The sequence below is a fragment of the Streptomyces sp. NPDC058674 genome (assembly GCF_042716505.1).
In the GTDB taxonomy this organism is placed as follows: Bacteria; Actinomycetota; Actinomycetes; order Streptomycetales; family Streptomycetaceae; genus Streptomyces.
The window spans coordinates 1-55878 of the sequence record NZ_JBHXSC010000045.1 but is presented as its reverse complement, the minus strand read 5'-3'; the positions used below and the strand labels follow the sequence as shown (position 1 = coordinate 55878).

Genomic DNA, 55878 nt, shown 5'->3' with positions numbered 1-55878 from the left:
GCGGCACTGGGCCGCGTCCTGCGGGGCGGCGGCGCAGGCGATGCGCAGGGCCGCGCGCAGGGTGGCGGTGGCGAGGTCGGCGAGCTCGGCGGCGACCTGCTGGACGTCGGTGGTGCCGCAGACGTCGCGGGCGGCGATGGAGAGCAGGCAGCGGCGGTAGGAGACGCGCAGCTGCACGGGGTCGTGGGCGTCGGCCAGCCCCTGCTCGAACTCGGCCAGCCCGGGGTGCAGGTCGGCGGCCTCGTAGGTGACGAGGGCCTGCCAGTCGCGGGGGTGGCGGGCGAGGTGGTCGCCGAGGGCCTCGGAGGCGCCGAGGACGCCGAGGAGGCGGTCGCGCAGCGGCTTGGCGCTGACGAGGGTGTCGAGGAGGACGGGGCGGTCCTCGGGGCTCTGCGCCTCGGCGAGGCGGACGAGCCCGAGGAGGGCGAGGTCGGGGTCGGCGGTCGCGCCGAGGGCGTCGAGGAGCACCGGATCGTTCCGTACGGCGTCCAGCGCGTCGGCGTCGAGCAGCCGGGCCGCGGCGGAGGGGTCGGTGAAACCACTGCGCAGCAGCCGGCTGAAGGTGCTGCTCCTGCGTCCCGGGACTGTCATCCCGCGGCCTCCTGCTTCGTCGCTGCCACTGCCCTGGCCTGCCGGGACCGAGCCTAGCCGCAGCGGTGGGCCGACTCGCCGCCACGTACCGCGCGGGCCCGGTCGCGGTCGGCCGGAGGGGGCCGTGGGACGGGACCGGCGGCCGCGCAGGGAGCGGACGGACGGCGGCGCCGGGGAGCGGACGGGCGGCGGCCGCGCGGGGAGCGGACGGGCGGCGGCCGCGCGGGGAGCGGACGGGCGGCGGCCGCGTCGCGGCGCGGGCGCTGGCGCTGGCGCTGGCGCTGGCGGGAGCGCCCCTCCCGGGACACGATCACGTCCGGATCTTTTCCGGACCGCACCGGTCAGTGGCGGAAGCGGTGAACCAAGTCCCCGTCATCGGCCTCTTCCTGACTGCCCGGCGGCTTTCCTGCACGGAGCACGAACGACCCGGGGCGTCACCCGACGCCCGTGCCGACGCCTTGCGATGCCCGTGCCGACACCCGCCGACGCCCCCTACGGATACGGAACGGAACCGCAAACGGATGCCCCTGCCCGCCGCGCCCCTGCCCGCCGTGCTCCCGCCCCCCGCCTGCCGCCGCGTACGGCTCGCGGCGCTGCTCACCGTGCTCACGCTCGGCGCCACCGGTGTGCTCGCCGTCGGGGCCGGCCGGCAGACGCCCGCTGCGGCCGCCCCCGAGGACCGGGCCGCCGTCCTGCCCGTGAGCACCACGGCCGGAACGGTCGTCCAGGTCGTCGCGCACCCCGACGACGACCTGTTCTTCATGAATCCCGACCTCAGCCGCTCGCTGCTGTCGGGCACCCGGGTGACCACCGCGTACCTGACCTCAGGCGAGGCGGACGGCCGCAACACCGCGAGCGGCGGCGGCCTGAAGGACCCCCCGCGCCCCGCCGACCGCGCCGCCTACGCGGAGGCCCGGCAGAACGGCATCCGCGCCGCCTACGCCCAGATGGCCGTCGGGGACCGGACCGGGCCCTGGCGCCGTACGGTCATCCCCACCGCCGGCGGCGGACAGGCCGAGCTCGACGTCCTGGTGGCGAAGCCGCAGGTGCAGCTGGTCTGGCTGCAGCTCCGCGAGGCCCGCAGCATCGACGGGGACAATCCGGACAGCCTGCGCGGCCTGTGGAACGGCCGGATACCGGCGCTGGGCACCCAGCCCGCCGCCGGCACCCCGGTCACGCAGGCGTACGCGTACACGAAGGACCAGGTGACAGCGGCGATAGCCGGGGTCCTGGAGCGGTACCGGCCGACGACGATACGGATGCAGGACCCCACCCCGGGGCGGCACGGGGAAGGCGGCCGCCCCACCGACCACCAGGACCACGTGTACGGCGCGCGCTTCGTACAGGCGGCGGCCGCCTCGTACGCGGAGCGGGTCGCGGACCGGCCGCGGTTCTCGGTGCAGAACTACCTCGGCTACCACAACGGCGCCCTGCCCCACGCGCTCGACCCGCAGACGGTACGGGCGAAGACCGCGGTCCTGCGGACCTACGCCTGGCAGGACCGCACGGACTACTGCGGCAGCCCCTCGGGGTGCGGCGACCGCAAGGTCGCGGGCAGCCCGACCGGGCGCAACTGGGCGCAGTCGCTGCGCTACACCCGCGCGGACACCACCTCCTGGCTGACAAAGGGCACCCCCGGCCGGCTCTGGGCCTTCGCGACCCTGGACGGCCGGACCGCGTACTGGACCCGCTCCCCCGGCGGCGCCTGGGCCGGTCCGGCGCTGCTGCCGGGCACGGGAATCGACCCGGGCGCCACCGCCGTCCGCCTCCCGGACGGGCGGGTCGGGGTCCTCGCCACCCGCACCACCCTCGGCACGCGCCCCGCCGACTACCGGCGCGAGGTCGTGTACGCCGCCCAGTCCTCGCCCGACGGGCCGTTCGGGCCGTGGCAGTCGCTCGGCACTCCCGAGACCGCCGACGAGGACGGCACCTCGGCGATCAGCGCCCCCGCCGCGGCCGCGGACGCGGACGGCCTCCTGACGGTCTACCTCCGCGACTCCCGCCGCACCCTGCGGGCCGCCGCCCAGCAGCCGGACGGCGGCTTCTCGCCGTGGCAGCGGCTGGGCGGCGGAGACCTCCAGGGCGACCCGGTCGCGGCGGTCGACTCGGCGGGGCGGCGCCACGTGTACGCCACCACCACGCGCTCGGTGGCGGCCTGGATCCAGCGCACCCCGGACTCGCCCCTGCTCGGCCCGGCCCGGACGGGCCTGCCGGCGACGACGGTCCCCCTGTCGGCGGCCCCGGACGGCGCGGGCGTGCGCCTCTTCTTCCGCCGCCCGGACTCGGGGGTCGTCCGCACGGCCCTGGTCACGGCGGGGCCCGCCGGGCCCCGGGTCTCCAGCATCACGGAGGCGGGCGGCCGGGCCGGCTACGGCGCGGTGGGCGTGGCGGGCCGCAGCATCGCGGGCCGCGCGGGCACCGGCACGGTCGGCACCTCAACCCTGGGCGGCCCCCCGGCCTGGACGGAGTCCCGCATGCTCTTCGCGGGAGCCCCGGCGGCCCTGCTCGAACCCACCGGCACCACGACGACGGCCGTCCTGGGCCTGGACGCCGCCCTGCACCTCACCACGACCCCGCCGCCCCGCACCCCCACCCCCACCCCGCCCCCCTGGCACCGCGCGGTCCGCTGACCCGGAAGCCCCGCGACACGACGAAACCCGGCCCGCCCCAGGGGGCGGACCGGGCTCACTCGTGCCGCGCCTACAGCACCGGCATCATCTTGCGGAGTTCGAAGGCGGTGACCTCGCTGCGGTACTCCTCCCACTCCTGCTTCTTGTTGCGCAGGAAGAAGTCGAAGACGTGCTCGCCGAGGGTTTCCGCGACCAGTTCGCTGCGCTCCATCAGCGCGATGGCCTCGCCCAGGTTCTGCGGGAGGGGCTCGATGCCCATCGCGCGGCGTTCCGCGTCCGAGAGGGCCCAGACGTCGTCGTCGGCGCCCGCCGGGAGTTCGTAGCCCTCCTCGATGCCCTTGAGGCCCGCCGCGAGGAGGACCGCGTACGTCAGGTACGGGTTGGCTCCCGAGTCGATCGAGCGGACCTCCACGCGCGAGGAGCCCGTCTTGCCCGGCTTGTACATCGGGACGCGGATGAGGGCCGAGCGGTTGTTGTGGCCCCAGCAGATGTACGAGGGGGCCTCGCCGCCGGAGCCGGCCGTGCGGGAGGAGCCGCCCCAGATGCGCTTGTAGGAGTTCACCCACTGGTTGGTGACCGCGGCCGTCTCGGCGGCGTGCCGCAGCAGGCCGGCGATGAAGGAGCGGCCGACCTTCGAGAGCTGGTACTCGGCGCCCGACTCGTAGAAGGCGTTGCGGTCGCCCTCGAAGAGGGAGAGGTGGGTGTGCATGCCCGAGCCCGGGTACTCCGAGAAGGGCTTCGGCATGAACGTGGCCTGCACGCCCTGCTCCAGGGCGACCTGCTTCATCACGAGGCGGAAGGTCATGATGTTGTCGGCCGTGGAGAGCGCGTCCGCGTAGCGGAGGTCGATCTCCTGCTGGCCCGGGGCGCCCTCGTGGTGGCTGAACTCCACCGAGATGCCCATCGATTCGAGCATCGTGATCGCCTGGCGGCGGAAGTCCATGCCCACGTTCTGCGGCGTGTGGTCGAAGTAGCCGGAGTTGTCCGCCGGGACGGGGCGGGAGCCGTCCAGCGGCTTGTCCTTCAGCAGGAAGAACTCGATCTCCGGGTGGGTGTAGAAGGTGAAGCCCAGGTCGGAGGTCTTGGCCAGGATGCGCTTGAGGACGTAGCGCGGGTCCGCGAAGGACGGGGAGCCGTCCGGCATCAGGATGTCGCAGAACATCCGGGCGGTCCCGGGGGCCTCCGCGCGCCACGGCAGTATCTGGAACGTGCTCGGGTCCGGCTTGGCGATCATGTCGGACTCGTAGACCCGCGCGAAGCCCTCGATGGCGGAGCCGTCGAAGCCGATGCCCTCGTCGAAAGCCTGCTCCAGCTCGGCCGGGGCGACCGCGACGGACTTCAGGAAGCCCAGTACATCGGTGAACCACAGGCGCACGAAGCGGATGTCGCGCTCCTCGAGCGTCCGGAGGACGAATTCCTGCTGCTTGTCCATGCCTTCATCCTCGCAGTTCAGACGGCCTGTGCACCACAGCCCCGGGGGCCGGGGGCACAGAAGGGCCGGCCCAGTATCGCCAGCGGTGGTTTCCGCCACATTACGCACCCCGGAAAGCTCGCGGCACCCCCGCACTGACCGTGGACCCGTCATGAGCATTACCATCTGCGCCCATGGGGGGCCGGGAGCACACGCGGGCGGGGCGTCAGGTACGCCCCACTCCTCGGCGCGCCGTCCTCCTGACGACCCTCGGGCTGCTGCTGGCCGGGATCGGGGCGCTGTTCCTGTGTGCGCGACCCGCGCCGCCGCCCGCCGCCGCCCCCGCCCCCGCGGCCTCTGCCGCCGCCCCTGCCTTTGCCGCTGCCGGGCACAGCGCGAGCGGACACCCGGCCGCAGGACACGCCGCCGCGGGACACGCGGTGCCCGCACACGCGGCCCCCGCCGTCTGCGCGTCCCCGTACGACCCGCCCGGCTGCTCCCCGCTCGCACACGTGGTCCCGGTCGTCCTGCCCGTACCGGCGCCCGCCGCGGTCCTGGCGGGCGGCGGGACGCCGGCGGCGCCGGCCGCGACGGCCCCCCGGGGGCGGGTGCGGCCTTCGGCGCCGCCGGCGCGCGCCCCCGACCTGCACGCCCTTCAAGTGCTGCGGACCTGACGGGTCCGGTTCGCGCGTCCGACCACCCCACCCCCCTCAGCAGAAGGAACCAGGGCACATGGCCAGCCAGCCCAGCAGGACCGACAAGAACGACCCCCACTCCCGCCAGGCGCGCATAGCCCAGATGCGCCGGGCCGACAGAGCGCGCGACCGGCGCAACAAGGCCATCGCGATCACGGTCTCCGCGGCCGTCGTCGTCGGCCTGGTCGGCTTCGGCGCGTGGGTGCTGATCGACCGGCAGGAGACCCAGCAGCGCAAGCAGGAAGCGGCGGAGACCGCCCGCAGGACGCCGGTCGACGGCGAGCAGACCTGGGACGCCCAGAAGCTGGGCCGCAACCACGTCGAGACCCCCGTGAAGTACGAGATGAACCCGCCGGTCGGCGGGGACCACCACCCCCGCTGGATGAACTGCAACGGCGACGTCTACAAGAACCCGCTGCCCGAGGTGAACGCCGTGCACTCGCTGGAACACGGCGCGGTCTGGGTGACGTACGGCGAGAAGGCCGCCAAGGGCGATGTCGACCGGCTCGCCGAGACGGTGGGCAAGACCCCGTACACGCTGATGAGCCCGGTCAAGGAGCAGGCCGGCGCGATCATGCTCAGTGCGTGGGGCAAGCAGCTGACGGTGGAGAAGGCGGACGACCCGCGGGTCGCGCAGTTCTTCACCAAGTACGTGCAGGGCCCGCAGACACCCGAACCGGGCGCGGCCTGCACGAACGGGCTGGCGGACAAGTGAGCCGTACGCCCCGTACGTACTGGGTGGCCGGCACGGCCGTGCTGCTCGCCCTGCTGTTCGCGGCGGCGGCCACGGTCGCCGCCGCGAGCGGCGAGCCGGACGAGCACGGGCGCACGCCGGGGCTGCACTCCGCGGACGCGGGCTTCGCCCGGGACATGGCGGTGCACCACCAGCAGGCGGTGGAGATGTCCTTCGTCGTCCGGGACCGCACCCAGGACGAGGCGGTGCGCGTCCTCGCCTACGACATCGCCAACACGCAGGCCAACCAGCGGGGCATGATGCTCGGCTGGCTGGACCTGTGGGGCCTGCCGAAGGTGGTGGCGGGCGAGCCGCCGATGGCGTGGATGGGGCGTTCCGAGCAGGAGCGCGACGGCGGCCACGGCGGCCACGCGGACCCGGCCGGACCGGCCAGTTCCGCCGCCTCCGCCGACTCCAGCGGCTCCACCGGGCACGGCGCCGCCAAGCCCGGCGCGCTCATGCCCGGCATGGCCACCAAGGAGGAGATCAGCGCGCTGGGGTCCGCCGCGGGTCGGGAGGCGGAGGTGCTCTACCTCCAGCTGATGACCGACCACCACCGGGGCGGCGTCGCGATGGCCCAGGGCTGCGCGGACCGGTGCACGACCCCGGCCGAGCGGGAGCTGGCCCGGGGCATGGTCGCGGCGCAGGAGTCCGAGCTCACCCTGATGGCGGACATGCTGCGCCGGCGCGGAGCAGCGCCGCGCGGGTGAGCGGAGGTGGACGGACATGCCGGTACGGCGAGGAGAGGGCGCCTCTCGCCCGTACGGGCGTGCGCGCACCCGGATCGGGACCCGGGGGCGCTGACCGCGGATCGGGTGGCCGGGCCGAGAAGGTCTGCGCCCACGCCTGATCCGGGACGGCGTGCCGGGCGGCGTACCGGACCGCCCGGGCCACCTCGTCCGGGCGGTCCGGCGTGACCGGGTGACCGGACGTCTCGGCGACCTCGGAGCGGGCGCCCGGCGCCGGACCGGCCCGGCCGGCTCCCGCGACACCGCGCCGCTCGGGGGCGCGGCCCGCGGGGCGCCGGTCCGGCGGCGGGCCCGATCCGCCCTCGGGCCGCGAACTCCTCGCCCGGCCGGCGGTACTGCGCGTACAGGACGGGCCCCGCCCGGGCCGGGTCCGTACGGAAATCCGCCGGACGGAGCGCAGCGGCGTGGGAGGCTTGCGCGATCACGAGACCCGCGACCGAAGGAACCCACACGCCGGTATGAGCACCCCGCCGAATCCGCCCAGTACCCCGCCCGGCCGCCCGACGGAGCCGGCCGGTACGCCCATACCCGGGGCGGGCCCCGCACCGTCGTCCGCACAGCCCGCGTCGCCCGCGCAGCCGCTGTCGCTGGAGAAGACCCCCGCCGAGCCGGCCGCCCCCGCCGCCCCGCCGGCGCCCGGGACACCCGGCACGCCCGCGCCGTCCGACGCGGCGGCCCCCGCCGCCCCGCCGGCCGCCCCGGCCCCCTCGCCCTTCGCTCCCCCCTCCCCCTTCCCCGCCCCGGCCCCCGCGGCGTTCGGCGCGCCGGCCGGCGGGCCCGGCGCCCCTGCCAACCCCTGGGCGCCGCCGGGCGCGGGCTACGGCGCGGCCGCCTACGCCCCGTACGGGCAGGCGGCCCCGGCCGGCAACGGCCTGGCCGTCGCCGCGCTGGTCGTCGGGATCTGCGCGATCGCCATCGGCCTCGTCCCGCTGCTCTTCTGGATCGGTGCCCTCCTCGCCGTCACCGGCCTGGGGCTGGGCATCGGCGCTCTCGTCCGCGCCTCCAACGGGGCCCCGCGCAAGACGATGTCCGTCGTCGGCACCGTCCTCGGCGTGCTGGGCCTCGGCGCGTCCGTGGGCGGTTTCTTCCTGACCGCCGCCGTCATGGACGAGGCCGCGGACAGCATCGACCGCAGCATCGAGCGGCAGCGGGACCGCGACCTCGAAGGGGCGTTCCCCGAGGACGGCGAGGGGCCCGGCGCCTCCCCGTCCCCCTCGGCCTCGCAGGCCCCGGGCCTGACCAGCGCGCTGCCCTTCGGCGAGACGTTCACGTACGGGGACGGCATCAAGGTGAGCCTCTCGGCGCCGAAGAAGTACAAGCCGGAGAGCCTCTACGGCCGGGAGACGGTGAAGAACGCCGTCCAGATGACCGTCACGATCACCAACGGCTCGACCCGGCCGCACGAGGTGATCTACGCCGTGCCGAACGTCCGCGACGACAAGGGCATGACCGCCGAGCTCGTCTTCGACGGCAGTGTGCCGAAGATGATCCAGGGGTCCATCCTGCCCGGCGCCTCGGCCAGCGGCGTCATGGCGTTCGAGGTCCCCGAGGGCACCGTGAGCATCACCGCGGACATCGCCGCGGGGACCCTGCTCGACGACGTGAAGTACGCCGGTCCGATCGGCTGACCGGGCGCCGGAGCCGTCCTGCGGGCGCGGCGCGGACGGCGGGGCCCAGGACATCGCGTCACTCAGACGATTAGACTGGGCCCCGTGCCTCAACTACGCCTCGCGCTGAATCAGATCGACTCGCACGTCGGCGACATCGCCGCCAACGCCGACTCGGTCGTCCACTGGACCCGGCACTCCGCCGAGCAGGGCGCCCACCTGGTGGCGTTCCCGGAGATGGTGCTGACCGGCTACCCCGTCGAGGACCTCGCCCTGCGCGGGTCCTTCGTCGAGGCCTCCCGCAGCGCGCTGCGCGCCCTCGCGGAGCGCCTGGCGGCCGAGGGTCTCGGGGAGCTTCCGGTCGTCGTCGGCTACCTCGACCGCACCGAGCAGGCCGTGCCCCGCCTCGGCAGGCCGGCCGGCTCCCCGGAGAACGCGGCCGCGGTGCTGCACCGCGGGGAGGTCGTCCTGCGGTTCGCCAAGCACCACCTCCCCAACTACGGGGTATTCGACGAGTTCCGGTACTTCGTGCCGGGCAACACCCAGCCCGTCATCCGGGTCCGGGGCATCGACGTGGCCCTGGCCATCTGCGAGGACCTCTGGCAGGACGGCGGCCGGGTGCCCGCGACCCGCTCCGCCGGGGCCGGGCTGCTGATCTCGATCAACGCCTCCCCGTACGAGCGCAACAAGGACGACGTCCGCCTGGACCTCGTGCGCAGGCGGGCCCGGGAGGCCGGCTGCACCCTCGCGTACGTGGCCATGATCGGCGGCCAGGACGAGCTGGTGTTCGACGGCGACTCGATCGTCGTCGACGCCTCCGGCGAGGTCGTCGCCCGCGCCCCGCAGTTCTCCGAGGGCTGTGTCGTCGTCGACCTCGACCTGCCCGCCGCCCGCGGGGACGCCCCCGCGGGCGTGGTGGACGACGGTCTGCGGATCGACCGCGTGATCCTGTCCGAGGAGCCCGTCGAGGCGTACGAGGCGGTCGTGGCCGGCGGCTACGCGGACCGCCTCGACGACGACGAGGAGGTCTACGACGCGCTCGTCGTGGGCCTGCGCGCCTACGTCAGGAAGAACGGATTCCGCTCGGTCCTCATCGGACTCTCCGGGGGCATCGACTCCGCGCTCGTCGCCGCCGTCGCCTGCGACGCGGTCGGCGCGCAGAACGTGTACGGCATCTCCATGCCCTCCAAGTACTCCTCGGACCACTCCAAGGGCGACGCGGCCGACATGGCCGAGCGCACGGGCCTGAACTTCCGGACCGTGCCGATCGAGCCGATGTTCGACGCGTACATGGGCTCCCTGGGCCTGACCGGCCTCGCCGAGGAGAACCTCCAGTCCCGGCTGCGCGGCACGATGCTGATGGCCGTCTCCAACCAGGAGGGGCACCTCGTGCTGGCCCCGGGCAACAAGTCCGAGCTGGCGGTCGGCTACTCCACCCTGTACGGCGACTCGGTGGGCGCGTACGGGCCGATCAAGGACGTCTACAAGTCGGACGTCTTCCGGCTCGCCCGCTACCGCAACCGGGCCGCGGCCGAGCGCGGCGAGGTCCCGCCGATCCCGGAGAGCTCGATCTCGAAGCCGCCGAGCGCCGAGCTGCGGCCGGGCCAGGTGGACACCGACTCGCTGCCCGACTACCCGGTGCTCGACGCGATCCTGGCCCTGTACGTGGACCGCGACCAGGGGATGGACGCGATCGTCGCGGCCGGCTTCGACCCCGAGCTGGTCGCCAGGACCCTGCGGATGGTGGACACCGCCGAGTACAAGCGGCGCCAGTACCCGCCGGGCACGAAGATCTCGGCCAAGGGCTTCGGCAAGGACCGCCGGCTGCCCATCACCAACGGCTGGCGCGAGCGGGCGTAGCGCGCCCGCGGGGGCAGGCGGACGGGGCGCCGTCCGCTCCTCTCGGGAGCGGGCGGGGCCCCTCGCCCCGCCCGGCGCCCCTCGCCCCGCACGGCGGCGCCGGGCCTACCGCGTGACGGCGACCCGGGCCGCGACCGGCAGGTGGTCGCTGCCGGTGCGCGGGAGGGTCCAGGAGGCCTCGGGCTTGATCCCGCGGACCATGATCTGGTCGATCCGGGCCATCGGGAACTGCGCGGGCCAGCTGAAGCCGAACCCGTCGCCCGCCGCGCCCTGGGTGGAACGCATCTGCGAGGTGACCTCGGACAGGGCCCGGTCGTTCATGGTGCCGTTGAGGTCGCCGAGCAGGACGACCTTCTTCAGCGGTTCGGAGGCGAGCGCGGCGCCCAGGGCGTCGGCACTGTTGTCGCGCTGGTTGGCGGTGAAGCCGGCGTTGAGCTTGACGCGGACGGAGGGGAGGTGGGCGACGTAGACGCCGATCTCCCCGGAGGGGGTGGTGACGGTGGCCCGCATGGCGCGGACCCAGCCCATCTTGATGTCCACGGGCCGGCTGGAGGCCAGCGGGTACTTGCTCCACACCCCGACGGTGCCCTCGACGGAGTGGTACCGGTACGTGCCGGCCAGGGCCTTCTCGTAGACCGGGACGGCGCCCGACTTCAGCTCGGTCAGGGCCAGGACGTCGGCTCCCGACCGGGCGACGGACTCGGCGGTGCCGCGCGGATCGGCGTTGTCGGCGTCGACGTTGTGGGTGGCGACCACCAGGTTGCCGCCGGAGCCGGACTTGTCGGTGAGCAGGCCGCCGAAGATGTTCGTCCAGACCGCGGCCGTCAGCAGTGTCGCGATCAGGGCGGTCGCGGACTTCCGGTACACGGCGCAGCCCAGCAGCACTGGGACGGCGAGGCCAAGCCAGGGCAGGAAGGTCTCGGTGAGGCTGCCGAGGTTGCCGACGTCGTTGGGCAGGTCCGCGTGGAAGATCATGACCAGCGAGGCCAGGGCGGCGACGGCGGCGAGCACCAGACCGCGCCGCCAGATGCCCCGGTCACCGCCCAGGGCGGCCAACCGGCGGCGGAAGCGGGATCCGGAGGGCTCGGGGTCCGAGCCGCCGTTCCCCGTTTCCGTCATGTACGCCTGTGCCATGCCACTGCCCTCACTGCCGTGCTCGCGCTGCGTCCCCGCCCCTTGACCCTAGGCGATCGACGCGGCCTTCCGTGCCGTACGTCACGACCGCCTGTCGCGGTCGTACGTCCGCAAGGACGAACGACCGTACGCCCCGGGTTCCGCTTGTCACGAAACGCGCACATTCGAGCATGCGGGCCGGGCGCGCCCTCCCCACCACTTCCGCCCCGGGCCGCGGGGATGCCACCATGGGTGGTGAGTCCGGGGACGCCGTGAGGGCGCCTCGAGATGACACAAGGAGCAGTTGCCATGACGCATGCCGTTTCGCCTGCCCGCGAATCCGCATCAGCGGCCTCCCCCACCCTCTACGGAGGCACGGGCACCCGGCGCATCACCGTCCGCGACCTGACCCTCGCCAAGGAGCGCGGCGAGAAGTGGCCCATGCTCACCGCCTACGACGCGATGACCGCGTCCGTCTTCGACGAGGCCGGCATCCCGGTCATGCTCGTCGGCGACTCGATGGGCAACTGCCACCTCGGCTACGAGACGACCGTCCCGGTGACGATGGACGAGATGACCCTGCTGTCGGCGGCCGTCGTCCGGGGCACCCGCCGCGCGCTGATCGTCGGCGACCTGCCGTTCGGCTCGTACCAGGAAGGCGCCGTGCAGGCGCTGCGCAGCGCCACCCGCCTGGTCAAGGAGGCCGGGGTCGGTGCGGTCAAGCTGGAGGGCGGCGAGCGCTCGCTGGCCCAGACCGAGCTGATCGTGCAGTCGGGCATCCCGGTCATGTCCCACCTGGGCCTGACCCCGCAGTCCGTCAACGCCATGGGCTACCGGGTGCAGGGGCGCGGGGACGAGGCCGCCCACCAGCTGCTGCGCGACGCCAAGGCGGCGCAGGACGCGGGCGCCTTCGCGGTGGTGCTGGAGCTGGTCCCGGCGGAGCTGGCCGCCGAGGTCACCCGGTCCCTGCACATCCCGACGGTCGGCATCGGAGCCGGCTCGGAGTGCGACGCGCAGGTGCTGGTGTGGACCGACATGATGGGTCTGACCGGCGGCAGGATGCCGAAGTTCGTGAAGCAGTACGCGAACCTCCGCAAGACCATGGGTGACGCGGCGAAGGCCTTCGCCGAGGACGTGGTCGGCGGAACGTTCCCGCTGGAGGAGCACGCCTTCCACTGAGGCCGAGGGTGCGGCGGGTCCGCCCGCCGCGCCCCGGCACGACGCACGGCCCGACAGCCCGCCGGCACGGCGCCGGCGGGCTGTCGGCTCCCCGTCGGCCGGCTGTCGGTCGGCTGTCGGTCGGCTGTCGGTGCTTTGTCAGTGGCGGATGGTCCCATGAGGGACATGACGCGAAAAGACAAGAATCCCAACGCGGTAGAGGTACGGGGGCTGGTCAAGCACTACGGCGAGACCAAGGCCCTCGACGGGGTGGACCTGGACGTCCGCGAGGGAACCGTCCTCGGGGTCCTCGGGCCCAACGGCGCCGGCAAGACCACCTTGGTGCGCTGCCTCTCCACCCTGGTCGTCCCGGATGCGGGCACGGCGACCGTCGCGGGCTACGACGTGGTCCGCCAGCCGCGGCAGTTGCGCCGCACCATAGGCCTGACCGGCCAGTACGCCTCGGTCGACGAGAAGCTCTCCGGCTGGGAGAACCTCTACATGATCGGCCGGCTGCTCGACCTGTCCCGCAAGGACGCCCGGTCCCGCGCCGACGAACTGCTGGAGCGGTTCTCGCTCACCGACGCGGCGAAGAAGGCCGCGATGCACTACTCGGGCGGCATGCGCCGCCGGCTCGACCTGGCCGCCTCCATGATCGGCCGCCCGGCCGTCCTCTACCTGGACGAGCCGACCACCGGCCTCGACCCCCGCACCCGCAACGAGGTGTGGGACGAGGTGCAGCGGATGGTCGCCGAGGGGGCCACCGTCCTGCTCACCACCCAGTACATGGAGGAGGCCGAGCAGCTCGCCAGTGAGCTGACGGTCATCGACCGGGGCAAGGTCATCGCGAACGGCAAGGTCGACGAGCTGAAGGCGCGCGTCGGCGGCCGGACCCTGAGGATCCGCCCGGCGGACGCCTCCGACCTGCCGGGCATGGCCCGTTCGCTGGCCGAGGCCGGCCTGGACGGCGTGGCCGGCTCCCAGGCCGTGCCGGACGAAGGCGTCCTGCTGGTCCCGATCCTGAGTGACGAGCAGCTGACGGCCGTGGTGGGCCTGTTGGCCGCCCGCGGCTACGCCATCGCCGACCTAGGCACCTACCTGCCCAGCCTCGACGAGGTGTTCCTGTCCATCACCGGGCAGAAGCCCTCCTCGTCCGAGGACCGCGTTGCGACCGAGAAGACCGAGGAGGTCGCGGCATGAGCACCGCAACCACGACGAAGCCCGCCGACACCGCGGCCGCCCCGGCCGCCGCGGCGGCCCTGCCCGGGGAGGGCCGGATCGGCCTGCGGGCCAACCTGCGGCACATCGGCGCCCTGGTGCGCCGCAACGCCCTGCAGATCAAGCAGGACCCCGAGTCGATGTTCGACGTCCTGTTCATGCCGATCATCTTCACGCTGCTGTTCGTCTTCGTCTTCGGCGGAGCCGTCTCCGGCAAGGGCAACCAGGGCGAGTACGTCAGCTACCTGGTCCCGGGCCTGATGGCCATGATGGGCATGAACATCGCCATGGCGGTGGGCACCGGAGTCAACGACGACTTCAAGAAGGGCGTGATGGACCGCTTCCGGTCCATGCCGATCGCCCGGTCCTCCGTGCTGCTCGCCAAGATCGTCGTCGAGGTCGGCCGGATGCTGGTCGCCATCGCGATCCTGCTCTGCGTGGGCTTCATCCTCGGCCTGTCGATCCAGGGCCCGGTGCTGAACCTGTTCTTCGCCGTCGGCCTGTCCGTCGTATTCGGCGCCTCGCTCATGTGGATCTTCATCCTGCTCGGTCTGACGATGAAGACGGCGCAGGCGGTCCAGGGCATGGCGATGCTGGTACTGATGCCGCTCCAGTTCGGCAGCTCGATCTTCGCCAAGCCCTCCACCATGCCGGGCTGGCTGCAGAGCTTCACCGACTACAACCCGCTGTCCAACCTGGCCGACGCGGCCCGCGCCCTGATCAACGGGACGCCGGTCGGCAACTCCGTCTGGATGACCCTGGCCTGGTCCGTCGCCATCACGGCGGTCACCATGCCGCTGGCCGTGCGCAAGTTCCGCCAGAAGACCTGATCCGCGGGCCGGTCCGTTCCGGATCGCGTCCCGGACGGACCCCGGCGCGTCCGGGTCAGACGAGGGCGGTGGCCTCCTCCAGGGAGAGGCCGCCGCCCTCGGCGTACGCCGCCTCGTACGCCGCGTCGCCCAGCGCCGCCCTCGCCCGTTCCTCGGCGAGGGCGGCGTCCGCGCGTTCGGTGGAGACGTGGACGTGCCCCGGCGGCAGGTGGGCCCGGTAGGCGGCGACCAGGCGCGCGCCGTCGGCCGCCCGGTGCGGATCGCCGAGCGAGGCGAGGGCGACGGCCCCCGTCAGCAGGTACACGGCGGGCAGTTGCGGCGCGACCATCAGCGCGAGCGGGTCCCGGGCGGCGGCGGCGCCGCTGCGGACCACCGCGATCGCGTCCTCGTACCGGCCCTCCTGGTTGTCCAGCCAGGCCACCGTGGCGAGGAGGAACACGTCGAAGACCGCGTACGCGCCGAAGGCGAACTCCTCCCGCAGCGCCTGGAGCTGGGCTCGGGCCTCGGGGATCCGGCCGGAGCGGCCGAGGATGCCCGCGAGGAACATCCGGGCGGCGGGCATGGCCTCGTTGCCGTAGCGCTGGACGGTCGCGACGATCTCCGTGAGGATCTCCTCGGCCTCCTCGCCCCGGCCGGCCTCGGCGAGGGTTCCGGCCATCCGCACCCGCAACACCGTCACCTGCGCCTTGGCGCCCAGCCGCTCGGCGTGCTCGATCGCGGCACGGAAGTCCTGGGTGGCCGACTCGTACAGGCCCCGCTTCTCCAGGGACTCGGCGCGCGCCGAGAGCGCCTCGGCGCAGCCCCAGTCGTCACCGAGCCTGCGGAACAGCGCCAGGCTCTCGTCCGCGTCCCGGGTGGCGTCGCCGCCCCAGTCGGCGCGGTTGGCCAGGATGTTGGCGCGCAGCTGGAGCGCGGAGGCCAGTTCCCAGTCGAAGCCGAGTCCGCGGGCGGTGTCCACCGTCTCGTGCACGACCCGCCGCAGCAGTTCCGCGTCACCGGCGATCATGACGGCGTAGATCCACAGGCCCGCGGGCGGGCGGCAGGTCTGCGGGAGGCCCGGCCGGTACACGGCGAGCATCCCGTCGACCTGACCGCGGACCTCGGGGGTGTTCCAGTTGTCGTTGCCCTGGTCGCGCGAGGCCAGCCGGATCATCTGGAGGCCGCGCCAGCCCTCGGTGAGCATCTCTCCGGAGTACGGCGGGGGCGTGTCGACGATCCGCCCGTAGACGGGCTCGGCGGGGGCGGCGGGCGGCGCGAAGGGGTCGGGGCCCAGCGGCGCCGCCGCCTCGGACCAGTGCCGGGACTCGGTCCGCAGGTCGTGCATGTGCCAGTACCAGACGAGGGAGTGGACCAGGCACAGCACCTCGTCGGCGGCGCGGGCGGCGATGCCCCGGCGCAGGGCGGTCCGCAGGTTCTCGTACTCGGTGGCGATGCGGTCGGCGGCCGCGCGCTGGCCGTGGCCGCGCAGCAGGGGCTCGGCGGTGCGGACGAGTTCGCGGTAGTGGACGAGGTGGCGCCGTTCGGTGGCGGCGCGGTCGCCGGCGACCTCGGCGAGCCGCTCGGCTGCGTACTCGCCCACGGTCTCCAGGAGGCGGTAGCGCATGTCCGTGCCGTGCGGGGCGGGGGCGGCCACGACGAGGGACTTGTCGACGAGGGAGCCGAGGACGTCGGCGACGTCGTAGGCGGGGTCGGCGCAGACGGCCTCGGCAGCCGTGAGGTCGCATCCGCCCGCGAAGACGGACAGCCGGCGCAGGACCGCGCGCTCGGGCCCGTCCAGGAGGTCCCAGGACCAGTCCACGACCGCCCGCAGCGTCTGCTGGCGGGGCAGGACCGTACGGGAACCACTGGTCAGCAGCCGGAACCGGTCGTCCAGGCGGTCCGCGATCTGCCGCGGGCTGAGCAGCCGCAGCCGCGCCGCGGCCAGCTCGATCGCCAGCGGCAGCCCGTCCAGCCGGCGGCAGATCTCCACCGCGGCGGCCGGGTCCTCGTCGGTGCGGTATCCCGGCCGGGCGGCGGCCCCCCGGTCGCCGAGGAGACGCAGCGCCACGGGGTCGGGCAGCGGCTCCACGGGGCGCAGGGTCTCCCCCGGCACGCCGAGCGGTTCGCGGCTGGTGGCCAGGATCTGCACGCCGGGGCAGTGGGTGAGGACCCGCTCGGCGAGCTCGGCCGCCGCGCCGATGACGTGCTCGCAGTTGTCGAGGACCAGCAGGAGCCGACGGCGCGCGCAGTGCTCGGCGAGGCGGGCGAGGGTGTCGTCCCCGGCGCGTTCGGTCAGGGCGCGCATCTCCTCGGCGGCGGCGCCGCGCAGCTTGGTCTCGCGCGCGCCGAGCGCGGCGAGGGCGGCCTCGGCGACGTCCTCCGGGTCGTCGACGGGGGCCAGCTCGACCAGCCAGACGCCGTCGGACCAGTCGGCCGATGCCGCGTGCGCCTCGGCGGCCTCCTGGGACAGCCGGGTCTTGCCGGCCCCGCCGGGCCCCAGCAGGGTGACGAGCCGGGCCCGCGCGAGGTCGTCGCCGATGACGCGGATGTCGTCCTCGCGCCCGACGAAGGTGGTCAGCCGCGCCCGCAGGTTCCCGCGCTGGTCCGCCGGCGTCGGCGCCGGAGACGGTTCGGGGCGCTGCCCGGGGCCGGGGTCCCGGCCGGTTGCCGTTTCCGGGTCCGGGGCGGGGGCGGCTGCGGGGTTCGGGGCGGCGGCCGGGGGTGTGAGGAGTTCGGTGTGCAGGGCGCGCAGGACCGGGCCCGGGTCGGCTCCCAGGCGGGCCGCGAGGCCGCGGCGGACCGTGTCGTAGGCGGCCAGTGCCTCCGCGGGCCGGCCGGTGTCCCGCAGCGCACGGATGCGCAGGGCGTGCAGCGGCTCGTCCAGCGGCTGCTGCGCGCACAGCGCGGTGAGCTCGGGCAGGACGCGGTCCGCCTCGCCCAGGGCGAGCGCCGCGGCGAGCCGGCCCCGGCGGGCGTCCAGCCGTACGGCCTCCCAGCGCGCGGACTCCGCGGTCTCGGGATCCGGGAGGTCCGCCAGCGCCGGGCCGCGCCACAGCGCGAGGGCGTCCTCGTACAGGGCGGTGGCCTTGGCCGGGTCCCCTTGGGCCAGCGCCTCGCCGCCGGTCCGGGCCAGCCGCTCGAAGCGGTACAGGTCGACGTCCTCGCGCTCGGCGGCCAGCAGGTAGCCGCCCTCGGCGGACCGCACGGCCGCGTGCCCCAGCGCCCGCCGCAGCCGGGCGACGAGCGCCTGCAGGGCGGCCGGGGCGGCGGCCGGCGGATCACCGTCCCACACCTGGTCGACCAGCAGGTGCGCCGGCACGGCACGGCCCGGCCGCAGCGCGAGGGCGGTCAGCAGCGCACGCAGGCGCGCCCCGCCGACGGCGACGGTGCTCCCGTCGTCGCGGATGGCCTGGGTGGTGCCGAGGATCGCGTAACGCACCGGCCCATTGTCACCGGACCCCGTCCCGGCCCCGACCGCTTTTCCGTCCCGGCACCGGGATAGGTTTCGCCGCATGGGTCATCAGGGCAGCCGCGGCGAGCGGCGGATCAGTTCCGTATTCCTGGGCATCGCCGCCGTGATGGCGGTCACCGGCTGGGCCGTGTGGACCGGCTACTCCACGAGCACCGGGCTGGCGGTGTTCCTCTTCGTGACCTCGGCGTGGATCGTCTCCCTCTGCCTGCACGAGTACGCGCACGCCCGCACCGCGCTGCACAGCGGCGACCTCACGGTGGGCGCCAAGGGCTACCTGACGCTCAACCCCCTGAAGTACACGCACGCGCTGCTCAGCATCGTCCTGCCGGTGGTCTTCGTGATCCTGGGCGGCATCGGCCTGCCCGGCGGGGCCGTGTACATCGAGCGCGACCGGGTCCGGGGCCGCTGGAGGCACAGCCTGATCTCGGCGGCCGGACCGCTGACGAACGTGGCTTTCGCCGCGGTCTGCACGGCGCCGTTCTGGCTGGGCGCCCTGGACGGGGTCCCGCCGGCGTTCCGCTTCGCGCTCGCCTTCCTCGCGCTGCTCCAGGTCTCGGCGGCGATCCTGAACTTCCTGCCGGTGCCGGGCCTCGACGGGTACGGGGTCATCGAGCCCTGGCTGTCGCGGCGGGTGCGCGGCGAGGTGGCGCCGCTGGCGCCGTTCGGCCTGATCGCGGTGTTCGCGCTGCTGTGGATCCCGGAGGTGAACGGCTTCTTCTTCGACGTGGTCCAGGACCTGCTGTCCGTGCTGGGCGTCTCGGACCTGGACACGTACTGCGGGCGCGACCTGTACCGCTTCTGGCAGGACGGCGACGGCTTCTGCGAGATCCCGCAGGGCTGAGGGGGGTCCCGCCGTCCCTCAGGCGGTCCGGCCGGCGGCGGCCCGCTCGGCCTTCGCCTTGCGCTGGTAGTACCAGGCCATGTTGGACGTGAGGCCGGCCAGCAGCACCCACACGATCCCGAGGAAGCTGCCCTCCACGAAGGCGACCACGGCCGCGGCCACGGCGAGGACGCAGACGACAACGGCGAAGACGGCAAGGCGGGGCATGGGGCGGGCTCCTCGGAAACACTGAACGGGGTCGAGCCCCACCAGTGTCCCCCATGCCCCGCAGTGGTCCCGTAAAGGTGCCGCGGTTCGCGCGCGGGCTTGTTTCCGGCTTTGCCTGACCTCCCCCTCGACCCGGCGCTACGGTTCGGCGGATACCCGCCTGCTCTTGGCGGGAGCAGATCGACAGCCCGGCCGCTCGGCCTGCTCGGCCCGCGACGGCGCCGCCGGGCGAGTGGGGGGAAGACATGCAGGAGATCCCAAAGGGCGCGAACGTCAGCCTGACCGCCCTCGGCGAGGACGCCGGTTCGGTGGTCGTGAGCCTGAGCTGGACGAGTGCCTCCGGAGCCGGCGACGCCGACGTGTCCGTGCTGCTCCTCGACGGCAGCGGCAAGGTCCGCGGCGAGAACGACTTCTACTTCTACAACAACCCGGCCGCCGCCGACGGCAGTGTGCAGCTGCTGGGCAAGACGCCGACCGACAGCGGCGACGAGGACCGCATCAGCCTGGACCTGACGGCGGTGCCGCAGGACGTCGCGCGGATCGTGGTGGCGGCCAGCCAGTACGGCGGCGCCCGCTTCGGGGACCTCGACGACCTGCGGATGACCGTCAGGGACCGGTCGGGCGAGCTGTTGGCGGGCTTCTCCATCGACGACGCGAGCGTGGAGACGGCGTTCATCTTCGGCGAGCTGTACCGGCGCGGCGGGGAGTGGAAGTTCCGGGCCGTGGGCCAGGGGTACGAGACCGGCCTCGCCGGCCTTGCCACGGACTTCGGCATCTCCGTGGCCGGGGAGTCCGAGGAGCCGGGCGTCCCGGAACCGGGCGCGAACGCCAGTGCCGGTGCCGGTCCCGGTCCTGGTCCCGGCACCGGTGCGGATGCGGCCCCGGGCCCCGGCGCGGCCGGGGAACCGTCCGGCGGCGCGGCCGCCGTGCCGGAACCGCCCGGCGCACCCGCCCGACCCGCCGAATCCCCGGCACCCCCGGCGACGACCGCCGCGGACACCGCTGCGGCGGCCGCCGTGCCGGGGCAGAGCCGCGGTGCCCGCGGCCCGCGTACGACGCGGAAGAAGGTGACCCTGCCCCGAGTGGCCAGGAAGTCGCTCGCCGAGAACGACTCCTGGCGGGCCGCGCGGCTCTTCCCGGTCCCCTCCCTCAAGAGCGACAAGGAGCGCGAGGTGCGGGCCACCTCGGTCCTGCTGTCGGTGATGGAGCAGGTCCCCGAGCTGGGGCGGCGCCTGACCGCGGGGTTCGGCGCACCCGCCGGGCGGATGCAGACCTTCACCGAGGTCCCCCTCCCGCACGGCGACACCCCCAAGCGGCCGGACGGGGTGATCCGGGTGGAGCGCGCCGGGAAGCTGTGGACCGCCCTCGTCGAGACGAAGACGAACGGGAACCCGCTCAAGGCCGAGCAGGTGCAGCAGTACATGGACATCGCGGCGCGCCGCGGCTACGAGGCGGTGATCACACTCTCGAACGACGTGGCACTCGACGGTGCCCCCGTGGTGGACGTGAAGATCGACGGCCGGCGCAAGCACAAGGTCAGCCTGTGGCACCTGTCCTGGGCGGAGGTGGCCCACCAGGCACAGATGCTGATCCGCCACGAGGGCGTCGGCAACCCCGCCCACGCCTGGCTGCTGCAGGAACTGTTGGAGTACCTCCAGCACGAGAACTCCGGATGCCACGGGTTCCAGAACATGGGCCCGGCCTGGGTACCCGTGCGCAGGGGAATCGAGGACGAGACCCTCAGCCTCGGCGACGACCGGGCCGTGGACGTCGTGGAGAGCTGGGAGCGCCTGATCCGCCAGGTGTGTCTGCGCCTGGGCGGGGAGCTCGGGCAGAAGGCCCTCCCGGTGCAGCGGGCCCGGCGCGGGAGCGATCCGCGGGCGCGCCGTGTCGCCGCCGCCGGAACGTTGTGCGCGGAGGGCAGGCTGGCGGCGGAGCTTCGCGTCGACGGAACCGGCAGCGTCATCGCGGTCGTCGCCGACCTGCGGACGGGGAAGGTGCGCACGTCCGTCGACGTCCCGGCACCGGAGGCCGCGTACCCGCTGGCCGCCGCGAAGCGGATGGTGAGGCTGCTCGCCGAGGCCCCGGCGGACCTGCACGTGGAGAGCCTGGTCGACGGTGGGCACGGCCCGCGCGGCACCCTGGAGCGGCTGCGCCCGGAGCCGGGCGATCTGCTGCCCAGGGACGGCGGGCCGCCCGACGGTTTCCGGCTGTCGCTGATCAAGGGCATGGGCAACAGCCGCGGCAACACCGAATCCGGGTTCATCCGCAGCGTCGACGAGGCCGTCGAGCGCTTCTACCACGGGGTGGTGGCGCACCTGGGACCCGTGGAGGCCCGTACGGGGCGCCGGAGCTGACCCGCGGCCCCGCCCGGCGCTCCGGCCGGGCGGGGCCGAGCGGCCGGGCAGCGCGGGCCCCCGGGGAGCGGCGGGCGGGCGGCCCGGGTCAGACGTCCGTGACCCGGGTCAGGCGTCCGTGACCCGGGTCAGGCGTCCGTGACCCGGGTCAGACGTCCGTGACCCGGGTCAGACGTCCGTGGCCGGGGTCAGACGTCCGTGGCCGGGGTCAGACGTCCGTGATGCGCAGGCCCGCGTGGGCCTTGTAGCGGCGGTTCGCGGAGATCAGGTTCGCCACCAGGGACTCCACCTGGTGGGCGTTGCGCAGGCGGCCCGCGAAGACTCCGCGCATGCCAGGGATGCGGGCGGCCAGGGCCTGGACCAGGTCGGTGTCGGCGCGGGATTCGCCGAGGACCATCACGTCCGTGTCGATCTCCTCGATCGACTCGTCCTGGAGCAGGACCGCCGAAAGGTGGTGGAAGGCCGCCGTGACGCGGGAGTCCGGGAGCAGGGCGGCGGCCTGCTGGGCCGCGCTGCCCTCGTCGACCCGGAGGGCGTAGGCGCCCTGCTTGTCGAAGCCGAGCGGGTTGACGCAGTCGACCACGAGCTTGCCCGCGAGGTCCTCGCGCAGCGACTCGAGGGTCTTGGCGTGGCCCTCCCACGGCACCGCGACGATCACGATGTCGCTGCGGCGGGCGCACTCGGCGTTGTCCGCGCCCTCGACGCCGAGTCCCAGCTCGGCGGCGGCGCTCCGCGCGCGGTCGGCGGCGCGGGAGCCGATGATCACCTTCTGGCCGGCCCGGGCGAGCCGGTAGGCGAGGCCGCGGCCCTGGTCGCCGGTGCCGCCGAGGACGCCGACGACGAGGCCGGAGACGTCGGGGAGCTCCCACGGGTCCTTGGCCGGCGCCTTGGCGGGGGGCTGCTGCGTGCTGTCTGTGGAGGTCATGGGGGCGAGGGTAACCCCGGGGCCCGCAGAGTCGAACGGCGTGCGCCCTCCGCCTTACGGGTACGGCCGGGAGAACGGCGCCCCCGCGGCCCCCGCATGGTGCAGGATGCCGGCATGGATGCCGTGAGGGTCGCGCTGCTGCGCGAGGTGCTCGCCGGTACGCAGTGGCCGGGCGCCGCGCGGCGCTTCGCCGGGACGCTGCGGCGGTCCGTGGTGCCGGCGGGCGGGAAACTGCTGCTGGTGGGGACCGAGGGGTACGAGCCCTGGCACCTGGCGGCGCACCTGGTGGACGAGGCCGCCTGGTCGGGTCTGCCGCAGCTGGCCCCGACCCTGGTGCGCCACCGCGTGCTGCCCGGGGAGCCGCCGCACCTGTCGGTGGGGCTGGGCAGGCTGGCGGCGGCCCGGCGCGGGCACACGCTGGTGGTGGTGGCTCCGCAGGCGCCCGGCGAGGGGCTGCTGGAGCGGGTCCACGACGCCCGCCGCGCCGGGGCGACCGTACTGTCCCTGGACGGCGGGGACCCGGACCTGGGAGCCCTCGCGCACGACGCGCTGTCGGTGCCGCAGGACGGCGCCGAGCTGGACCTGGACACGGTGCAGCACCTGGTCAGCGCGGCCGCCGGGGAGAACGGGCCGCCGGCGCGGCGCGGGGCCGGCCGGTTCCGGGACCGGCTGGCGCGGCTGGCCGACCAGCTGACCGCCCCGCCGCCCACCCGCTGGTAGGACCGGTGGTCCTGGTCCTCAGGGCGTGGTGCCGCCGTCCTCTTCCTGTTCGCGGGTCCTGTCGTTCCACTTGGGGTCGTTCTGCCATTCGAGGTTGCGCTCCTGCGCCGTCTCCATGGCGTGGGTCGCCTCCGCAGGGGTCCCGTACGGGCCGAAGCGGTCCTTCGCCGGGCACTCGGGGCCCTCTTCCACCTTCGTGTGGACCAGGCAGTAGTACCACTCGCCCGCTTTGCCCACCTGGCGCTTCTTGAACAGGGCCATCGTCGTAGAGCTCCTCTCGATGCCGCTCTCTGTCGCCAGCCTGCCCCATACCCGCTGGATACACTCGCTTGCATGTCCGGTCAGTCGCTGCTCGTACCAGGCGAGCTCTCCCCCGCCCGTTCCGTTCCCGGAAACATCCGCCGTCCCGAGTACGTGGGCAAGCCCGCGCCCGCTCCGTACACCGGACCGGAGGTGCAGTCGGCCGAGACCATCGAGGCCATGCGCACCGCCGGCCGGATCGCCGCCCAGGCGATGGAAGAGGCCGCCAAGCTGATCGCGCCGGGGGTGACCACCGACGCACTCGACAAGGTCGCCCACGACTACATGTGCGACCACGGGGCCTATCCCTCGACGCTCGGCTACCGGGGCTTCCCCAAGTCGCTGTGCTCCTCCGTCAACGAGGTCATCTGCCACGGCATCCCCGACTCCACCGTCCTGCGCGACGGCGACATCGTGAACCTCGACGTGACCGCGTACATCGGCGGGGTGCACGGCGACAACAACGCCACCTACCTGTGCGGTGAGGTGGACGAGGAGTCGCGCCTGCTGGTGGAGCGCACCCGCGAGGCGCTGAACCGCGCCATCAAGGCCGTCAAGCCGGGCCGCCAGATCAACATCATCGGCCGGGTCATCGAGTCGTACGCGAAGCGCTTCGGCTACGGAGTGGTCCGGGACTTCACCGGGCACGGCATCAACTCCTCCTTCCACTCCGGCCTGATCGTCCCGCACTACGACAGCCCGCACGCGACCACCCTCATCGAGCCCGGGATGACCTTCACCATCGAGCCGATGCTGACCCTGGGCACTCACGAGTACGACATGTGGGCGGACGGCTGGACGGTCGTCACCAAGGACCGCAAGCGGACCGCGCAGTTCGAGCACACGCTGGTGGTGACGGACACCGGGGCGGAGATCCTGACCCTGCCGTAGGCGCCGGGGAGGCCGGGGAGCGGACCCGCGCATTTACCGACACCGCGTCGGGAACGCATTGACCGGGGCAGGCCCGCGTAGGAGGATCGGAGTGGCGGCGCGGCCGCCACGCCCGCTCCCTCTTCCTGGAGGTCCGTCTTGGTTGCCTTCTCCACGGCCATCCGTACCGCCTCGCACGAGCAGCACACGGAGGCCGAGACGTCGACCTTCATGGGCGACCTGCTGGGCGGACGGCTCGGAGTGGACGCGTACACGCGCTACACCGAGCAGCTGTGGTTCGTGTACCGGGCCCTGGAGGACGCCGCGGATTCCCTGCGGGACGACCCGGTGGCGGGCCCCTTCATCCGGCCCGAGCTGATGCGCGTCGCCGAGATCGAGCGCGACCTCGCGCACCTGCTGGGCGACGGCTGGCGGGAGACCGTGGCGGCGCTGCCCGCGACCGAGGCGTACGCCGCCCGGGTCGCCGAGTGCGCCGCCCGGTGGCCGGGAGGCTACGTCGCCCACCACTACACCCGCTACCTGGGCGACCTCTCCGGCGGCCAGATCATCCGCGACAAGGCGGAGCGCACCTGGGGCTTCGCGCGCAAGGGCGACGGCGTCCGCTTCTACGTCTTCGCGGACATCCCCAACCCCGCCGCCTTCAAGCGGACCTACCGCGAGCTCCTCGACGCGATCGCCGCGGACGACCTGGAGAAGCAGCGCATCATCGACGAGTGCAAGCGCGCCTTCGACTTCAACGGCGCGGTCTTCCGCGAGCTGGGCGAGCGGTTCCCGCTCAGCGCGTAGCCGTACGCGGGCAGGTCCGGGCCGGGCCGGTGCCTGCGGGCTCCGCTCCGGCCCCTCGGCGTCCACGGCGCCCCCCCGCCGGACCGTCAGCGGCCGGCCGGCTCCGAGCACGGTCGAGCGGCCGGGCCCCGGGCGTCCCTCGGGGCGAAGCGGACGCGGCCGCCGATCTCGACGGTGCCGTCCGGGCCCGGGGCGGTGAGGATCTGCGAGCCCGCGCCCTGGGTGATGTTCAGGGCCCGGTTCAGCTGGGCGGTCAGCAGGATCGCCGCCGAGCCGGTCGCCTCGTCCTCGGCGACGACCCCGTCCGGACGGCGCGGGAAGCCCCGGGCCCGCACCCGGCCCGCGGTCTCGTCCTCCCAGGCCCAGGCGTACAGCCACCCCTCACCCGGGGGCGGAGCGGGCAGCGCGTCGACCTCGGCCGCGCTCGCGTACCGCTCGGTGCGCTTGCCCTCGACCCACTCCGGGCGGGCGGTGATCCACGTGAACTCGCCGTCGTCACGCGCCCATACCGAGCCGACCGGGGGCTGGAGCTCCTCGATGTCCAGCAGCCAGGCGACCCCGACCAGCGGATGCCCCGCGAAGGACGCCCGCGCGCCGGGGGTGCGGATGTCGACCACACCGCGCTCGGGGTCGTCGACGAACACCGTCTCGCTGTAGCCGAGTTCGGCGGCCAGTGCCTGCCGCGCCGCGTCGTCGGGGCAGCTCCGCCCGTCGCGTACGACTCCGAGCGCGTTGCCGTGCCGGCCGTCACCCGCGCAGAAGACCCTCAGGACGTCGAGATCGTTCACGCGGGCATTGAAGCACGGCGCGGTTCCGTTCCGTCGCCGGTGGAGGTGTGCCCACGCCCCCGCATCCCCGCTCCCCCGCAAAGCCGCACCCCCGCTCCGGCGCTCCGGCGCTCCGGCGCTGGTGCCCCCGCGCGGCGCTTGACCTCCGCTTGACCGGCCCATGGGTCCGCCGTGGGAGGCCCGTGACGGGTCCGTGTCCGGCGCGGGCATATGAGAGGCGAATCACTGGACGCGTGGGTATGGGTGAGGTAAGCCTCGGTTAAGTTAGGTCCGCCTCACCGGCCTCCCCCGTGCCTGGGACGGCCCTCGAACGAAGCCCAGGAGTCCCGTATGCGTCCCGCCCGCCTCACCGCCGTCGCCGCCGCCTCCGTGGCGGCCGCGCTCACCGCCGTCACCGGCTGCGCCGAGAAGAGCGACTCCGGCGACGGCGTGATCAAGGTGGCGGCCTCCGACAGCACCTGCGCCGTCTCCGCGGACCGGTTCCCGGCGGGCACGGTGCGGATCGACGTCGAGAACAAGGGCTCCAAGGTCACCGAGCTGTACGTCCTCTTCCCGGACGACCGCATCGTGACCGAGCGGGAGAACATCGGCCCCGGCACCAAGGCCTCCATCACCGCCGAGATCAAGGCGGGCGACTACGAGATCGTCTGCAAGCCCGGCATGAAGGGCGACGGCATCCGTACGAGCGTCAAGGCCACCGGCCAGACCTCCGGCGAGAAGCGCAGCCCCGAGGCGGACGCCGCGGTCGCCGCCTACCGCCAGTACGTCGTCGCGCAGGCCGAGGAGACCCTCCCCAAGGCGCAGGTGTTCGCGCAGGCCGTCACGGCCGGGGACGTCGAGGCCGCGAAGAAGGCGTACGCGCCCTCGCGCATCGGCTGGGAGCGCACCGAGCCCGTCGCCGAGTCCTTCGGTGACATCGACCCCAAGGTCGACCTCCGCGAGGACGGCCTGGAGGCGGGTCAGGACCCGGAGAAGGACTGGACCGGCTGGCACCGCCTGGAGAAGGCCCTCTGGGCCGACGGCAGGATCGGCAGCCGCGAGCGGGACCTGGCCGACGTCCTGGTCAAGGACCTCACCGAGTGGCAGAAGAAGGTCGGCCAGGCCGAGATCACCCCCACCTCCATGGCCAACGGCGCCAAGGAGCTCCTCGACGAGGTCGCGACCGGCAAGGTCACCGGTGAGGAGGAGCGCTACTCCCACACGGACCTGGTCGACTTCAAGGCCAACGTCGAGGGCGCGGAGAAGGCGTACGAGCTCCTCAAGCCGGTCGCCGCGAAGAACGACCCCGCCCTCGTCAAGCAGCTCGACACGCAGTTCGCGGCCCTGAACACCCTGCTCGACAAGTACCGCGCCGACAAGACCGGTTACGACTTCACCGCCTACGACAAGGTCGGCGAACCGGAGCGCAAGGAGCTCTCGGACGGCGTCAACGCGCTCGCCGAGCCGCTCTCGAAGCTCGCCGCGGCGGTCTCCAAGTAGCGCGAGGAGCGGCGCCGGGCAGTACGGGACAGCAGGCGGAAGCAGAGCGGGCAGGAGAGCGGAATGGCTGAGTCGGACCCGGTAGCAGGGCCGGAGCGGGAAGGCGACGGCCGGGGCACGGACGCCCCGTCGGGCGCGCCGGCGGGAACGCCCGGGGGAACGTCCGCGGGCACACCCGCGGGAACGTCCACGGAAACGCCCGCCCCGACGTCCGAAGGCACGCCCGCCCCGACGTCCGCGGGGGCAGCCCCAGGGGCCCCCGGCGGCGCCTCCGCAGCCGCTCCCTCGCGGCGTTCCGTGCTGGGCTGGGGCGGAGCCGGGCTCGCGCTCGGCGCCGCCGCGGCCGGCGGTGCGGTCGCCGTCTTCGGCGGTTCCCCGGACTCCGCGCCGGTCGCCTCGGCGGGGGCGGCCGTGCCGTTCCACGGCGAGCACCAGGCCGGGATCGCCGGCGCCGTCCAGGACCGCCTGCACTTCGCCGCCTTCGACGTCAAGACGAAGGACCGGGCCGAGCTCGTCGCACTCCTGCGGGAGTGGACCGCGGCCGCCCGGCTGATGACGGCCGGCCGGCCCGTGGGCGAGGGCGGCTTCGGGGGCCTGCCGCAGGCCCCGCCGGACGACACCGGCGAGGCTCTGGGCCTGCCGGCATCCCGGCTCACCCTCACCCTCGGCTTCGGTCCGGGCCTCTTCGCCAAGGACCGGTTCGGTCTGGAGGGTCGGCGCCCCGACGCGCTGGTCGACCTGGAGGCGTTCCCCGGCGACAACCTCGACCCGGCCCGCTCGGGCGGCGACCTGTGCGTCCAGGCGTGCGCCGACGACCCGCAGGTCGCCGTGCACGCGATCCGGCAGCTGGCCCGCATCGGCTTCGGCCGGGTCGCGGTGCGCTGGTCGCAGCTCGGCTTCGGCAAGACCTCCTCGACCACCCCGGAGGAGCAGACCCCGCGCAACATGATGGGCTTCAAGGACGGCACCCGGAACATCGCCGGCACCGACACCGCAGCCCTGGAGAAGCACGTCTGGGTCGGCGCCGGCGACGGCGGTGGCGGCGGTGGCTGGATGACCGGCGGCTCGTACCTGGTCGCCCGGCGCATCCGGATGAACATCGAGACCTGGGACCGCACCTCGCTCCAGGAGCAGGAGGACATCTTCGGCCGCGACAAGGGCGAGGGCGCCCCCGTCGGCAAGTCCAAGGAGCGCGACGAGCCGTTCCTCAAGGCGATGAAGCCGCAGGCGCACGTCCGCCTCGCGCACCCGGACTCCAACGCCGGAGCGACGATCCTGCGCCGCGGCTACTCCTTCACCGACGGCACGGACGGTCTGGGCCGGCTCGACGCGGGCCTGTTCTTCCTCGCCTACCAGCGGGACGTCCGCACGGGCTTCGTCCCGATCCAGCGCAATCTGGCACGCCACGACGTGCTCAACGAATACATCCAGCACGTGGGTTCGGCCGTCTTCGCCGTCCCGCCGGGCGTCCGCGACACGGACGACTGGTGGGGCCGGACGCTGTTCGCGTAAGCACCCGCCGGAGAGGAAGAACCGCCGTGTTCGGCAACTATCTGATCGGCCTGCGCGAGGGGCTCGAAGCCAGCCTGGTCGTCTGCATCCTGGTGGCGTACCTGGTCAAGACCGACCGCCGGGACGCGCTGCGTCCGGTGTGGAGCGGCATCGCCATCGCCTGCGGGATCTCGCTGGCCTTCGGCGCCCTGCTCGAATTCGGCACCCAGGAGCTGACCTTCGAGGCGCAGGAGCTGCTGGGCGGCACCTTGTCGATCATCTCCGTGGGCCTGGTGACCTGGATGGTCTTCTGGATGAAGCGCACCGCGCAGCACCTGAGGGCGGAGCTGCACGGCAAGCTCGACGCGGCGCTGGCCATGGGCACCGGCGCGCTGGTCGCCACCGCCTTCCTCGCGGTGGGCCGCGAGGGCCTGGAGACCGCGCTGTTCGTGTGGGCGTCGGTACGGGCCAGCGGCGAGGGCTCCTCGGCGCCGCTGTTCGGAGTGCTGCTGGGCATCGCGACGGCGATCGTGCTGGGCTGGCTGTTCTACCGGGGCGCGCTGAGGATCAACCTGGCGAGGTTCTTCACGTGGACGGGCGGCATGCTGGTGGTCGTGGCCGCGGGCGTCCTCGCGTACGGGGTCCACGACCTCCAGGAGGCCCGCTTCCTGGGCGGCCTGGGGAACAGGGCCTTCGACATCAGCTCCACCGTCCCGCCGGACAGCTGGTACGGGACCCTGCTCAAGGGCGTGTTCAACTTCCAGCCGGACCCGACCGTGCTCCAGCTGACCGTGTGGGCGCTGTACCTGGTCCCGGTGCTGTTCCTGTTCCTGGCGGGCCCGCGCCGCCCGGCCGCCCCGGCCACGCCGGCCGCCCCGACGGCTCCGCCCGCGCCGACCCGGGGCGGGGGCGCGGCGCAGGGCGGCTGACCCGCGGCCTTGCGTCCCGGCGTCAGGGGATTCGCACGCCCGCGCCGCCGACCCGTACCCGCGGGTCCCCGGCACGCAGCTCCACCGTGAGCACCCCCGGGCGTCCCATGTCCTCGCCCTGGTGCAGGGTCAGCACCGCGTCCTGCGGGACCAGCCCCAGCTCCCGGAGGTACGCGCCGAACGCCGCCGCCGCGGCGCCCGTGGCGGGGTCCTCGACGACGCCGCCGACCGGGAACGGGTCCCGTACGTGGAACTGCGCCGGCCCCGCCCGGTGCGCCAGCTGCACCGTGGTGAGGTCCAGGCGCCGCATCAGGGCCTCCAGCCGGGCGAAGTCGTAGGCGAGGTCCGCGAGTCGGTCGCGGGTGGCGGCGCCGAGCACCAGGTGCCGGGCTCCGGCGTAGGCGATCCTCGGCGGGAACTGCGGATCGAGGTCCGCCGCCGGCCAGTCCAGTGCGGCCAGTGCCTCGGCGAGGTCGGCGTCCGCGATCTCCTCGATGTGCGGCTCGACGCTGGTGAGCACGGCCCGCAGCCGTCCGCCCTCGGAGGCCACCGAGACCGGTACGGTCCCCGCCCTGGTGGCGAAGAGCAGCTCCCCCGGGCCGATCCGCTCGGCCAGCGCGACGGCGGTGGCCACCGTGGCGTGCCCGCAGAAGGGGACCTCGGCCTTCGGGCTGAAGTAGCGGACGGTGAAGGCCCGGCCGGCCTCGCCGCCGAGGCCCTGCGGGGGCGGGGTCAGGAAGGCCGTCTCGCTGTAGCCCAGCCCGGCGGCGATCTCCAGCATCGCGTCGTCGTCCAGCCCGGCCGCGTCGAGCACGACTCCGGCGGGGTTGCCGCCCGCCGGATCGTCGGAGAAGGCGGTGTAGCGCAGTACGTCGGTCGTCATGCCCGGCTCAACCGCTCCCGCCCGCACGCCATTCCCGGTGCCCGGCCCCGGAACCGGGGCCCGCAACCGGGCCGGCCGGCGGGCCCCTCCTCAGCCGCGCCCGACGTACGGCATGTTCGTCGCCATCACCGTCGCGAACTGCACGTTCGCGCCCAGCGGGAGCTCCGCCATGTGCAGCACCGTGCGGGCCACGTCGGCCGCGTCCATCACCGGCTCCACGGCGAGCAGTCCGCTGGCCTGCAGGATGCCCGTCTGCATCCGCTCCGTCATCTCGGTCGCGGCGTTGCCGATGTCGATCTGCCCGCAGGCGATGCGGTACGGACGGCCGTCCAGCGACAGCGACTTCGTCAGGCCGGTCACCGCGTGCTTGGTGGCCGTGTAGGCGATGGAGTGCGGGCGCGGGACGTGCGCGGAGAGGGAGCCGTTGTTGATGATCCGGCCGCCCTGCGGGTCCTGCTCCTTCATCTGGCGGAACGCCGCCTGGGCGCAGAGGAAGGCGCCGGTCAGGTTGACGTCGACGACCGACCGCCAGGCCTCGTAGCCGAGGTCCTCCACGGGAACCCCGCCGGGGCCGAAGGTGCCGGCGTTGTTGAAGAGGAGGTCGAGTCGCCCGTACCGCTTCCGAACCGACTCGAACAGCGCAGTCACCTCGTGCGGATCGCTCACGTCCGCCCGGACGGGGAGCACGTCCGCACCGGGCCCGGCCGAGCGGGCCGTCTCCTCCAGCGGCTCGGTCCGGCGGCCCGCCACGGCCACGGCCCAGCCGGCCGCCGCCAGGGCCAGCGCCACGGAGCGGCCGATGCCGGAGCCGGCCCCGGTCACCACGGCGGTCTTCTTCCCACGTTCGTTCATGGGGCCGCAGGGTACGTCACGGCGGGCAGCGGCCCCCGGGCGTTCCGACAGCTGAGAGCATGGGTCGGTCAGGGGTGAACAAGGAAGACGAGAAGACTGGAGTCCCGCATGTCGGAGAGCGGCCGCGCGACGGCCCCCGCGCACGGTTCGTCACCCGGATCCCCCTCCGCCGGAGCGTCACCCGGTTCCACCCCCGCCACCGCAGCCGCCGCGCCCCTGACGGCAGCCCGCCGCACCGGGCTGCTGGTCACCTTCATCCTCGGCGGGCTGACCGCCCTCCCGCCGCTGTCGATGGACATGTACCTCCCGGCGCTGCCCGCGGTCACCACGGCCCTGCACAGCCCGGCCGCCACCGTCCAGCTCACCCTCACGGCCTGCCTCGCCGGCATGGCGCTGGGCCAGCTCGTCATCGGCCCGATGAGCGACAGGTGGGGCCGCCGCCGGCCGCTGCTCGCCGGCATGGTCGTCTACGTCCTCGCGACCGCGATCTGCGCCCTCGCCCCGAGCGCCGAGCTGCTGATCGCCTTCCGCCTGCTCCAGGGCCTGGCCGGCGCGGCCGCGATCGTCATCGCCCGGGCCGTCGTGCGCGACCTGTACGACGGCGTCGAGATGGCCCGCTTCTTCTCCAGCCTGATGCTCATATCCGGCGTCGCCCCGATCATCGCCCCGCTGATCGGCGGCCAGGTGCTCCGCTTCTCCGACTGGCGAGGGGTGTTCGTCGTCCTGACCGCCGTCGGCGTCGTGCTCACCCTGGTGGTCTGGCGCAGGCTGGACGAGACCCTGCCCGCCGAGCGCCGCCACACCGGCGGGGTCGGCTCCGCGCTGCGCACCATGCGCGGGCTGCTCGGCGACCGCGTCTTCGCCGGCTACACCCTGGCCGGCGGCTTCGCCTTCGCGGTGCTGTTCTCCTACATCTCCGCCTCCCCCTTCGTCGTGCAGGAGATCTACGGCGCTTCGCCCCAGGCCTTCAGCCTGCTCTTCGGCGTCAACTCCGTCGGCCTGATCATCGTGGGCCAGATCAACGGCAAGCTGCTGGTCGGCCGGGTCAGCCTGGACAAGGCCCTGGCGGTCGGCCTCGGGACCATCACGGTCGCCTCGGTGGCCCTGCTGCTGATGTCGACCGGCGTGTTCGGGAAGGTCGGGCTGGTCCCGATCGCCGCGGGACTGTTCGTACTGATGTCGGCGATGGGCCTGGTGCTGCCGAACACCAACGCGCAGGCGCTGATGCGGACCCCGCACGCCGCCGGTTCGGCCTCGGCGCTGCTCGGCACCTCCTCCTTCCTGGTCGGGGCGATCGCCTCCCCGCTGGTCGGGATCGCGGGGGAGGACACGGCGGTGCCGATGGCGGTGGTGCAGCTGGCCTGCTCGCTGCTGTCCGTGGGCTGCTTCCTCGGGATGTGCCGCCCGTGGCAGAACCGCGAGCCGAAGGCGGCGTAGCTCCCGGCGCCCGCGGACCGGGGCCCGGTGGGGGCGCCGTAAACTTCGCGGGTGAACGCCTTCGCCCCCACCACCGCCGAGACCCTCCGCAGCGCGCTCGGCGGGCTGCTCGAAGGGCTTCCGCCGAAGCAGGCCTCGGCCGCCGTCGAGCGGCTCATCGCCAGCTACCGGGGAGAGATCCCGACCGACGTGCCCGTCCTGCGCGACCGCTCCGACGTGGTGGCGTACGCGGCCTACCGGATGCCCGCCACCTTCGAGGCCGTACGGTCCGCCCTGGACGCCTTCGCGGAGGCGGCGCCCGGCTGGGCTCCGGCCTCGCACGTGGACGTGGGCGGCGGGACGGGCGCAGCGACCTGGGCGGTGGACGCCACCTGGGACGGACCGCGCACGACGACCGTGCTGGACTGGGCGGAGCCCGCCCTGGCACTGGGCCGGGAACTGGCGGGCGCCTCCACCTCGCAGGTGCTGCGCGGGGCGGGGTGGCAGCGGACCGTCATCGGCTCCGGACTGGTCCTGCCCGACGCCGATCTGGTGACGGTCTCGTACGTGCTGGGCGAGCTGACCCCGCAGGCGCGGACCGCGGTGGTCGCCGAGGCGGCGCGGGCCGGACGGGCCGTGGTGCTGATCGAGCCGGGCACGCCGGAGGGCTACCTGCGCATCCGCGAGGCCCGCGAGCAGCTGATCGCGGCCGGACTGCGGGTCGCCGCCCCGTGCCCGCACGACGGCACCTGCCCGATCGAGGTCGGCCAGGACTGGTGCCACTTCTCGGCGCGGGTCAGCCGGTCCTCCCTGCACCGGCAGGTCAAGGGCGGCTCACTGGCGTACGAGGACGAGAAGTTCAGCTACGTCGCGGCGACCCGCTTCCCGGTGGAGCCGGCCCCCTCGCGGATCACGCGGAGGCCGCAGATCCGCAAGGGGCTGGTGCTGCTGGAGCTCTGCGGTCCCCAGGACCGCGACCCGGCCGGCCTGACCCGGGCCACCGTGACGAAGCGCCACGGTGACCTCTACAAGGCGGCGCGGGACGCCGACTGGGGCCAGGCCTGGCCGCCCTCCGAGTCCGAGGAGGGCTAGGGCCGGGCTAGGGCCGCAGCTCCTGAGTGCAGCACTTCACGCTGCCGCCCCCCTTGAGCAGCTCCCCCAGGTCCATCGGGACCGGCTCGAAACCCCGGTCCCGCAGCGGTCGCAGCAGACCGGTGGCCGCCTGCGGGAGCAGGACGTGCCGCCCGTCCGACACGGCGTTCAGGCCGAGCGCCGCCGCGTCCTGGGCGTCGGCGATCAGGGCGTCGGGGAAGAGGCGCCGCAGCACGGCGCGGCTCCCCGGCGAGAAGGCGTCCGGGTAGTACATGACCTCGTCGCCGTCGAGGACGCTGAGCGCCGTGTCCAGGTGGTAGTAGCGCGGGTCCACCAGGTCGAGGCCGATGACCGGGCGGCCGAAGAACTCCTGGGCCTCGTCGTGCGAGAGCGGGCTGGAGCGGAAGCCCCGGCCGGCCAGGAGGTAGTTCGCGGTGACGGCGAAGTCGCCCTCCCCTTCGTTGACGTGGGCCGGCTCGTGGACGTCCCGGTACCCGTGGGAGCGGAACCAGTCGAGGTGGATCGCCGCCTCGGCCGAGCGTTCCGGGTAGGCGAACCGGGCGCCGAGCACCCGGCCGTCGACGACCAGGGCGCCGTTCGCCGCGAAGACCATGTCGGGCAGCGCGGGGTCCGGTTCGAGGGTCTCGACGATGTGGCCCAGGGAGCGGTAGCGGTCCCTGAGGTCCTCCCACTGGGCTTGGGCGAGGGGCAGGTCCACCGGTTTCGTGGGGTCCATCCACGGATTGATGGAGTAGGTGACCTTGAAGTGTGCGGGTGGGCACATCAGGTAGCGCCGGGGTGTGGCGTCTCTGCGCAAAGAAGGCTCCTCACGACGTGCACGACCCGCGACGGGTGGCGGGCCGTGGAGAGAATCGTCTCTCCTCGGCGGGGCGGCGCGCAGTGATCTGATCGGGTGGTTTAGGGGAACGGCAAAAGACGAGACGTATCGGGTTGGTACGTTCTCGGCATGACCAGGACCCCAGACGCCACCCGCCGCAGCGACCGCTCACGGCGGGCCATCCTCGACGCCGCACTGGCCCTCGTCGGGGAGGTCGGCTACAACCGGCTGACGATCGAGGCCATCGCCGCCCGCGCCGGGGTCGGCAAGCAGACCATCTACCGCTGGTGGCCCTCGAAGGCCGCGGTCCTCCTCGACGCGTCGCTGTCCCTCGCCGGGGAGGCGGAGGCCGGGGGCGGCTGGACCGGCTTCCCCGACACCGGGGACCTCGCGGCCGACCTGAAGGCCGTGCTGCGGGCCACGGTGGACGAGTTCAACGACGAGAAGTACGAGGCGCCCGCGCGCGCCCTGGCGGCCGCGGGGGCCACCGACCCCGCGCTCGGCGCCCGCTTCACCGAGCAGCTCCTGGAACCCCAGCTCGCCCTCTACGAGGCGCGGTTGCGCACGGCGCGGGACGCGGGCCTGCTGGCGCCGGACACCGATCTGCGCCTGACGGTGGAGATGCTGCTCGGGCCGCTGACGTACCGCTGGCTGATGCGCCTGGCGCCGCTCACGCACGCGTACACCGACGCTCTCGTGGACCGGGTGCTGGGCGGGGTGTCAAACGTCACCGTGGACTGAGCAGCCGCGGCCCGACGACCGGCCGGGAACATATGGCCGAATTCTATGGTTATGTGGGGGCTGCCCCCTCCCGTCCCCCGACCCCCCGGTTGGGGAGACCGGTCACCCGGGGCGCAGGATGGTGGGACGATGTGAGGGTCTTCCGGGGCAACGGTTTGGTGAGGGGATAGATGGGGTCTGAGTCCGGCCGCGTCACGCGCGGCGAGCAGAGCAGGATTTCCCAGTGGCTGCGCCGGCGGCAGAAACCCACCGCCGAGGATCCCGGCCGCGAGCGCGAAGCGCTGCTCCTGGCCTTCGCCGCCGCGGGCATGCCGCTCGCTCCCGCCGCCCATCCCGTCGGCTACCGGTGCTCGTGCGACCGGGTCGGCTGTCCGACGCCCGCGCGCCACCCCGTCTCCTTCGCCTGGCAGACCCAGTCCACGACCGACCGCGCACAGGTCGAGCGCTGGGCGCGCAACGAGCCCCAGGCCAACTTCATCACCGCGACGGGCATGGTCCACGACGTGCTCGACGTCCCCCTCGAAGCGGGAACGGGCGCACTCGCCCGCCTGCTGGACGCCGGGATCGAGGTCGGCCCGGTCGCCGAGTCGGGCGGCACCGGAGACCAGGCCCGGATGCTCTTCTTCACGGCCACCCGCGGCACCCCCGAGGACGAGGACGAGTGGTGGCCCTGCGAACTGGACTGCCACCCCGAGACGATGGACGAGCACCCGGGCCTGCGCTGGCACTGCCGGGGCAGCTACGTCCTGGTCCCGCCGGCCGCCCTGCCCGGTGACCAGGCGGTGACCTGGCTCCGCGGCACGGAGCACCCCCTGCCGGACCCCCTGACCCTGCTCGAAACCCTCACGGACGCCTGCGCCCAGTACGCGGGCTCGTCCGAGCACGCCCCTTCGGCGGTCGCCTGGCCCCTGGGCCGCTGAACGGCGTCCCGGCCGGGAGCGCGGCCCCGGGCCGGAACCGGCCGCGGACCGGCCCGGGGCCGCGGGCGGTTCGGGCTCGGTGGTGCGCCCGGGGCCAGTGGTGGACCTCAGTGGTGGATCTGGGTCACGACCACGTCGAGGGACCAGGCCCTGCCCGCCTTCGCCGGGGCGTGCGCCTCGACGGTGTAGCCCAGGTCCCGCAGGGCCCCGACCAGTTCGGCGGGCCCGGCCGGCACCGCGCCGGCCAGCAGCAGGTCCCGTACCAGCCGGCCCTTCGTCGCCTTGTTGAAGTGGCTCACGACCGACCGCTTCTCCACCCCGTCGACCATCTGCGCGTGCAGGACCCGTACGGTCGCGGTCCGCCCCGCCGGCTCGCCCTTCGGCTTCCAGGCGGACGCGTACGCCGACGAGCGCAGGTCCAGCACCAGCCCGTCCCCCGCCGCCTGCGGCAGCACCTCGGCCATCGGCCCGCGCCAGTACGCGGCGAGCGCCCCCAGGGCCGGCAGCTTCACACCCATCGAGCAGCGGTAGGACGGGATCCGGTCGGTCACCCGCACCGCACCCCACAGTCCCGAGAAGACCAGCAGCGCGTCGTCGGCGAGCTTGCGCGCCTGCGGCGTCAGACCGTCCAGGTCCAGGGCGTCGTACAGCACCCCGGTGTAGACCTCGCCGGCCGGACGGGCCGCCGCCGAGCGCAGCGCAGCGTTCTTCGCGACCTCGCCGCGCAGCCCCTCGCTCAGTCCCAGCACCTCCCGCGCCGCGAGCTCGTCGCCGGTGCACAGCGCGACGAGTTCCTCCAGCACCGCCGCACGGGCCGGGGCCAGTCCCGGCAGCGACAGGTCCTGCGGCTTCAGCGGTGCGCCGGAGCCGCCGGCGGCCTTTCCCTCGGACGGCGGCAGCAGCACGAGCACGGTGGTTCTCCTTCGGTACGACACGGCGCAGGGGATGCGGCCCCGGAGCCAGGGTAGACGGCTCCCGGATCGCGGACGTCCGGCGTCCGGCACGGGACGGGGGCCGCCCGATCCCCGGATCGCGCCGAAAAGACCTAGGCTCGGTCCATGCCACGCCGTCGTATGCACATGACCGGCGCAGACGGGGCTGCCCTGCGGGCCGCGCTGCGCGAACTGCGGACGAAGCTGGAGGTGCCGGGGGAGTTCCCGGCCGAGGTCCTGGCCGAGGCGCAGCGGGCCGCCCGCGCGCCCCGGCTGCCGGAGCTCGACGCCACCGACCTCCCCCTCTTCACCATCGACCCCCCGGGCTCCGTCGACCTCGACCAGGCCGTGCACCTGGCGGTACGCCCCTCCGGCGGCTACCGCGTGCACTACGCCATCGCCGACGTCGCCGCCTTCGTCCGCCCCGGCGGCGCCGTCGACGCCGAGGCCCACCGGCGCGTCAGCACCCTGTACTTCCCCGACGGCAAGGTCCCGCTGCACCCGGCCGTGCTCTCCGAGGGGCCGGCCAGCCTGCTCCCGGACCAGACCTGCCCGGCCCTGCTGTGGCGCTTCGACCTGGACGGCGACGGCCGGGTCGAGACGGTCGACGTCCGCCGCGCCCTCGTCCGCAGCCGCGCCAGGCTCGACTACGAAGGGGTGCAGCGGGCCGTCGACACGGGCACCGCCGAAGAGCCCCTCGCCCTGCTCCGGGACATCGGCCGGCTGCGGGAGGCCCTGGAGCGCGAGCGCGGCGGCATCTCCCTGAACGTCCCCGAGCAGGAGATCGTCGAGCACGACGGGACCTACCGCCTCGACTACCGGGCCCCCCTGCCCGCCGAAGGCTGGAACGCCCAGATCTCCCTGATGACCGGCATGGCCGCCGCCGATCTGATGCTCGGCGCCGGAACCGGCATCCTGCGCACCCTGCCCACCGCCCCCGACGGCGCCGTCGGCCGGCTCCGGCGCGCGGCCGGGGCCCTGCGCATCGAGTGGCCGCACCACGTCCCGTACGCCGAACTGCTCCACTCCCTCGATCCGCACCGCCCGGCCCACGCGGCCTTCCTCCAGGAGTGCACCACCCTGCTGCGCGGCGCGGGCTACACCGTCTTCACCGGCGGCGACCTCCCCGAACCCGCGGTCCACGCCGCGGTCGCCGCCCCGTACACCCATGCCACGGCGCCGCTGCGCCGGCTCGTGGACCGCTACAGCGGCGAACTGTGCGTGGCCGCGGCCGCGGGGGCCGAGCCGCCGCAGTGGGCGGTGTCGGCGCTGGCCGCCCTGCCCCGGGAGATGGCCGAGGGCACCCGGCTGGCGAACACCGCCGAGCGGGAGTCCGTCGACCTGGTCGAGGCCGCCGTGCTGAAGGACCGCGTCGGGGAGACCTTCGACGCCGTGGTGGTCGACGTCAAGGACGGCGAACCGCAGGTCGGCACCGTCCACTTGGAGGACCCCGCGGTGGTGGGCCGCGTCCGCTCCACCGGGCGGGAACTCCCCCTGGGCGAACGGCTCCGGGTCCGGCTGGCGGAGGCGGACCCGGGCACGTCGAAGGTACTGTTCGCCCCCGCCTGACCGCTCACGCACCAGGCGGGGGCCGGAGCGCGCCGACCAGCGCGCGCGGGTCGTCAGCGTGGAAGCGGATCGTACGGGCCTCTCCCCGGCCGCCGAGCGGACGGCTGAAGGGGAGCGGCCGGCTCAGCTCCAGGGTCACGGAGGTCTGGCTGCCCACGCCCAGGTCGAGCACCCCGTCCCCGGAGAGCGTGACGGGGCGGCCCTCGGGAAAGCGGCGGTCGACCCGGACCGAGGCCACCGCATCCGGCGGGACGTCGAGGTCGAAGAGGACTCCGTAGCGGATCCGCACGGAGCCGTCCGGACGCACGACGTGCGGCCGCGTGACGCAGGCGGCGTGCAGGGCGAGGACGAGCAGGACACCGTACAGGTCGAGCACCAGGACCACCCGGTGGACCGCCGGCCAGGGGATGAGGAGGGCCAGGACCACCGTCTCGACCACCGACACGAAGAGCAGCCCGTACATCATCGCCGTCTGCGGTCCGGTGTACGCGGCGGTCAGGTCCCCCGGCTGCACCCCATGCTGGCCGCGGCGTACCCACCGCCCCAGGGAGGCGGCGGCGCGCAGCTCGTGGCGGAGCAGGCTGCGCACGGCCACCGGCACCGCCTGCCGTACGGCCGACCGCCGCGCCCCGCTGCGGTCCGCGCCCCCGGCACGCGCGGCGGCGTACAGGGAGCGCAGCACATGGGCCTCCAGCAGCAGCACGGCGAGCACCAAGGCCTCGGCGCCCGCCAGTGCCCAGCCTGGCGGCCGGGCCCCGGCCGCCAGGCAGAGCGCGAGGGCCAGCTCCCCCGGCAGGACGGCGGCCGCTGCGATCCGCGCCGCCCGTACGCCCTTCGACGGTGCGGCCCCTGATGCTGCGCCCCTCATCCCCGGCCCCTCTCCATGAACGCCTCCATGAGCCGGCGTACGACCTCCGCCTGCGCGGGGGCGTACTCGGCCAGCAGTGCCTCCTTGAACCCGGCCACCACCACCCCGTCGGCGGGGACCGCGGCGAACAGCTCGTCGGGGACGGCTGCCAGCAGGTCCGCGGCAAGGGGGGAGATCCGCGGATCGTCGGTGGGTGCTCCGGCGAGCGCGTCGAGGCGCTCGTACAGCGCGAGCATCGCGGGGTCGGCGGCCAGCGTTCCGAGCACCCCGTAGACCTCTCGGCCGCCGGCGTCGGAGGCGTCGAGCAGGGTGAGGTACTCGCGGTCCAGCGCCGCACTCGGCGAGTCCGTCTCGGGGGCCCGTGCCAGCAGGGCGGCGAGGGCGGGCGAGAGGGGGCCGTTCCCACCGGCCGGCTCCGCGAGCAGCGCGGCCAGCCGGAGCCGGCGTTCCCGGATCGCGGCCTCCTGGCGTGCCAGGTCTGCGTCCAGCTCCGCCAGTACGTCGGCCGGCTCGCGCCTGGCGTCGTCCGCGAGCATGTCGCGCACTTCGTCGAGGCCGAGCCCGAGTTCGGTGAGTCGGCGCACGCGGGCGAGCAGCACGGCGTCGCGGATCCCGTAGGCCCGGTATCCGTTGGGGCGCCGCTCCGGTTCCGGCAGCAGCCCGACATGGTGGTAGTGCCGGATCGCCCGGGTGGTGAGCCCGACGAGCGCGGCGATCTCTCCGATCCGCATGGGCCCAGTAGAAACCCTGCCGCTGCGTCAAGGTCAAGGGACGGTCCGGCCCCGGGTAGCATGGTCGGCACGACAGACGAGTCGGCCGGGCGGCCGCGTCGGGGTCCCAGGATCCCGCCGAGGAACGTCCGGGCTCCACAGGGCAGGGTGGTGGGTAACGCCCACCCGGGGTGACCCGCGGGACAGTGCCACAGAAAACAGACCGCCGGGGGCTTCGGCCCTCGGTAAGGGTGAAACGGTGGTGTAAGAGACCACCAGCGCCTGGGGTGACCCAGGCGGCTAGGTAAACCCCACCCGGAGCAAGGTCAAGAGGATCCGTCTCCGGACGGATCTGCGCGGACGTTCGAGGGCTGCCCGCCCGAGTCCGCGGGTAGACCGCACGAGGCCGGCGGCAACGCCGGTCCTAGATGGATGGCCGTCTCCCCGGCGACCGCGAGGTCTCCGGGAGACAGAACCCGGCGTACAGGCCGGCTCGTCTGTCGTCGCAGACGCGAGAACCCCCGCCCGGTGGGCGGGGGTTCTCCTGTTCCCGGCGGCGGCCGTCCGCCGCGCGGGCGGACGCGCCGGGTCAGCGCAGGTGCGCCGTGTCGTTGAGCAGCCGGACCGAGGCGTTGCCGTCCGCGTAGTAGGCCACCGCCGACAGCGAGGCGGCCGAGAGCTCCATGCGGAACAGCGACTCCGGCGGGGCGCCCAGGGCGAGGCGGACCAGGATCTTCACCGGGGTCACGTGCGTGACCAGCAGGACCGTGCGGCCCGCGTGGGCCGCGAGCAGCCGGTCGCGGGTCGCGGAGATCCGGCGGGTGGCGGTCGCGAAGCTCTCGCCGCCACCGGTGGGAGCCGCCCTAGGGGAGTCCAGCCAGGCCTGGAGGTCGTCCGGGAAGCGCTCCCGCACCTCGGCGAAGGTCAGGCCCTCCCAGGCGCCGAAGTCCACCTCGCGCAGGCCCTCTTCGACCGTCACGGTGAGCCCGAGGCGGTCCGCGACGGCGCGGGCGGTCTCCCGGCAGCGGCGCAGCGGGGAGCTGACCACGGCCTGGACGGTGCCGCGTGCGGCGAGCGCCTCGGCGACGGCTGCGGCCTGGCGGTGGCCGGTGGGAGACAGCTCGGGGTCGGAGCCGCCGCTGCCGGAGAAGCGCTTCTGCGGGGTGAGGGCGGTCTCGCCGTGGCGCAGCAGCACGAAGGTGGCGGGGGCGCCCATGTCGGGCCCCCAGCCGGGGGCCGCCGCGGCCCCGGTTCCGGTGGCCGTGGCCACGCCCGCGTCGCCCGCCGTGCCCGCGCCGGTCACCGTTGCGGAGCCGGCCGTCGTGCCCGTGCCCGTGTTCGTGAGCGTTGCGGAGCCGGTCGCCGTGCCCGTCGCCGTGCCGAGGTCGGTCGCCGTGCCGGTCTCGGCCGCCGTGGCCGTCGCCGCGCCGGAGCCCGTCGCCGTGCCCGTGGCGGCCGGGGGCTGCGCCGGGGTCTCCACCGGCGTCTGGGTGTCGGCGTCGAGGCAGGGTTCGATCGTGGGCGCCGTGGCCGGGGCGGCCACCGCCGCCGCCGGGGCGTCCGGTACGGCTTCGGTCTGCGCGAACAGCGTGTCCGCCGCCGCCCGCTGGGCCGCGGCCCGCTCCTGCGCGGCGCCGTGCCCGGCGCCGCCCGCCCGCGCTCCCGACCCGGCGGCGAGCGCTGCCCGGACCGCGGCGGCGCCCGCCGCCGCGTCCCCCGGGGGGCCCGACGGCGGGACCGCGAGCGCACGGGCGGCGCCCCGGTCGAAGACGGCCGTGGAGTCCGAGGGCTGCCACGGCCGGCCGCGCTTGCCCGCGTCCATCGCCTCGTTGGCGAGCCGGTCCGCGTGCTTGTTCTTCTCGCGCGGCATCCACTCGTACGTCACCTGCGCGCGCGGAAGGATCTTCGCGGCCTCCGCCGCGAGCGGCTTCATGTCGGGGTGCTTGATCTTCCAGCGGCCCGACATCTGCTCCACGACGAGCTTGGAGTCCATCCGGACCAGCACGACCGCGTCCTCGGCGAGCTCGCGCGCCGCCCGGAGCCCGGCGATCAGGCCCCGGTACTCCGCCACGTTGTTCGTCGCGACGCCGATGTACTCGGCGCGCTCGGCCAGCGTCTCGCCCGTCACCGGGTCGAGGACGACCGCGCCGTAGCCGGCGGGCCCCGGGTTGCCCCGGGAGCCGCCGTCCGCCTCCACGACAAACCGCGGCATCAGATGCCCGAGTCGGCCGTACGGACCAGGATGCGGCCGCAGTTCTCGTGGCGTACGACCTGGTTGCGCGCCGCGGCCTTGATCTCGTTGACCTCGGCCATGTCGAGCTCCAGGCGGCAGCCCTCGCAGCGGCGCTGGTAGAGGCGCGCGGCGCCGACCCCGCCCTGCTTGGCGCGGATCTTCTCGTACAGGGCCATCAGGTCGGTGGGCATGGAGCCGACGACGACCTCGCGGTCCTTGGTGATCTTGGCCACCTCGGCGTCGATCTCGGCCGTGGCCGCCTCGCGGCGCGCGGTGGCGTCGGCGACCTCGCCCTCCAGGGCGGTCACCCGCCCGGTCAGCGCGGCGACCCGCTCGGTCGACGCCTCCAGGCGCTCCATGACGTCGAGGACCACGTCCTCCAGGTCGCCCTGGCGCTTGGCGAGGGAGACGACCTCGTTCTGCAGGTTCGCCAGGTCGCGGGCGGAGACGCCGACGCCCGAGTCGAGCCGCTGCTGGTCGCGGGCCGCGCGCTGGCGCACCTGGTCCACGTCCTGCTCCGCCTTGGTCTGCTCGCGCGCGGTGTCGCTCGCCTGGGTCTGGGCGGCGACGAGCAGATCGCGCTGCTGCGTCAGGTCCTTGGTGAGCGCGTCGAGCTCGGCGTGCTCGGGCAGCGAGTTGAGCTTGTGGGCGAGCTGAGACAGCCGGACGTCGAGGTTCTGGACGTCGAGAAGTCGGATCTGGTCGGCGGGCTCGGCGTTCAGTTGGGGGCTCCAGGGAGAGAGGGGGTGGTCACGGACGGCGCGTGCGCCGTCCACGGGTCGGTGACCGTGCGCGAGACGTGGGTACGCAGACCCCAGCCGTGGCGCTCGGAGATCGCGTCGAGCTGCGCGGCGGCCTGCTCGCACCAGGGCCACTCGGTGGCCCAGTGGGCGGCGTCGACGAGGGCGAGCGGACTGCGCTCGCGGGCCTCGGACACCGGGTGGTGGCGCAGGTCGGCGGTCAGGAAGGCGTCCACTCCGGCGGCCCTGACCTGCTCGAAGAGGCTGTCGCCGGAGCCTCCGCTGACGGCGACGGTGCGGATGACCGCCTCCGGGTCGCCGGCGACGCGGATGCCCTGCGCGGTGCGCGGCAGCCGGGCGGCGGCGCGGGCGGCGAACTCGCGCAGGGTCTCGGGATGGTCCAGCTCGCAGATCCGGCCGAGGCCGCGGCGGCCGTGCGGGTCGCTCGGGTCGGGCACCAGCGGTCCGGTGACCCGCAGGTCCAGGGCGCCGGCGAGGGCGTCGGAGACACCGGGGTCGGCGCTGTCGGCGTTGGTGTGGGCGACGTGCAGCGCGATGTCGTTCTTGATCAGCGTGTGCACGACGCGGCCCTTGAAGGTGCCGGCCTCGACGGTGGTCGTGCCGCGCAGGTACAGGGGGTGGTGGGTGACGATCAGGTCGGCGCCCAGCTTCAGCGCCTCGTCGGCGATCTCCTGCACGGGGTCCACGGCGAACAGGACCCGGGTGACCTCGGCGTCGGGGTCGCCGCAGACGGTGCCGACGGCGTCCCACTGCTCGGCCCGCGAGGGGGGCCAGAGGGCGTCCAGGGCGGCGATGACTTCAGAGAGGCGGGGCACGGGTCAAGGCTACCGTCCGTCGCGACCGGCCCCGGGCCCGCCGGCCCCCGGAACCTGGCACCCGGGGAGACGACGGGGGCGTCGGCGCACCGCCGCCGCCGCGCAGGGGCGCGCGCGGCCCGCTGCGCGGGGAGGAACGCCCCGGTTTCGCACAGCACAATCACCTCCGCCGCCGCAACGGAATCACGGAGCGGCCCCCCGTACGTGTGAAGCGGGCCGGGTGGTGTTGTTCGGCGTGAGCTGCGAAAACTAGCTTCCTCACCGGAGGTGACGCACGGATGACTGTCTGTGCCATCGAAATGACGACCACCGACCCGTTCACGATCACGGCGGACGGGTCGTACGCCGCCCGGCTCGCCGGGAACGGGGACGCCCGGTACGTGGAGCGCTGGACCCTCGCCGGACCCGAGGCGTACGCGGTGCCCCTGCCGCTCGCGCAGCCCGAGGAGGCCGACAGCGAGGTGCTGCCGCTGGCCGACGGGCGGGTGCTCATCCACCGGCGGGTGGCGGAGCGGCACTCCTTCGCCCTGCTGTACCCGACCGGCGCCGCGGCCGGCCCGCGCACCGGCGAGCTCCAGCTGGGCGCCGTGGACTGGGAGGAGGGCGTACTGGTCACCCTGCTGCCGCCGTCCCCGGACGGACACGCGGCCTTCGCGCTGGCGGCGTCCGACACCGGGACCACGGTCTGGCAGGTGGCCGGCCGCGCCTTCGGGCCGGAGCGGGTCGCCCGCCTCCCGGGGCGGTGCTCGGGCGGCGTCTGGCTGGACCGCACGGGGCGGCTGCTGGCCCTGGACCGCGAGCTGGACGGCACCGTCAAGGCCGTCGCCGTGGACCTGGGGCGCGGCGGGGTGTCCCCGCTGCTCCAGATCACGGACGACAGCGACGACCGCCTCCTGCTGGCCGACCCGGACAGCGGGCTGCTGCTCATCCGCTCGGACGCACCGGGCGTGCCGCGCCTGGGCTGGGGGGTGCTGGGCAGTTCCCTGCCGGTGCGCTTCCCCGAGTGCCTGCGGGCCGAGGGCCCCGCGGCCGTGCCCTTCGCCGTGCAGCCCGGGCAGGCGCTGATGCCGGAGAGCTGCGGTGTCGCGCTGCGGTCGGCCGAGGGCGGCCTGGTCCTGTGGCGCCCCGCCGACCGGCGCGTCTTCCGGCTCGGCGCCCCGGCGGGCTGGCTCGGCGGGGCGGGCCTGTGGAGTGCGCAGGGCCGCCTGCACCTCCCGTACGCGACGCCCGACGTGCCGTGCGGGATCGTCGGGTTGAGCCTGCCGGCCGCGCCCCCGCCGCCGGTCCGGCTGGACCCCTCGCCGCGGGCGGCGCGCCCGGTGCCGCTCCAGCAGGCTCCGCTGCGGTGACGCCGGGCGCGCGGGGCCTGCGCCGGTCCCGCCCGCCCGGCGCCGGTTCCGGTGCCGGTACCCGTCAGCCGTGCTTGAGGCCGAGGACCTCCGTCGCGGCGAAGGTCTCGTCCGCCGGGCGCGCCTCGTAGTGCGGGGTGAGGAGCTCGTCGAGCTCCTCGTAGGAGAAGGACTCCTTGGCGGTGTCGAACTTGGCGGCCACCTTGGGCCGTTCCATCACGGCCACGATCCCGCCGTGGACGACGAACAGCTGCCCGTTGACCCTGGCCGAGGCGGGCGAGGCCAGGTAGCCGACGAGCGGGGAGACGTGCTCGGGTGCGAGGGCGTCGAGCCTGCCCTCCTCGGGGACCTGGAAGCCGGCGAAGACGTCCTCGGTCATCCGGGTGCGGGCACGGGGGCAGATGGCATTGGCCGTCACCCCGTACTTGGCGAGGGCCAGGGCGGTGGAGGTGGTCAGGCCCACGATGCCGCCCTTGGCCGCCGCGTAGTTCGGCTGGCCGGCCGAGCCGCCGAGGAAGGCCTCGGAGGAGGTGTTGACGATCCGGCCGTAGACGGGGCCGCCCGCGGCCTTGGAGCGCTCCCGCCAGTGCGCGGACGCGAAGTGCGTGGTGTTGAAGTGGCCCTTGAGGTGGACGCGGATGACCGAGTCCCACTCCTGCTCCGACATCGAGAAGACCATCCGGTCGCGCAGGATGCCCGCGTTGTTGACCAGCACGTCGAGCTTCCCGAAGCGGGACACCGCCAGCTCGACCAGCTCGCGGGCCTGCTCGAAATCGGCCACGTCCCCCAGGTGCGCCACCGCCTGCCCGCCCGCCGCACGGATCTCGGCGGCCACCTCCTCGGCCGGTGCGGCCGAGGCCTCCCCGGAGCCGTCCCGGCCGCTCTGGCCGAAGTCGTTGACGACCACGCTCGCGCCGAGCCGAGCGAGTTCGACCGCCTCGGCCCGGCCCAGCCCGCGGCCGGCGCCGGTGACGATGGCGGAGAGTCCCTCAAGTGGCAGTGGCATCCGTACGGTTCCTCTCGAAACGGGTCAGAGTTCGATGCATGTGCGCAGGGCGGTACCGGTGCGCATCTGGTCGAGGGCGTCGTTGATCTCGGCGAGCTGGACCCGGTGCGTGATCAGGCTCTCCAGGTCCACGCGGCCGGCCCGCCACAGGGCGATGGTGCGCTCGTAGGAGCGGAGCACGTCGCCGCCCCCGTACATCGACGGCAGGATCCTCTTCTCGTCGAAGAACAGCGAGAACATGTCGATCTGGAAGGTGTCGTCCATGGCGCCCGCGCCGACCACGCACACGGTGCCGCCGCGCCGGGTCATCTTGTACGCGGTCTGCGCGGTGGCGGACTTGCCGACGACCTCGAAGACGTAGTCGAAGCCCTCGCCGCCGGTGATGCGGTTCCTGGCGTCGTCGAAGGCGTCCGGTGCGACCGCCTCGGAGGCCCCGAAGCGCAGGGCGGCCTCGCGCCGCGACGTCACCGGGTCGACGGCGACGATCTGGGCGGCGCCCTGGACCTTGGCGCCCTGGATGACGGAGATGCCGACGCCGCCGCAGCCGATGACGGCGACCGAGGAGCCCGCCTCCACCCCGGCGGTGTTGATGGCGGCGCCGAGCCCGGTGGTGACCCCGCAGCCGATCAGGGCGGCGATGTCGAAGGGCACGTCGTCGGGGATGGGTACGGCGCAGGCGGCGTCGACGACCAGCTCCTCGGCGAAGGTCCCGGTGGCCGCGAAGCCGAAGATGTCGCCGCCCGCGCGGCGGAAGTTGGGGGTGCCGGCGTTGACCAGGCTGGCCAGGCAGAGGTGGCCCTGGCCGCGCTTGCAGGACGGACAGGTGCCGCACGGCGGCAGCCAGCAGACGAGGACCCGGTCGCCCTGCTCCAGGTGCGTGACGCCGTCGCCGACGTCGGCGATGACCCCGGAGCCCTCGTGTCCCGGGACGAAGGGGGCGGGCTGCGGCAGGATGCCGTTCATCGCGGAGAGGTCGGAGTGGCACAGGCCGGTGGCCTTGATGCGGATCTTCACCTTGCCGGGGCCGAGGCCCACGGCCTCCATGTCGTCGACGACCTCGAGCTTGTCCTGGCCGATCTCGCTCTGCAGTGCTGCGCGCACGGTGCGGCTCCTTCTGTCGGTCTGTCTTACGCGTGTTCGACGACGGTGTCGGCGAGGACCGGCACGTCGTCCCGGTCTGCGGCGGTCACCGACACCAGGACGCGGCCGGGCTCCTGCCACATCCGGATGCGCAGCGTCTCGCCCGGGAAGACGATCCCCGCGAAGCGCGTGCGGTAGGCGCGGACCCGGGACACGTCCCCGTCCAGCGCCGTGTCGACGACGGCCTTGAGGGTCATCCCGTACGAGCACAGGCCGTGCAGGATCGGCCGGTCGAAGCCGGCCAGCTTGGCGAACTCCGGGTCGGCGTGCAGCGGGTTCCAGTCGCCGGAGAGCCGGTAGAGCAGCGCCTGCTCCTCGCGGATGGTCCGCTCCTCCGTACGGTCGGGTGCGCGCTCGGGCAGCTCCTCCCTGACGGAGGGCCCGCGCTCGCCGCCGAAGCCGCCTTCTCCCCGTACGAAGATCTGCGCGTCGCTGGTCCACAGGGGCCCGTCGGCGTCCGCGACCTCGGAGCGCAGGACGATGACGGCGGCCTTGCCCTTGTCGTAGAGGGCGGCGACCGTGGCGGTGCTGGTGGCCTCCCCCGTGACGGGGATGGGCCGGTGCAGCTCGATGGACTGGCCGCCGTGCAGGACGGCGGCGAGGTCCACGTCGATCCCGGGGGCGGCGAGTCCGCCCATCATGGCCATGCCGGCGCCGGCGACGGTCGCGAAGCTGGGCAGGACGTGGAGCCTGGACTCCAGGGTGTAGCGCAGCTCGTCGGGGTCGGTGGCGGGCAGGCCCGCGCCGAGGCCGAGGTGGTAGAGCTGGATGTCCTTGTGGTCCCAGGCGATGTCCCCCCGGCGGGGTTCGGCGGCGAGGGCCTTGGCGGCATCGATCGGCATGAGGATGCTGCTCCTATGTGTCTTTGGAAGACCTCGGTGCAGCCGTCCGCACCGTCGGCCGCACCGAGGTCGTATGCGGGGGCCGGTTCTAGAACGCGTTCTAGGCCCGGCCGGTGAGGGAATGTATAACGCACGCCCCTGCAGTTGGGAAGACTCCTGACTTCACGTCAGATAGGCTTTCCTCGTGGACGAAATGCCCGTGGAACACCGCCAGGCCCGCGCCCTACGGGTCCTGCTGGATCCGCAGAACCCGGCCCTGGCCTTCCAGCTCGGCCTCCAGCCGGACATCGAGGTCGTACGGGACCTGACGGCGCGGCCGGCGGTGGCGCTGGTGGAGGAGCTCACGGCCGTGAGCGCCCTGCTGGAGGACGATCCCGAGTGCCGGATCCTCGTCCTGACGGGCTCGGCCCACCCCGGCCTGCTGGACGCCTCGCTCACCGCGGGCGCGGCCGGGCTGGTCCTGCGCGACGGCCCGGTCGAAGACCTGGCGGACGCGATCCGCCGCGCCTCCATGGGCGAGACGGTGGTCGATCCGAGCCTGGGGTGAATCCTTTCGCAGGGGTCGCGCCTCTTGTGTGTACGTGCCGATGCCAAGGTCGGCACGTGACCTGGAGGTTGTCGTGATCACTGTTCTCGTGGGCACCGGCGCGCTCGTCCTGCTCTGCACGTGCGTCCTCGTACTGCGCCGTGGACGGGGCCGGACCCGTGGCTGACCGGACGGAATGGCCCGGCGAGGCCCTGATCGTCGCCGCGCAGGCCGGTGACCTCAACTCGCTCACCGCCCTGGTCGCCGGATCGCACCCGAACGTACGGCGCTTCGCGCACTCGCTGTGCGCGTCGCGTGAGGACGCCGAGGACGCGGCCCAGGAAGCCCTGATCATCCTGTACCGCAGGATCGGCATGCTGAGGGCGTCCGGGGCACTGGCGTCGTGGATGTTCCGCATCGTCCGCAACGAGTGCCTGCGCCGTGCCCGGCTGATGCCGCGGGAGCGGGCGCAGCTGCCCGAGGCCGCCGTGATGTCGGCCGAGGACGAGGTGCTGCAACGCCTGGAGGCGGGGCGGGTGGCGGAGGCGATCGCCGCGCTGCCTGCGGACCAGCGGCGCGTACTGATCCTGCGGGACGTCCAAGGCTTCAGCGGCCGGATGGCCGCGGAGGCCCTCGGGCTCAGCACGGCCGCAATGAAATCGCGGCTCCACCGGGCCCGCGCGACCGTCCAGCACACCCTGGGAGACCTTTATGCCCACCACTGACACCCCCTCCGCCGGCTTCGCGAGCGCGTCCGTGCCACGGCACCTGGCGCGCGGCGCGGTGGGCTTCGGCGCACTGGCTGCGTCCCTCGCCCTCCTCCCGGCCTTCGGCCCGGCTACCCTGCTCCTCGCACCGGTCGGCCTCGTCGCCCTGCGCGGCTGCCCGATGTGCTGGGCGATCGGCCTGGCCCAGACCGTCTCCCGGGGCCGGCTCCGCCGGGAGTGCGCAAACGGCCGCTGCGAACTGAAGCGCTGACGGCTTTCAGCCCCGCCGGGCAGGGGCCGGCGGCGTCACCTTCGGAGCAGGGTCACCACCGCCGCACCCCCCAGCCCGATGTTGTGGGCAAGGCCCACCCCCGCTCCGGCCACTTGCCGCGGCCCCGCCTCCCCCCGCAGCTGCCACACCAGCTCCGCCGCCTGCGCCAGCCCGGTCGCCCCCAGCGGGTGCCCCTTCGAGATCAGGCCCCCCGACGGGTTGACCACCCACCGCCCGCCGTACGTCGTCGCCCCGCTCTCCACCAGCTTCCCGGCGCCGCCGTCCCCGCACATCCCGAGCGCCTCGTACGTCAGCAGCTCGTTGATCGAGAAGCAGTCGTGCAGCTCCACGACGTCCACGTCCTCGATGCCGAGCCCCGAGGCCTCGTACACCTGCCGCGCCGCCGCGGCCGACATCGGCTTGCCGACCACGTCGATGCACGAGCCGGACGCGAAGGACTCCTCCGTGTCCGTCGTCATCGACTGCGCCACGATCTCGACCGCCCTGTCGTGCAGCCCGTGCCGCACCACGAACCGCTCCGAGACCACCAGCGCGGCCGCCGCCCCGTCCGAGGTGGGCGAGCACTGGAGCTTGGTCAGCGGGTCGTGGATGGGCTTCGCCGCCAGGATCTCCTCCACCGAGTACACGTCCTGGAACTGCGCGTTCGGGTTCCCGGCCGAGTGCCGGTGGTTCTTGGCGCCCACCGCCGCCAGTTGCGCGGCCGTGGTCCCGTACCGCTCCATGTGCTCGCGCGCCGCGTTCCCGAAGATCTGGGCGGTGGGCGGGGACATCTCGAAGCCGTGTCCGGCCGCCATGATCCCGTAGTGGCGGGCCACCGGCGAGGTCGCGAAGTCGCCGCCGTCGGCCCCGCCGCCCAGCGCGCCGCGCTTCATCTTCTCGAAGCCGAGCGCGAGCACGCAATCGCTGATCCCGCCCTCGACGAACTGCCGGGCCATCATCAGCGCCGTCGAGCCCGTCGCGCAGTTGTTGTTCACGTTGTAGACCGGGACCCCGCTCAGCCCCAGCTCGTACGCGGCCCGCTGGCCGGCGGTGGAGGCCTGGAAGCAGTGGCCCACCGGCACCTGCTCGACCAGCCCGTAGTCCACGCCCGCGTCCGCGAGCGCCGCGGACCCGGCCTCCTTCACCATGTCCCAGTACTGCCAGTCCCTCGACTCCGGCTTCTCGAACTTCGTCATGCCGACGCCCACGATGTACGACTTCATGTCCCTGCTGTCCCTTCAGTCCCTGGGGAGGCCGAGAATCCGCTCGGCGACGACGTTCAGCTGGACCTGCGTGGTGCCCCCGGCGATGGTCAGGCAGCGGGACATGAGCATCCCGTGCACCGCCCGCTCCCCCGCCCCCTCCCGCACCGCTCCCGCCGGCCCGAGCAGTTCGAGCACGAGCTCGGCGGTCCGCTGCTGGTGCGGGGTCTGGACGAGTTTGCGCACCGAGGCGCCCGCGCCCGGCTCCAGCCCCGACACCTGCTGGAGGGTGGTCCGCATCCCGATGCAGGCCAGTGCGTGCGCCTCGGCCGCCAGGGCGCCGATCCGTGCGCGGTAGGCGCCGTCCAGCGTCTCGGCGCGGGCGATCAGCGCCTCCAGGCCGGTGTCGAAGGCCATCTGGTCGGCCATGTGGACCCGCTCGTTGCCGAGGGTGTTGCGGGCCACCGTCCAGCCGCCGTCCACCGCGCCGACCAGCGAGTCGGCCGGCAGCAGCACGTCATCGAAGTACACCTCGTTGAAGAGGGCCTCCCCCGTGAGCTCCTTGAGCGGCCGGACGTCGATGCCGGGGGTGTTCTTCATGTCGACGAGGAAGTAGCCGAGGCCCTTGTGCTTGGGCGCGGCCGGGTCGGTCCGGGCGAGCAGGATGCCGAAGTCGGCGCTGTGCGCGGAGCTGGTCCACACCTTCTGTCCGTTCACCCTCCAGCCGCCGTCCCCGGTCCGCTCCGCCCTGGTCCGCAGCGAGGCCAGGTCGGAGCCGGCGCCCGGCTCGGAGAAGAGCTGGCACCAGGTGGTGTCCCCGCGCAGCGTCGGCAGCAGGTGCGCCCCGATCTGCTCCGGGGTCCCGTAGGCGAGCAGCGAGGGAACCACCCAGGTGGCGATGCCCAGGTCGGCGAGCCTGACTCCCGCCGCCCGGAGCTCCTGCTGGACGACGAGCTGTTCGACGGGCCCGGCGCCGAGACCGTAGGGGGGCGGCAGGTACGGGGCCGCGTAGCCGGTCGGCGCGAGGATGCGCCGGGCGGCCGCCGGGTCGAGGCCCCGCGCGTCCCCGAGGGCGGTCCGGGCCTTCGCCCGGTACGCCTCGGCCTCCGGCGGGAGCTCCAGGCGCAGCTCCCGCCGGGCGCCGGCCGCGGCGAGCCGGACGGCCCGCATCCGGTGCCCGTCGCCGGGGCCGAGGAGCTGGCGGGCGACGAGCGCCCGGCGCAGGAAGACGTGGGCGTCATGCTCCCAGGTGAAGCCGATGCCGCCGAGGACCTGGATGCAGTCCTTGGCGCAGGAGTACGCGGCGTCCAGGGCGGTCCCGGCGGCCAGGGCGGCGGCCAGCGACCGCACGTCGGCGCTCTCGTCCACCGCCCGCGCGGCGTCCCAGGCGAGTGCGCGCGCCTGCTCCAGGCGCACCAGCATGTCGGCGCACAGGTGTTTGACGCCCTGGAACTGCCCGATGGGACGGCCGAACTGCTCACGCACCTTGGCGTGTTCGGCGGCGGTGTGCACGGCCCAGGCGGCGGTACCGCACGCGTCGGCGGCGAAGAGCGTGCAGGCCAGGTCCCGGACCGAGGCCGCGTCCAGTTCCAGCAGCCGTCCGGCGGGCACCACGGCCCCGCGGGCCCGCACCTCGGCGGTGGGCCGGGTGGGGTCGGCGCCCTCATGCGTACGGATGTCCAGTGCGGGCGCGTCCACGGCGAACCAGCGGGTCCCGTGGGCCGCTTCGGCCGCGAGCAGGACGAGGTCGGCCTCTCCGGCGCCCAGCACCGGGGGCGCGTCCCCGTCCAGCAGGTGGCCGCCGCCCTCGACGGCGACGGCGGTCAGGCTGCCGGGCCCGAGCGCGACGGCCCCCACCCGTCCGGCGAGCGGCTCGGCCCCGGCCCGGTTCAGCAGGACGGAGGCGAGCGCACTCGGCAGGAACGCCCCGGGCAGCGCACCGCGCGCGGCCTCCTCCACGACGACAGCGAGGTCGAGCAGGGTGCCGCCCTCCAGGTGCGGCTCCAGCAGCCGCTGCGCGGCCATGGCGTCCCAGTAGGCGGGCCGCACCCCGGTCCGCGGCGGCGAGTCCAGCAGCTTGCGCACCTCTTCGGGCGGCACCACCCGCGCCACCCAGCCGCGCACCGCCTCGGCCAACTCCCGCTGCTCTTGCGTGATTCCGATGCCCATGCGCGGCAGACTAGAACACGTTCCATTCTGACGGAAGGTCAGACGGCCGCCGTGTTCCGGTCACACGCGTGCGACCCGATCACCCTGCGGGTGCCGCGGTGTCACCACCGCCATTGGAAGCCGACGACCGCCTGCTCCAGGGAGGGGAAGAACTGGTGCAGCTCCCCTTCGGGTGAGACATCGATGCCGATCGCACGGACCGGTTCGGACCCGCTGTAGGCGTCCCACACGCACCACCAGGCCGTCCTGGGCCGGACGGCTTCGAACACCACCCGCATGTCGACATTGTCGATGCGTTTGCGCGCCGCCCGCCGGACGTGGACGCAAGGCTCCGATGCCGGCCGGTGGAGCGTCGTGTACTGCAACGACGAGTGCTCACCCGCTGCAAGGCGCCGGTCCAGCCGGAATTCCACCCCGACGTACCCCGGGCTGCTGGGGCGGAATCCGACGAAGGTCCCGCCGACCACCGATTCGACGCCGGTCACCGTGTCGCGGGGACTGTAGGCAAAGGCTTCGAGGCCGTCGTTGACGGCGGCGATGACGTGACTGGTCTCTATCCGCCGCAAGGCGCGGTCGGCCGACACGTAGTAGCGCGAGAACAGGGCCGTCGTGCGGTGACCCTGCGGTCGGACCAGGGCAACCGGCGCGCTGCGCAAGGTGAAGGACACACCGTTCCCGCCCAGGTCGACGGCGCTGCGGCCGGAGAAGGCATCCCAGACCTCTGCGACGTCCTCGGCCGCGAAATCGAACGATTCGGCGATCCAGGTGATGGTCTCGTAAGTGAGCTGCCGCCCGAGCAGCGCCTGCCGCACGCGGTCGCGCAGCTTCCTGGGCAGGGCGTGGTCGGTGTCGGCGCGCAGACCGCTTTCCCACAGGTACAGGGCGACGACCTGGGCGATCCCGGAGTAGCTGAGGTCATCCCCTCGCCGGCGCTGTGTATGGGCCAGCCAGCGCGCCCGGTACGCGCGACGCCCGGCCAGCAGAACGCGTAATCGCTTTCCGGCCTCGGCGACCCGCTCCGACTCCGGGTCGTGCGGACGCCCACTGCCGCGACCCACGTCCATTGCGTCACCCTATAGTCCTGCCACGCTCCCTTCGCAGCCTTCCAGGAGACTCGATGACGACCGAGCCGGAGCCGTACCACCCCAGGAACGTCTACGGCCACGAACAGGGCGGCAAAGAGGCTCTGCCCGGGAGGTACGGGGGCTGGGAGGACATCGCGGTGTCCGGAGAGGACGGGCTCGAGATCAGCGCTGAACTGCGGAAAGCGGGCAGCTACCTCTCGCCTTTCCGTATGGATCACATCGCGGAGCTTCATTCGGACCGGGCTGCGGCGAGGCAGCTCGGCAAAAGCCTGTTTCCCGAGGACTGGGCCGACGAGAAGATCTTCGTGGCCGCTCAGGCAGTGGCCGCCGACCCCTCTTCGCGGTGGAGCCGCGGGGACGACGACTACAGCGGCGAGCCCGGGACGCTGTTCAACCCATGGCATCGCCTCCCGGACGTGGAGTGGGCCATCCCGGCCCGTTTCCGCGTCGACGGCCACCACCAAGGGCTGGCGATCCGCGTGATCGTGGAGCCCTACGGAGAGGGCATCGTCTCCGCCTACCCGCTGCCGCTGTGATCGGAAGCCATCGCCATAGCAGCGCCACAGCCCTCCTACGGTGAGGTTTCCGGCACGCGGCTCGAGCCCGCTGCCAGAACGAAAGGGTGAGGCATGACAGTTCTGCTGAAGCGCATGAGCGTAGCCACCGCCGCCTTCTTCCTGATGATCGGCGCCATGCTCACGATCGCACCGGCCGCACACGCGGTCGGCTATCCGACGATGACCGTCCAGGCCGGCTCCGCGGCCCGCTCAGCGCCCTACGCGGAGTCGTGGTCCTTCATCGGCTGGGTGACGTCGGACGGCTGGCGCAACCCGAACGGGCAGGCGTCCTGGGTCTCCTGCTACAAGGACGCGGGATGGGCGACCGGGAACTACTCCAGCAACCGGTGGTTCAAGGCCTACGTCAACTACTCCGGCGGGTCCGCCCCGGTCTGGGCCTACGTGCACTCGTCGTTCGTGACCAACCAGTCCTCGGTGCCGGCCTGCTGAGAACTGCCGGCCCTGGCCCGGTGGGAAACGGCCAGGGCCGGCAGCACGTCCGCCCCGCCCCCCCCCCGGCGGGGGCGGGCCCGGAGAAAGGCGTGCCCACAACAAAGCCAACGCCCAGGGGGCGCCCGGGGATGCGGGGCCCCCCCGGCCCCTTGGGTGCCCCCCCGCCCTACCGCCCGGGCGG

The 55878-nt window shown here is 73.9% G+C and carries 51 protein-coding genes and 1 other RNA gene (1 of these 52 only partly in view); 29 read left to right on the top strand and 23 right to left on the bottom strand.

The annotated features are described in order from the left end of the window. A protein-coding gene (locus tag ACFWU6_RS22520; RefSeq protein WP_383812729.1) for a bifunctional [glutamine synthetase] adenylyltransferase/[glutamine synthetase]-adenylyl-L-tyrosine phosphorylase crosses the window boundary here: on the bottom strand, positions 1–591 show its beginning. The gene continues 2397 nt to the left of window position 1, outside the view; 591 of the gene's 2988 nt are visible here — the first part of the coding sequence; it begins with the start codon at positions 589–591; its stop codon lies beyond the left edge, outside the window. Between the two features lie 521 nt (positions 592–1112). Between ACFWU6_RS22520 and ACFWU6_RS22515 the strand changes: the two genes are divergently transcribed. Then, the gene (locus ACFWU6_RS22515) at positions 1113–3221 is read left to right on the top strand and encodes a PIG-L family deacetylase (protein WP_383982729.1); all 2109 of its coding nucleotides are present in this window, start codon (positions 1113–1115) and stop codon (positions 3219–3221) included. 70 nt (positions 3222–3291) lie between these two features. On the opposite strand, the gene glnA is transcribed toward ACFWU6_RS22515, so the two are convergent. Beyond that, complete coding sequence (gene glnA / locus ACFWU6_RS22510; RefSeq protein WP_383812725.1) at positions 3292–4653, bottom strand: type I glutamate--ammonia ligase; 1362 nt, start codon at positions 4651–4653, stop codon at positions 3292–3294. Between the two features lie 173 nt (positions 4654–4826). On the opposite strand from glnA, the gene ACFWU6_RS22505 reads away from it, so the two are divergent. From ACFWU6_RS22505 to ACFWU6_RS22485, 5 genes are all read left to right on the top strand, one after another. After that, positions 4827–5306 carry a hypothetical protein gene (locus tag ACFWU6_RS22505; RefSeq protein WP_383982727.1) on the top strand — a complete coding sequence of 160 codons (480 nt, stop codon included), beginning with the start codon at positions 4827–4829 and terminating at the stop codon, positions 5304–5306. A 58-nt stretch (positions 5307–5364) separates the two neighbouring features. Next, on the top strand, positions 5365–6042 hold the full coding sequence (locus ACFWU6_RS22500) for a DUF3105 domain-containing protein (protein WP_383812721.1): 678 nt from the start codon (positions 5365–5367) through the stop codon (positions 6040–6042). Continuing rightward, complete coding sequence (locus ACFWU6_RS22495; RefSeq protein ID WP_383812719.1) at positions 6039–6770, top strand: DUF305 domain-containing protein; 732 nt, start codon at positions 6039–6041, stop codon at positions 6768–6770. Before ACFWU6_RS22500 ends, ACFWU6_RS22495 begins: the two co-directional genes overlap by 4 nt. 497 nt (positions 6771–7267) lie before the next feature. Beyond that, positions 7268–8437, top strand: a complete 1170-nt coding sequence (locus tag ACFWU6_RS22490; protein WP_383982724.1) for a DUF4190 domain-containing protein — start codon at positions 7268–7270, stop codon at positions 8435–8437. A gap of 84 nt (positions 8438–8521) precedes the next feature. Continuing rightward, positions 8522–10276 (top strand): NAD+ synthase, encoded by a 1755-nt coding sequence (locus ACFWU6_RS22485; RefSeq protein ID WP_383982721.1) that lies wholly within the window; start codon positions 8522–8524, stop codon positions 10274–10276. Between the two features lie 105 nt (positions 10277–10381). Here ACFWU6_RS22485 and ACFWU6_RS22480 read toward each other — a convergent pair whose 3' ends face one another. Beyond that, entirely contained in the window at positions 10382–11410 is a 1029-nt protein-coding gene (locus tag ACFWU6_RS22480; RefSeq protein ID WP_383811349.1) for an endonuclease/exonuclease/phosphatase family protein, read from the bottom strand. Between the two features lie 288 nt (positions 11411–11698). Here ACFWU6_RS22480 and panB point away from each other — a divergent pair, with 288 nt between their 5' ends. From panB to ACFWU6_RS22465, 3 genes are all read left to right on the top strand, one after another. Beyond that, positions 11699–12568: a 3-methyl-2-oxobutanoate hydroxymethyltransferase gene (panB, locus tag ACFWU6_RS22475; protein ID WP_383811346.1), complete on the top strand. Its 870-nt coding sequence runs from the start codon at positions 11699–11701 to the stop codon at positions 12566–12568. Positions 12569–12724: 156 nt separating this feature from the next. Next, complete coding sequence (locus ACFWU6_RS22470; protein ID WP_383811343.1) at positions 12725–13747, top strand: ATP-binding cassette domain-containing protein; 1023 nt, start codon at positions 12725–12727, stop codon at positions 13745–13747. Next, entirely contained in the window at positions 13744–14595 is an 852-nt protein-coding gene (locus tag ACFWU6_RS22465; RefSeq protein ID WP_383982718.1) for an ABC transporter permease, read from the top strand. Before ACFWU6_RS22470 ends, ACFWU6_RS22465 begins: the two co-directional genes overlap by 4 nt. Before the next feature lie 55 nt (positions 14596–14650). Here the strand turns inward: ACFWU6_RS22465 and ACFWU6_RS22460 are convergent, their stop codons facing one another. Then, positions 14651–18013, bottom strand: a complete 3363-nt coding sequence (locus ACFWU6_RS22460) for a BTAD domain-containing putative transcriptional regulator (RefSeq protein ID WP_383982715.1) — start codon at positions 18011–18013, stop codon at positions 14651–14653. Positions 18014–18086: 73 nt separating this feature from the next. Between ACFWU6_RS22460 and ACFWU6_RS22455 the strand changes: the two genes are divergently transcribed. After that, positions 18087–18887, top strand: a complete 801-nt coding sequence (locus ACFWU6_RS22455) for a site-2 protease family protein (RefSeq protein WP_383811335.1) — start codon at positions 18087–18089, stop codon at positions 18885–18887. An 18-nt stretch (positions 18888–18905) separates the two neighbouring features. Here ACFWU6_RS22455 and ACFWU6_RS22450 read toward each other — a convergent pair whose 3' ends face one another. Then, positions 18906–19094 carry a hypothetical protein gene (locus ACFWU6_RS22450; RefSeq protein WP_383811333.1) on the bottom strand — a complete coding sequence of 63 codons (189 nt, stop codon included), beginning with the start codon at positions 19092–19094 and terminating at the stop codon, positions 18906–18908. Between the two features lie 245 nt (positions 19095–19339). Between ACFWU6_RS22450 and ACFWU6_RS22445 the strand changes: the two genes are divergently transcribed. Continuing rightward, positions 19340–21451, top strand: coding sequence for a TerD family protein (locus tag ACFWU6_RS22445; RefSeq protein WP_383982713.1), 2112 nt, complete (start codon positions 19340–19342; stop codon positions 21449–21451). 208 nt (positions 21452–21659) lie between these two features. Here ACFWU6_RS22445 and npdG read toward each other — a convergent pair whose 3' ends face one another. Beyond that, on the bottom strand, positions 21660–22376 hold the full coding sequence (gene npdG / locus ACFWU6_RS22440) for an NADPH-dependent F420 reductase (protein WP_383811329.1): 717 nt from the start codon (positions 22374–22376) through the stop codon (positions 21660–21662). Between the two features lie 114 nt (positions 22377–22490). Between npdG and ACFWU6_RS22435 the strand changes: the two genes are divergently transcribed. Then, positions 22491–23096, top strand: coding sequence for a hypothetical protein (locus tag ACFWU6_RS22435; protein WP_383811326.1), 606 nt, complete (start codon positions 22491–22493; stop codon positions 23094–23096). A gap of 18 nt (positions 23097–23114) precedes the next feature. On the opposite strand, the gene ACFWU6_RS22430 is transcribed toward ACFWU6_RS22435, so the two are convergent. Next, positions 23115–23357 carry a hypothetical protein gene (locus ACFWU6_RS22430; RefSeq protein ID WP_383811324.1) on the bottom strand — a complete coding sequence of 81 codons (243 nt, stop codon included), beginning with the start codon at positions 23355–23357 and terminating at the stop codon, positions 23115–23117. 72 nt (positions 23358–23429) lie between these two features. On the opposite strand from ACFWU6_RS22430, the gene map reads away from it, so the two are divergent. Together map and ACFWU6_RS22420 are read left to right on the top strand one after the other, a co-directional pair. Continuing rightward, a complete protein-coding gene (map, locus tag ACFWU6_RS22425) occupies positions 23430–24287 on the top strand; it encodes a type I methionyl aminopeptidase (RefSeq protein ID WP_383982710.1) in 858 nt (285 codons plus the stop codon). Positions 24288–24425: 138 nt separating this feature from the next. Further along, on the top strand, positions 24426–25073 hold the full coding sequence (locus ACFWU6_RS22420; RefSeq protein ID WP_383982708.1) for a heme oxygenase (biliverdin-producing): 648 nt from the start codon (positions 24426–24428) through the stop codon (positions 25071–25073). An 86-nt stretch (positions 25074–25159) separates the two neighbouring features. Here the strand turns inward: ACFWU6_RS22420 and ACFWU6_RS22415 are convergent, their stop codons facing one another. Next, positions 25160–25861, bottom strand: a complete 702-nt coding sequence (locus ACFWU6_RS22415; RefSeq protein WP_383982705.1) for a PhzF family phenazine biosynthesis protein — start codon at positions 25859–25861, stop codon at positions 25160–25162. A gap of 330 nt (positions 25862–26191) precedes the next feature. Between ACFWU6_RS22415 and efeO the strand changes: the two genes are divergently transcribed. The 3 genes from efeO (at position 26192) to efeU (ending at position 29760) form a co-directional block, all read left to right on the top strand. Then, positions 26192–27340: an iron uptake system protein EfeO gene (gene efeO / locus ACFWU6_RS22410; protein WP_383811314.1), complete on the top strand. Its 1149-nt coding sequence runs from the start codon at positions 26192–26194 to the stop codon at positions 27338–27340. A gap of 63 nt (positions 27341–27403) precedes the next feature. After that, the gene (efeB, locus tag ACFWU6_RS22405) at positions 27404–28852 is read left to right on the top strand and encodes an iron uptake transporter deferrochelatase/peroxidase subunit (protein ID WP_383811311.1); all 1449 of its coding nucleotides are present in this window, start codon (positions 27404–27406) and stop codon (positions 28850–28852) included. 26 nt (positions 28853–28878) lie between these two features. Next, the gene (gene efeU, locus ACFWU6_RS22400) at positions 28879–29760 is read left to right on the top strand and encodes an iron uptake transporter permease EfeU (protein ID WP_383982702.1); all 882 of its coding nucleotides are present in this window, start codon (positions 28879–28881) and stop codon (positions 29758–29760) included. A gap of 22 nt (positions 29761–29782) precedes the next feature. Here efeU and ACFWU6_RS22395 read toward each other — a convergent pair whose 3' ends face one another. Together ACFWU6_RS22395 and ACFWU6_RS22390 are read right to left on the bottom strand one after the other, a co-directional pair. Then, positions 29783–30643: a PhzF family phenazine biosynthesis protein gene (locus tag ACFWU6_RS22395; RefSeq protein ID WP_383982700.1), complete on the bottom strand. Its 861-nt coding sequence runs from the start codon at positions 30641–30643 to the stop codon at positions 29783–29785. A 90-nt stretch (positions 30644–30733) separates the two neighbouring features. Continuing rightward, positions 30734–31495 (bottom strand): SDR family oxidoreductase, encoded by a 762-nt coding sequence (locus ACFWU6_RS22390; RefSeq protein ID WP_383982697.1) that lies wholly within the window; start codon positions 31493–31495, stop codon positions 30734–30736. Positions 31496–31603: 108 nt separating this feature from the next. Between ACFWU6_RS22390 and ACFWU6_RS22385 the strand changes: the two genes are divergently transcribed. Continuing rightward, positions 31604–32932 (top strand): Bcr/CflA family multidrug efflux MFS transporter, encoded by a 1329-nt coding sequence (locus tag ACFWU6_RS22385; protein ID WP_383982694.1) that lies wholly within the window; start codon positions 31604–31606, stop codon positions 32930–32932. Between the two features lie 51 nt (positions 32933–32983). Further along, positions 32984–34003, top strand: coding sequence for a small ribosomal subunit Rsm22 family protein (locus ACFWU6_RS22380; protein WP_383812380.1), 1020 nt, complete (start codon positions 32984–32986; stop codon positions 34001–34003). A gap of 7 nt (positions 34004–34010) precedes the next feature. On the opposite strand, the gene ddaH is transcribed toward ACFWU6_RS22380, so the two are convergent. Then, positions 34011–34904, bottom strand: a complete 894-nt coding sequence (ddaH, locus tag ACFWU6_RS22375; protein ID WP_383812388.1) for a dimethylargininase — start codon at positions 34902–34904, stop codon at positions 34011–34013. 66 nt (positions 34905–34970) lie between these two features. Between ddaH and ACFWU6_RS22370 the strand changes: the two genes are divergently transcribed. Together ACFWU6_RS22370 and ACFWU6_RS22365 are read left to right on the top strand one after the other, a co-directional pair. Further along, positions 34971–35582: a TetR/AcrR family transcriptional regulator gene (locus tag ACFWU6_RS22370; protein WP_383982691.1), complete on the top strand. Its 612-nt coding sequence runs from the start codon at positions 34971–34973 to the stop codon at positions 35580–35582. Between the two features lie 170 nt (positions 35583–35752). Continuing rightward, a complete protein-coding gene (locus ACFWU6_RS22365) occupies positions 35753–36502 on the top strand; it encodes a bifunctional DNA primase/polymerase (RefSeq protein WP_383982688.1) in 750 nt (249 codons plus the stop codon). 107 nt (positions 36503–36609) lie between these two features. On the opposite strand, the gene yaaA is transcribed toward ACFWU6_RS22365, so the two are convergent. Beyond that, entirely contained in the window at positions 36610–37413 is an 804-nt protein-coding gene (yaaA, locus tag ACFWU6_RS22360; protein WP_383812375.1) for a peroxide stress protein YaaA, read from the bottom strand. 147 nt (positions 37414–37560) lie between these two features. Between yaaA and ACFWU6_RS22355 the strand changes: the two genes are divergently transcribed. After that, positions 37561–39003, top strand: a complete 1443-nt coding sequence (locus tag ACFWU6_RS22355) for an RNB domain-containing ribonuclease (protein ID WP_383982685.1) — start codon at positions 37561–37563, stop codon at positions 39001–39003. A gap of 4 nt (positions 39004–39007) precedes the next feature. On the opposite strand, the gene ACFWU6_RS22350 is transcribed toward ACFWU6_RS22355, so the two are convergent. Both ACFWU6_RS22350 and ACFWU6_RS22345 read right to left on the bottom strand, forming a co-directional pair. Then, positions 39008–39871 carry a hypothetical protein gene (locus ACFWU6_RS22350; protein WP_383812372.1) on the bottom strand — a complete coding sequence of 288 codons (864 nt, stop codon included), beginning with the start codon at positions 39869–39871 and terminating at the stop codon, positions 39008–39010. Beyond that, positions 39868–40602 carry a MerR family transcriptional regulator gene (locus ACFWU6_RS22345; protein ID WP_383982682.1) on the bottom strand — a complete coding sequence of 245 codons (735 nt, stop codon included), beginning with the start codon at positions 40600–40602 and terminating at the stop codon, positions 39868–39870. Before ACFWU6_RS22345 ends, ACFWU6_RS22350 begins: the two co-directional genes overlap by 4 nt. 77 nt (positions 40603–40679) lie before the next feature. Here ACFWU6_RS22345 and rnpB point away from each other — a divergent pair. Further along, positions 40680–41081, top strand: an RNA gene (gene rnpB / locus ACFWU6_RS22340) — RNase P RNA component class A. Positions 41082–41170: 89 nt separating this feature from the next. Here rnpB and ACFWU6_RS22335 read toward each other — a convergent pair. Genes ACFWU6_RS22335 through ACFWU6_RS22325 form a run of 3 tightly spaced genes read right to left on the bottom strand, consistent with a single transcriptional unit; the run spans position 41171 to position 44390 of the window. Further along, on the bottom strand, positions 41171–42793 hold the full coding sequence (locus tag ACFWU6_RS22335; protein WP_383982679.1) for a bifunctional RNase H/acid phosphatase: 1623 nt from the start codon (positions 42791–42793) through the stop codon (positions 41171–41173). Further along, a complete protein-coding gene (locus ACFWU6_RS22330) occupies positions 42793–43536 on the bottom strand; it encodes a zinc ribbon domain-containing protein (protein WP_383982735.1) in 744 nt (247 codons plus the stop codon). The genes ACFWU6_RS22335 and ACFWU6_RS22330 overlap by 1 nt, the downstream gene beginning before the upstream one ends. Continuing rightward, entirely contained in the window at positions 43533–44390 is an 858-nt protein-coding gene (locus tag ACFWU6_RS22325; protein WP_383810648.1) for a Nif3-like dinuclear metal center hexameric protein, read from the bottom strand. Before ACFWU6_RS22325 ends, ACFWU6_RS22330 begins: the two co-directional genes overlap by 4 nt. 278 nt (positions 44391–44668) lie before the next feature. Here ACFWU6_RS22325 and ACFWU6_RS22320 point away from each other — a divergent pair, with 278 nt between their 5' ends. After that, entirely contained in the window at positions 44669–45739 is a 1071-nt protein-coding gene (locus ACFWU6_RS22320; RefSeq protein WP_383982676.1) for a hypothetical protein, read from the top strand. A 64-nt stretch (positions 45740–45803) separates the two neighbouring features. Here ACFWU6_RS22320 and ACFWU6_RS22315 read toward each other — a convergent pair whose 3' ends face one another. Genes ACFWU6_RS22315 through ACFWU6_RS22305 form a run of 3 tightly spaced genes read right to left on the bottom strand, consistent with a single transcriptional unit; the run spans position 45804 to position 48727 of the window. Next, on the bottom strand, positions 45804–46745 hold the full coding sequence (locus ACFWU6_RS22315; protein WP_383982673.1) for a 3-oxoacyl-ACP reductase: 942 nt from the start codon (positions 46743–46745) through the stop codon (positions 45804–45806). 24 nt (positions 46746–46769) lie between these two features. After that, a complete protein-coding gene (locus ACFWU6_RS22310; RefSeq protein ID WP_383982670.1) occupies positions 46770–47846 on the bottom strand; it encodes a Zn-dependent alcohol dehydrogenase in 1077 nt (358 codons plus the stop codon). A gap of 26 nt (positions 47847–47872) precedes the next feature. Beyond that, positions 47873–48727, bottom strand: coding sequence for a MaoC/PaaZ C-terminal domain-containing protein (locus tag ACFWU6_RS22305; protein WP_383982667.1), 855 nt, complete (start codon positions 48725–48727; stop codon positions 47873–47875). A 193-nt stretch (positions 48728–48920) separates the two neighbouring features. Here ACFWU6_RS22305 and ACFWU6_RS22300 point away from each other — a divergent pair, with 193 nt between their 5' ends. The 3 genes from ACFWU6_RS22300 (at position 48921) to ACFWU6_RS22290 (ending at position 50231) form a co-directional block, all read left to right on the top strand. Continuing rightward, complete coding sequence (locus tag ACFWU6_RS22300; protein ID WP_383810654.1) at positions 48921–49274, top strand: DNA-binding response regulator; 354 nt, start codon at positions 48921–48923, stop codon at positions 49272–49274. A gap of 158 nt (positions 49275–49432) precedes the next feature. Further along, positions 49433–49978 carry an RNA polymerase sigma factor gene (locus ACFWU6_RS22295; protein WP_383982664.1) on the top strand — a complete coding sequence of 182 codons (546 nt, stop codon included), beginning with the start codon at positions 49433–49435 and terminating at the stop codon, positions 49976–49978. Next, positions 49965–50231 (top strand): hypothetical protein, encoded by a 267-nt coding sequence (locus tag ACFWU6_RS22290; RefSeq protein WP_383810633.1) that lies wholly within the window; start codon positions 49965–49967, stop codon positions 50229–50231. The genes ACFWU6_RS22295 and ACFWU6_RS22290 overlap by 14 nt, the downstream gene beginning before the upstream one ends. A gap of 35 nt (positions 50232–50266) precedes the next feature. Here the strand turns inward: ACFWU6_RS22290 and ACFWU6_RS22285 are convergent, their stop codons facing one another. The 3 genes from ACFWU6_RS22285 to ACFWU6_RS22275 all read right to left on the bottom strand — a co-directional run bounded on the left by ACFWU6_RS22285 (position 50267) and on the right by ACFWU6_RS22275 (position 54666). Beyond that, positions 50267–51454, bottom strand: coding sequence for a lipid-transfer protein (locus tag ACFWU6_RS22285; RefSeq protein ID WP_383982661.1), 1188 nt, complete (start codon positions 51452–51454; stop codon positions 50267–50269). 15 nt (positions 51455–51469) lie between these two features. After that, on the bottom strand, positions 51470–53602 hold the full coding sequence (locus ACFWU6_RS22280; RefSeq protein WP_383982659.1) for an acyl-CoA dehydrogenase: 2133 nt from the start codon (positions 53600–53602) through the stop codon (positions 51470–51472). Positions 53603–53703: 101 nt separating this feature from the next. Further along, positions 53704–54666: a hypothetical protein gene (locus tag ACFWU6_RS22275; RefSeq protein ID WP_383982656.1), complete on the bottom strand. Its 963-nt coding sequence runs from the start codon at positions 54664–54666 to the stop codon at positions 53704–53706. A 53-nt stretch (positions 54667–54719) separates the two neighbouring features. Between ACFWU6_RS22275 and ACFWU6_RS22270 the strand changes: the two genes are divergently transcribed. Further along, complete coding sequence (locus ACFWU6_RS22270; RefSeq protein WP_383982653.1) at positions 54720–55223, top strand: EndoU domain-containing protein; 504 nt, start codon at positions 54720–54722, stop codon at positions 55221–55223. A gap of 114 nt (positions 55224–55337) precedes the next feature. After that, entirely contained in the window at positions 55338–55694 is a 357-nt protein-coding gene (locus tag ACFWU6_RS22265) for a hypothetical protein (RefSeq protein ID WP_383810617.1), read from the top strand. Positions 55695–55878 lie beyond the last annotated feature (184 nt).

Bases quoted from the DNA above. Each gene is read 5' to 3' on its own strand.
- ACFWU6_RS22370 (WP_383982691.1), top strand. From the start codon at position 34,971: ATGACCAGGACCCCAGACGCCACCCGCCGCAGCGACCGCTCACGGCGG.
- ACFWU6_RS22350 (WP_383812372.1), bottom strand. From the start codon at position 39,871: ATGAGGGGCGCAGCATCAGGGGCCGCACCGTCGAAGGGCGTACGGGCG.
- ACFWU6_RS22355 (WP_383982685.1), top strand. From the start codon at position 37,561: ATGCCACGCCGTCGTATGCACATGACCGGCGCAGACGGGGCTGCCCTG.
- ACFWU6_RS22290 (WP_383810633.1), top strand. From the start codon at position 49,965: ATGCCCACCACTGACACCCCCTCCGCCGGCTTCGCGAGCGCGTCCGTG.
- ACFWU6_RS22480 (WP_383811349.1), bottom strand. From the start codon at position 11,410: ATGGCACAGGCGTACATGACGGAAACGGGGAACGGCGGCTCGGACCCC.
- ACFWU6_RS22315 (WP_383982673.1), bottom strand. From the start codon at position 46,745: ATGCCACTGCCACTTGAGGGACTCTCCGCCATCGTCACCGGCGCCGGC.
- ACFWU6_RS22270 (WP_383982653.1), top strand. From the start codon at position 54,720: ATGACGACCGAGCCGGAGCCGTACCACCCCAGGAACGTCTACGGCCAC.
- ACFWU6_RS22395 (WP_383982700.1), bottom strand. From the start codon at position 30,643: ATGACGACCGACGTACTGCGCTACACCGCCTTCTCCGACGATCCGGCG.
- ACFWU6_RS22320 (WP_383982676.1), top strand. From the start codon at position 44,669: ATGACTGTCTGTGCCATCGAAATGACGACCACCGACCCGTTCACGATC.
- ACFWU6_RS22265 (WP_383810617.1), top strand. From the start codon at position 55,338: ATGAGCGTAGCCACCGCCGCCTTCTTCCTGATGATCGGCGCCATGCTC.
- ACFWU6_RS22470 (WP_383811343.1), top strand. From the start codon at position 12,725: ATGAGGGACATGACGCGAAAAGACAAGAATCCCAACGCGGTAGAGGTA.
- ACFWU6_RS22505 (WP_383982727.1), top strand. From the start codon at position 4,827: ATGGGGGGCCGGGAGCACACGCGGGCGGGGCGTCAGGTACGCCCCACT.
- ACFWU6_RS22365 (WP_383982688.1), top strand. From the start codon at position 35,753: ATGGGGTCTGAGTCCGGCCGCGTCACGCGCGGCGAGCAGAGCAGGATT.
- ACFWU6_RS22335 (WP_383982679.1), bottom strand. From the start codon at position 42,793: ATGCCGCGGTTTGTCGTGGAGGCGGACGGCGGCTCCCGGGGCAACCCG.
- npdG (WP_383811329.1), bottom strand. From the start codon at position 22,376: ATGACCTCCACAGACAGCACGCAGCAGCCCCCCGCCAAGGCGCCGGCC.
- ACFWU6_RS22455 (WP_383811335.1), top strand. From the start codon at position 18,087: ATGGGTCATCAGGGCAGCCGCGGCGAGCGGCGGATCAGTTCCGTATTC.
- glnA (WP_383812725.1), bottom strand. From the start codon at position 4,653: ATGGACAAGCAGCAGGAATTCGTCCTCCGGACGCTCGAGGAGCGCGAC.
- map (WP_383982710.1), top strand. From the start codon at position 23,430: ATGTCCGGTCAGTCGCTGCTCGTACCAGGCGAGCTCTCCCCCGCCCGT.
- ACFWU6_RS22500 (WP_383812721.1), top strand. From the start codon at position 5,365: ATGGCCAGCCAGCCCAGCAGGACCGACAAGAACGACCCCCACTCCCGC.
- ACFWU6_RS22435 (WP_383811326.1), top strand. From the start codon at position 22,491: ATGGATGCCGTGAGGGTCGCGCTGCTGCGCGAGGTGCTCGCCGGTACG.
- ACFWU6_RS22275 (WP_383982656.1), bottom strand. From the start codon at position 54,666: ATGGACGTGGGTCGCGGCAGTGGGCGTCCGCACGACCCGGAGTCGGAG.
- ACFWU6_RS22515 (WP_383982729.1), top strand. From the start codon at position 1,113: ATGCCCCTGCCCGCCGCGCCCCTGCCCGCCGTGCTCCCGCCCCCCGCC.
- efeB (WP_383811311.1), top strand. From the start codon at position 27,404: ATGGCTGAGTCGGACCCGGTAGCAGGGCCGGAGCGGGAAGGCGACGGC.
- ACFWU6_RS22390 (WP_383982697.1), bottom strand. From the start codon at position 31,495: ATGAACGAACGTGGGAAGAAGACCGCCGTGGTGACCGGGGCCGGCTCC.
- ACFWU6_RS22280 (WP_383982659.1), bottom strand. From the start codon at position 53,602: ATGGGCATCGGAATCACGCAAGAGCAGCGGGAGTTGGCCGAGGCGGTG.
- ACFWU6_RS22430 (WP_383811324.1), bottom strand. From the start codon at position 23,357: ATGGCCCTGTTCAAGAAGCGCCAGGTGGGCAAAGCGGGCGAGTGGTAC.
- ACFWU6_RS22450 (WP_383811333.1), bottom strand. From the start codon at position 19,094: ATGCCCCGCCTTGCCGTCTTCGCCGTTGTCGTCTGCGTCCTCGCCGTG.
- ACFWU6_RS22490 (WP_383982724.1), top strand. From the start codon at position 7,268: ATGAGCACCCCGCCGAATCCGCCCAGTACCCCGCCCGGCCGCCCGACG.
- ACFWU6_RS22345 (WP_383982682.1), bottom strand. From the start codon at position 40,602: ATGCGGATCGGAGAGATCGCCGCGCTCGTCGGGCTCACCACCCGGGCG.
- ACFWU6_RS22445 (WP_383982713.1), top strand. From the start codon at position 19,340: ATGCAGGAGATCCCAAAGGGCGCGAACGTCAGCCTGACCGCCCTCGGC.
- ACFWU6_RS22305 (WP_383982667.1), bottom strand. From the start codon at position 48,727: ATGCCGATCGATGCCGCCAAGGCCCTCGCCGCCGAACCCCGCCGGGGG.
- ACFWU6_RS22385 (WP_383982694.1), top strand. From the start codon at position 31,604: ATGTCGGAGAGCGGCCGCGCGACGGCCCCCGCGCACGGTTCGTCACCC.
- panB (WP_383811346.1), top strand. From the start codon at position 11,699: ATGACGCATGCCGTTTCGCCTGCCCGCGAATCCGCATCAGCGGCCTCC.
- ACFWU6_RS22465 (WP_383982718.1), top strand. From the start codon at position 13,744: ATGAGCACCGCAACCACGACGAAGCCCGCCGACACCGCGGCCGCCCCG.
- ACFWU6_RS22300 (WP_383810654.1), top strand. From the start codon at position 48,921: ATGCCCGTGGAACACCGCCAGGCCCGCGCCCTACGGGTCCTGCTGGAT.
- efeO (WP_383811314.1), top strand. From the start codon at position 26,192: ATGCGTCCCGCCCGCCTCACCGCCGTCGCCGCCGCCTCCGTGGCGGCC.
- ACFWU6_RS22285 (WP_383982661.1), bottom strand. From the start codon at position 51,454: ATGAAGTCGTACATCGTGGGCGTCGGCATGACGAAGTTCGAGAAGCCG.